At 63.7% G+C, this 56,237-nt stretch carries 24 protein-coding genes and 2 pseudogenes; 9 read left to right on the forward strand and 17 right to left on the reverse strand.

Annotated elements, in window-relative coordinates; all coding sequences use genetic code 11:
• From CHB75_RS18445 to CHB75_RS18455, 3 genes and pseudogenes are all read left to right on the forward strand, one after another.
• A pseudogene (locus CHB75_RS18445) lies at positions 1 to 384 on the forward strand (DDE-type integrase/transposase/recombinase); the annotation flags it as partial.
• A 225-nt stretch (positions 385 to 609) separates the two neighbouring features.
• Positions 610 to 906: pseudogene (locus tag CHB75_RS18450) on the forward strand (transposase); the annotation flags it as partial.
• Positions 907 to 1,420: 514 nt separating this feature from the next.
• A complete protein-coding gene (locus CHB75_RS18455) occupies positions 1,421 to 2,497 on the forward strand; it encodes a hypothetical protein (protein ID WP_089273229.1) in 1,077 nt (358 codons plus the stop codon).
• A 124-nt stretch (positions 2,498 to 2,621) separates the two neighbouring features.
• Here CHB75_RS18455 and CHB75_RS18460 read toward each other — a convergent pair whose 3' ends face one another.
• The 3 genes from CHB75_RS18460 to CHB75_RS18470 form a co-directional block, all read right to left on the reverse strand.
• A complete protein-coding gene (locus CHB75_RS18460; RefSeq protein ID WP_089273231.1) occupies positions 2,622 to 2,999 on the reverse strand; it encodes an iron chaperone in 378 nt (125 codons plus the stop codon).
• A gap of 115 nt (positions 3,000 to 3,114) precedes the next feature.
• The gene (locus CHB75_RS18465) at positions 3,115 to 3,579 is read right to left on the reverse strand and encodes a DUF3291 domain-containing protein (RefSeq protein WP_089273233.1); all 465 of its coding nucleotides are present in this window, start codon (positions 3,577 to 3,579) and stop codon (positions 3,115 to 3,117) included.
• Positions 3,576 to 4,076, reverse strand: a complete 501-nt coding sequence (locus CHB75_RS18470; RefSeq protein ID WP_089273235.1) for a hypothetical protein — start codon at positions 4,074 to 4,076, stop codon at positions 3,576 to 3,578. Before CHB75_RS18470 ends, CHB75_RS18465 begins: the two co-directional genes overlap by 4 nt.
• 155 nt (positions 4,077 to 4,231) lie before the next feature.
• Between CHB75_RS18470 and CHB75_RS18475 the strand changes: the two genes are divergently transcribed.
• Together CHB75_RS18475 and CHB75_RS18480 are read left to right on the forward strand one after the other, a co-directional pair.
• The gene (locus CHB75_RS18475) at positions 4,232 to 10,432 is read left to right on the forward strand and encodes a type I polyketide synthase (protein ID WP_141135148.1); all 6,201 of its coding nucleotides are present in this window, start codon (positions 4,232 to 4,234) and stop codon (positions 10,430 to 10,432) included.
• A gap of 5 nt (positions 10,433 to 10,437) precedes the next feature.
• Complete coding sequence (locus CHB75_RS18480; RefSeq protein WP_176439198.1) at positions 10,438 to 11,646, forward strand: aminotransferase class V-fold PLP-dependent enzyme; 1,209 nt, start codon at positions 10,438 to 10,440, stop codon at positions 11,644 to 11,646.
• Here the strand turns inward: CHB75_RS18480 and CHB75_RS18485 are convergent.
• From CHB75_RS18485 to CHB75_RS18500, 4 genes are read right to left on the reverse strand one after another with little or no spacing between them, the layout of a single operon-like run.
• Entirely contained in the window at positions 11,629 to 17,199 is a 5,571-nt protein-coding gene (locus CHB75_RS18485) for a type I polyketide synthase (RefSeq protein WP_089273241.1), read from the reverse strand. The genes CHB75_RS18480 and CHB75_RS18485 overlap by 18 nt on opposite strands.
• Positions 17,180 to 22,429: a type I polyketide synthase gene (locus CHB75_RS18490; RefSeq protein WP_089273243.1), complete on the reverse strand. Its 5,250-nt coding sequence runs from the start codon at positions 22,427 to 22,429 to the stop codon at positions 17,180 to 17,182. The genes CHB75_RS18485 and CHB75_RS18490 overlap by 20 nt, the downstream gene beginning before the upstream one ends.
• On the reverse strand, positions 22,426 to 26,427 hold the full coding sequence (locus tag CHB75_RS18495; protein ID WP_141135149.1) for a non-ribosomal peptide synthetase: 4,002 nt from the start codon (positions 26,425 to 26,427) through the stop codon (positions 22,426 to 22,428). The genes CHB75_RS18490 and CHB75_RS18495 overlap by 4 nt, the downstream gene beginning before the upstream one ends.
• Positions 26,424 to 36,476, reverse strand: a complete 10,053-nt coding sequence (locus CHB75_RS18500) for a type I polyketide synthase (RefSeq protein WP_089273247.1) — start codon at positions 36,474 to 36,476, stop codon at positions 26,424 to 26,426. Before CHB75_RS18500 ends, CHB75_RS18495 begins: the two co-directional genes overlap by 4 nt.
• Before the next feature lie 128 nt (positions 36,477 to 36,604).
• Here CHB75_RS18500 and CHB75_RS18505 point away from each other — a divergent pair, with 128 nt between their 5' ends.
• Both CHB75_RS18505 and CHB75_RS18510 read left to right on the forward strand, forming a co-directional pair.
• Positions 36,605 to 38,038, forward strand: coding sequence for a cytochrome P450 (locus CHB75_RS18505; protein ID WP_089273249.1), 1,434 nt, complete (start codon positions 36,605 to 36,607; stop codon positions 38,036 to 38,038).
• Complete coding sequence (locus tag CHB75_RS18510) at positions 38,035 to 38,610, forward strand: DUF899 family protein (protein ID WP_089273251.1); 576 nt, start codon at positions 38,035 to 38,037, stop codon at positions 38,608 to 38,610. The genes CHB75_RS18505 and CHB75_RS18510 overlap by 4 nt, the downstream gene beginning before the upstream one ends.
• Positions 38,611 to 38,639: 29 nt before the next feature.
• Here CHB75_RS18510 and CHB75_RS18515 read toward each other — a convergent pair whose 3' ends face one another.
• From CHB75_RS18515 to CHB75_RS18560, 10 genes are all read right to left on the reverse strand, one after another.
• Positions 38,640 to 39,437 carry a class I SAM-dependent methyltransferase gene (locus CHB75_RS18515; protein WP_176439199.1) on the reverse strand — a complete coding sequence of 266 codons (798 nt, stop codon included), beginning with the start codon at positions 39,435 to 39,437 and terminating at the stop codon, positions 38,640 to 38,642.
• Between the two features lie 16 nt (positions 39,438 to 39,453).
• Positions 39,454 to 40,251 carry a helix-turn-helix domain-containing protein gene (locus CHB75_RS18520; protein WP_089273255.1) on the reverse strand — a complete coding sequence of 266 codons (798 nt, stop codon included), beginning with the start codon at positions 40,249 to 40,251 and terminating at the stop codon, positions 39,454 to 39,456.
• A 3-nt stretch (positions 40,252 to 40,254) separates the two neighbouring features.
• Positions 40,255 to 41,568 carry a hypothetical protein gene (locus CHB75_RS18525; protein ID WP_089273257.1) on the reverse strand — a complete coding sequence of 438 codons (1,314 nt, stop codon included), beginning with the start codon at positions 41,566 to 41,568 and terminating at the stop codon, positions 40,255 to 40,257.
• 12 nt (positions 41,569 to 41,580) lie between these two features.
• Positions 41,581 to 42,066, reverse strand: coding sequence for an acyl-CoA thioesterase (locus CHB75_RS18530; RefSeq protein ID WP_176439200.1), 486 nt, complete (start codon positions 42,064 to 42,066; stop codon positions 41,581 to 41,583).
• The gene (locus CHB75_RS18535; protein ID WP_089273259.1) at positions 42,063 to 47,690 is read right to left on the reverse strand and encodes a type I polyketide synthase; all 5,628 of its coding nucleotides are present in this window, start codon (positions 47,688 to 47,690) and stop codon (positions 42,063 to 42,065) included. The genes CHB75_RS18530 and CHB75_RS18535 overlap by 4 nt, the downstream gene beginning before the upstream one ends.
• On the reverse strand, positions 47,687 to 48,670 hold the full coding sequence (locus CHB75_RS18540) for a hypothetical protein (protein WP_217898810.1): 984 nt from the start codon (positions 48,668 to 48,670) through the stop codon (positions 47,687 to 47,689). Before CHB75_RS18540 ends, CHB75_RS18535 begins: the two co-directional genes overlap by 4 nt.
• 1 nt (position 48,671) lies before the next feature.
• A complete protein-coding gene (locus tag CHB75_RS18545) occupies positions 48,672 to 50,537 on the reverse strand; it encodes a CRTAC1 family protein (RefSeq protein WP_089273261.1) in 1,866 nt (621 codons plus the stop codon).
• Positions 50,534 to 51,550, reverse strand: coding sequence for a DUF1702 family protein (locus tag CHB75_RS18550; protein WP_089273263.1), 1,017 nt, complete (start codon positions 51,548 to 51,550; stop codon positions 50,534 to 50,536). Before CHB75_RS18550 ends, CHB75_RS18545 begins: the two co-directional genes overlap by 4 nt.
• The gene (locus tag CHB75_RS18555) at positions 51,547 to 51,750 is read right to left on the reverse strand and encodes a hypothetical protein (RefSeq protein ID WP_089273265.1); all 204 of its coding nucleotides are present in this window, start codon (positions 51,748 to 51,750) and stop codon (positions 51,547 to 51,549) included. The genes CHB75_RS18550 and CHB75_RS18555 overlap by 4 nt, the downstream gene beginning before the upstream one ends.
• A 338-nt stretch (positions 51,751 to 52,088) precedes the next feature.
• Positions 52,089 to 52,871 carry an AfsR/SARP family transcriptional regulator gene (locus CHB75_RS18560; protein WP_089273267.1) on the reverse strand — a complete coding sequence of 261 codons (783 nt, stop codon included), beginning with the start codon at positions 52,869 to 52,871 and terminating at the stop codon, positions 52,089 to 52,091.
• Between the two features lie 389 nt (positions 52,872 to 53,260).
• On the opposite strand from CHB75_RS18560, the gene CHB75_RS18565 reads away from it, so the two are divergent.
• A complete protein-coding gene (locus CHB75_RS18565) occupies positions 53,261 to 55,342 on the forward strand; it encodes a hypothetical protein (RefSeq protein ID WP_141135150.1) in 2,082 nt (693 codons plus the stop codon).
• Between the two features lie 273 nt (positions 55,343 to 55,615).
• Complete coding sequence (locus tag CHB75_RS18570) at positions 55,616 to 55,900, forward strand: hypothetical protein (RefSeq protein WP_089273271.1); 285 nt, start codon at positions 55,616 to 55,618, stop codon at positions 55,898 to 55,900.
• The last annotated feature ends 337 nt before the right edge of the window (positions 55,901 to 56,237 follow it).

Genomic DNA, 56,237 nt, shown 5'->3' on the forward strand with positions numbered 1-56,237 from the left:
CGGGCAATGGTCAGCGATCGTATGAAGCGGGACCTGGCGATCCGCGCATTGGATATGGCTGTGGCGCTGCGACAGCCGCCCAAGGGCTGCATTCATCATACGGATCGCGGGTCGCAATATTTTTCAGGCGACTACCACAAGCGCCTGTCCAAACATGGCTGCGAAGTCTCGATGAGCGGAAAAGGCAATTTCTAGGACAATTCCATGGTTGAAACATTCTTCAAATCACTCAAGGTAGAGCTGATATGGCGCAACCGTTGGGAGACCAGACGCCAAGCCGAAGGCGCGATATTCCAGTATATCAATGGGTCCCACAATCCAAGACGGCGGCACTCGTCGTTAGCTGGCAAAAGCCCCTTGGCCTTCGAACGAAAGGCTGCCTAAATGAGTTGAGAGACCGGAACGCAAGCGCGACAAGACCAATGCGCTGAAGTAGGAAAAGGCCCAAGGCAAGGCTGGGAAGATCGCCGAGGTGCTGGTGAAAACCGACTTGGTTATCCTGCCCTCTCGGCAGCATGCTTTGCATGCGACTGCCGGGTAACAGATGAGCTCGGATATCTGTACCGCGCCGGGTTGCCGGAGACTTGAAACCTGAGAAGGATGAGAGTCATGGAAAAGAGCAAGATGGCAAACCGCTATTCACCGGAGGCCCGTGCCCGCGCGGTGCGGATGGTGCTGGAACATCAGAGTTCCTATGAGACGCAGGGCACCGCGATAGCGGCGATTGCACCGAAGATCGGCTGTATTCCGCAGACGCTTGCGGTCTGGCTGAGAAAGGCAGCGAAAGATGCTGGCGCGGCGGGTGGCACGGCCAGCGACGAACGCGATCGGATCAAGCTGCTTGAACGCGAGAACCATGAGCTGCGTGAGGCGAACGAGATCCTTCGCAAAGCATCAGCTTATTTCGCTGAGGCGGAGCTTGTCTGAGCTGAGGCGGAGCTTGTCTGAAAAGGCGCGGTCCTTTCGCCGACGGGCCCGACAGTTATCTGCGGTCGTCGCCCCTGATCCCGCTGATTTTGGCCTGCCTGGTGCTTGCGATGGGCACGGCTCAATGGAATATCCTGCTGTTCATGATGGTTATGGGGATATCCAACGGCTTCTCGCTCAACCTTTATGGCACGGTATGGCCGTTTGCACGGAAATCGAGATGATCCTCGCGCAACGGGATCGGCCGTGCCGATCCGCGCAGATCTTGCCATGAACGGTCCCGTCTAGGTTACGTCGCATAACCATCTGAGATCTGTCAACGTGGCCGCTCTTATATGCCGCCGGAGGAAAAATTCGCTTCATCGCGGCATTCGCAATCTCGGACAAGCGCCAATAAATCTCGTTGGGTATTCTGTGATCGTTCATTGTGAACGGACCGGTTGATGACAGACAGGATTTCCGGTGGAAACGCTCAAGCGGGGAGAACAAAATTATGGTCACGAAGATCCTGAACAATTTTAGCGAGCCCTACAAGCCAAGCGATCTTACGGCCTATCAGCGGTATGATATTTTGCAGCCAATTATCGGCGAAGCGTCGGAACTGTTTTACAAGTGTATCAGTCACGACCGTACCCCAGAGCTGGATGCCGAGATGGAGGGGGCCTTTACGAACCTTTTCCAGAAGGCGGCCGCGCGTTCCGGTCACGGCAATGTCGAAGAGATCCGGCGCAGTTTTCTGGCCTTCAGCGGCCTTGGCCTGCCCGGGTTGATGTCGCCGATCCCCCTTGATGCCAGCCGGGTGGCACAGAGTTTCAACGGCACGTGGGAACTGCGTCACCGGTTCACGGACGGCGGGCGCACCGGCTATGCCGAGCCCCGGCACAACACGGTCGCGCGGTCGCAGATCTATTACGATCTGTACGACAAGGATAAAAACCGCCTGCGTCAGTTGACAGTGATGTGGACAAAGGAAAACCACTACCCGCGGGAAAAACAGCTGCTTCGCGACATGCCGGGACGCCAGGATGAAGAGGAAACCTTTCTACTGGCGTCGCTCGTCGATATCCGGTTGCGGCAGTTGGACCCATGGACCGTGGAGTATACGGACGACGGCATGGTCTATGGCAATCATGGCGATTATTTGAATGGTGTGCGCTGTGTCAGCACGGCCTATATGATGCGCTTCGGCGCGTCTGAATCCCTGATCGGCGTGCCGGAAACGCGGATGGTGCTGCCTGATGGCACGCAACAACCTGTCTCTGGCATGTTCATCCTGCTGAATGTGCTGGGCGGCGGCCCCTCGGCCTTGTCCTTCCCGATGTCCGGGTTGCCCGAAATGAACGGAGACTTGCCCACCTTCGATACGGTTGACAGCTACATGAAGGTGAACTCCGACCGGCCTTTGATCGGGGGCTTCGAGCCGATCGACAAATATTTCGAACGGCTGCGCGATCCTCTTGGTGCTGTGAAGGGTCTGCAAGAGCGGTCGGAGCGCTTCGGGGCCGAGAGTGTGCATGGGTTCCACCCGCAATCGCTAGACAGTCTGGAAGACTACAAGCGCGATTACTGAGCTGCGCAAACAGGCCAGGAAGGTGGGCCATCGCGCCCACCTTTTCGAGTGCATTGAAAGTAACTTTTAGATCGAAAGTCTGGTCAGGGCTTGTGCGGGTGCACCGTTGCTGGCCCCTGATCTCTCAGCAGTCGATATCTTCGCCCTTGCGCCACATGTCAAAGGCGCGGGCAATGAATTCGTCGATGCGGGTCTCTTCGACTTTCTTGGATTTCGTAAAGCGGATACAGCCCTTGCCGACGTTCAGACCCTCCAGAAGCTCCCCATCTGGATCGACCTTCGAGGCGTTTCCGACATAAAGGCTGACGTAGCCGCGTTGTGCATTGAGGTGGAACGCGTAAGTATCGCCGACGCAATATCCCAGCATCTTGTAGTGAATCCGTTCCTCAAGCCGGGGCGCCTCTTGTTTGATCAAGGCCCGGATCTGCTGCAGTTTTTCTCGCCGCCAGTCGTCGTCCAACTGGTCGATATACTCCGAAGGGGTGTTTGCGTCAGAGAGCATGGAAACATCCTTTTCCTTTCCAACAGATCGTTTCTCGAAAACGATGAGAATAAAGATAAGTCACGCGTGCTTGGTCGCAAGGTGTCCCGGCCCGTCGGCGCACCCGGTGGGCGCGTCATTCGCGGGTCTGGTCGGACCCCTGTAGCACGTGGACACCCTGATCCGCACGAGAGACTCTGAGTGCCGCCAACCGAGCCAGACCTTCCGCCAGCGTCGGTCGTGTACCCGGATTGACTGACCACATCACCACATGCGCCTTATCGGGTGGCAGGAACCAATTGTGCTTGTGTTGGACAAAGTGGCGATGGACAGTATTGCGCAAAAAATCAGACAAGGCTTTGGCGTCGGTCCAGACGGACAGATTCACGATGTCGCGCGGATGCGGACCCTGGTTCATCCCGCCGCTCGGATCATCCAGCCGCCAGACCAACCCGGGGCTGCGGTCTGCAACACCGTTCACCAGATCGACGCCGCGCATGAAATCGGCCATCTCGGGGGCGTTGAAATCAAATCGCGCGCGCGCGATGTTTACCTGCGCCAGATGCATAGCGGGACCCGGTTCGTCGTGGTCAAGGGTCATTCCCGCACGCGCGTCAGAGTGAAGGTATCGACGCCCTCCCCGCTATCGGGGATGTCGTCAAAATCGTCTGACCGGTTTTCGGGGCGCACATATTTCTTTTCGCCGTCCCATTTCCACGTCTGCGTGATCCGATCCTCATCAATGAAGTGAAACGCCACGCCGGTCATCTTGAGCGCATCCGGATGCGTCAGATTGGATGCTCCAACATATTCGAAAATCACGTCATCCGCGACATCCAGCATTGCCCGCATCTTGGGTTGGTTGCCGAGGGTGCAGTAATGCGTCAGCACCAGATCCTCGCCTGACAGATGATACAGCGTGACCATCTCTTCATCCATCAGCTTGCCGTGCCAGTAGTGGCGATAGCGCTCGATCAATGCGCTGTCGTTGCCGGTAACTTCATAGGTCAGTCGGATGTCCTTGCCATAAGGAGAGCTACCACGCCAGGTTCCGGTCAGGGACTTCAGTTTTTCGAATGCTTGTGTTGCGCTTTGCATATGAACGGTCCTCTCCGATTGTCTCGTTCTGAAACACTACGGCCAAACGGGGCGCATCGGCCTATCCCAAACTGCGCAATTTGCGACAAGCGGCGCTCTCGCATCCTATTATATTGAAACGACATCCCGGCTTGTGTGACCGGCAGGGGGCTGCGTTGAACACGAAATCCGACTTTCTTCTGGCCACTGAGCGCAAGGCGTCCGATCCGCGCGATATCGCGATTGTGGGGTTGTCCTGCCGCCTGCCCGGTGCGCCGAATGCAGAGGCGTTCTGGCGCTTGATCGAACAAGGTGCAAGCGCGGTGACCGAGGTTCCGGCAGACCGTTGGGATGCCGATGCCTATTACGATCCTACCGGTCAGAGGCAGGGCAGCGCCTGTTCGCGATGGGGCGGGTTTTTAGACGATCTCGCGCATTTTGATGCCAGTTTTTTTCGGATCAGCCCGCGAGAGGCCAAAAGCCTGGATCCGCAGCATCGGCTTTTGCTGGAAACTTCGGTAGAGGCACTGGAACACGCCGGTCAGCCGCTCGACGCGCTCAACAAAAGCCGCACCGGGGTTTTCGTGGGCATTTGTACCAGCGAATATGCCAATCTGACCGGAGATGCGGACGATTATTCCCTCATCGACAAATATTACGGAACCGGTACGGCGCTCAGCGTCGCGGCGGGTCGTATCTCTTATGCGCTGAACCTCAGCGGTCCTGCGATCTCGGTTGATACGGCGTGCTCTTCATCACTCGTTGCGGTGCATCTTGCGGTGGCAAGTCTGCGGGCCGGGGAGACCGACCTCTGCCTAGCGGGCGGGGTCAATGTGGCGCTCTGTCCGTCGGTCGGCATCTATTTCAGCCAGCTTGGTGCCGTGTCCCGCGCACCGGAATGCCGTCCTTTCGACGCCAAGGCAGATGGCTATGTGCGCGGCGAAGGCTGCGCAATGATCGCGCTCAGACCCCTGAACGCGGCGCTCAGAAACCGCGATCGCGTCTTGGCGGTCATCCGTGGAAGTGCCGTCAATCAGGACGGTCGCAGCGCCGGGCTGACGGCCCCAAATGGCAAGGCGCAAGAGGCGGTTCTGCGGTCGGCGCTTGACGACGCGGGTGCAAAACCTTGCGATGTTATCTTTGCCGAGACGCATGGCACGGGCACACGGCTGGGCGATCCGATCGAGGCGCGGGCGCTTGGCGCGGTCTACGGGCGCGCTTCGGGGCGGTCTGCGCCGCTTGGTCTGGGTGCGGTCAAGGCCAATATTGGCCATCTGGAGGCGGCGGCGGGAATTGCCGGACTGATTAAGGCGGTCGAGGTCGTTCGGCGCCGGACCATCCCTCCGCTGGCCAATTACGTCCAAGCGAATGAGATGATCGACCTTGATGCCCTGGGACTGGCAGTGCCGAAAGCCTCCACGCCCTGGCCCGAAGGCGCAGGGCTTGCTAGCGTCAGCTCATTCGGGTTCAGTGGCACGAATGCGCACATCTTGCTGGGTCCGGCGCCGGAAGGCGGAGTGGCGCCTGCACCGTTGCGCCCGCAAATCTCGGAAACTCCCCGTCTGATCCTGCCGCTGTCGGCCCGGGATCCCGCTGCCCTGGCACCGCTGGCCCTAGCTCTGGCGCGCCGTTTGCGAGACGGCGAAGATGCCGCCGCCCTATGTCGAGGTATGGCGCTGCGGCGCAGCCACTATGCCGCGCGGCACTGCGTGAGTGGCGTGGATGGCGCAGAACTGGTCCAGGCGCTAGAGACGCAAACGCCCGCCACACCCTCGGCGGCAAGGCCTGCGCGCGGGCCGGTGTTTGTCTTTTCCGGGCAAGGTGGGCAATGGGCCGGGATGGGTGCTGCCTTGGCGCGCTGGCCTGCCGCCCGGGCCGAGATAGACCAAATTGATCGCGTGGTGCAGCGCCTTGCGGGATGGTCGGTATACACGGCAATGAACCGACCGGACGAGTTGGAGAGTCCAAGGATCCTGTCCAGCCAGATGGCGATCTTTGCGGTGCAGGCTGCGCTCAGCGCCTTGTTGCGCGATTGGGCGTTTCGTCCCGCAGCAGTGGTTGGTCATTCAATGGGCGAAATAGCAGCAGCGCTGACGGCGGGGGCACTGACACGGGATCAGGCCGTTCATCTGTGTCTTGAGCGCAGTTCCTGCCTTGCCGAGGGCGCCCGGAGCGGTGTTATCGGGGGAATGGCCCAGGTCGAAGCGGCGGCTGATCTGGTTCAACAGGTGTTGGGCGACCTGTGCAGTACAGCAGTGATTGCCGCTGTGAACGGCCCGTTATCGACAGTGATTTCGGGCAGCGCTGAAGCGGTGGAAACGGCAGTCGCGGCCTTTGCGGATCGCGAGGTTTTTGCCCGCATGGTCAACACCGACGGCGTGGCGGGGCATTCACCGCTCATCGCACATCTGGCCGGACCGCTGGCGGCGCGGCTGGACAATTTGCGCCCGCAACCGGGAAGCTGTCGGTTTTTCTCTGCCTGCGCCGGTGGCCATGTTGCTGGTGAGGCATTGGGTGCTGACTACTGGTGCCAAAGCCTGACCTCACCGGTGCAATTCGATCAGGCGGTACAGGCGCTGCTGGAGGAGGGCCATCGCGACTTTGTCGAGATCGGGCCCCGGCCGCTGCTTTTGTCTGCGCTGCGCAGCCGTCTCAAGGCCGAGGGCATGCAGGGTTTGCTGACCGCCAGCCTGACCCCGGACGATGCGGCCGTGCCTCATGGGCCCGATCAGATGCTTGCGGCGCTTTACACCGCGGGCCATGACCCCGACTGGTCACGGCTGATGGATCGCCAAGGTGATTGGAACGCGCCGCCGCCCTATCCATGGCAGCGCAGCTATCACTGGATCACCGAGTTGCGCCAGGATGCGGCCTCTGAGGAACCACTGCCCAAAGTGCAGCGCTCGACAGAGCGTGCGGTCAAGACCACCGGGGCGGCGCTGGACAGCCTGATCGCCCGGCATGACCGTTTTGGCATCCGTTCGCTGAACATGCGGTTTCTCGCCCCACGTCTGTGGCTGGCGGAAGAAGACAAGGTTGCAATCTATGGCTCTGTACGGGGGGCCACCTGCGTTGTCTGGGCCGTGCTTGGTCAACCCGAGGCTTGCCAGCGCGCGCTAAAAGATCTGCGCGCCCACGCTCGGAGCGCCGGGATTAGCCTTGCCATGGTGTTGCCAAAGGCGGATGCCGCTGCAATCGCGACGCGGCAAGATCGACTCGATGACTTTGGCCTGTCCCAGCATCTGACATTGGCAAGGTTCGATCCGACAGCTCAGGGATATCGGCGCCTGCGGTCGCGATTGGCGCGCTATGGGTCGGGTCCGGGGCGTGAGACGACGCAGTTTCACCCGGGCCTCGATGCCGCAGAAGACGCCCGGGTCGTGGCGCTGATCCGCGCCTGGATAGGGCTTAAGAAGACCCCTGTTCCGGCCGCCGAGGCTTTGGTCGGCGAAATCACTGCTGCCCGATTGCCCACCTTCCGCCGCCTATATGCCGCACGGGACGGCGCAGAGATTCACGCGCTTCTTGCGCTATGCCAGTTTGGAACCGGGGACGGCTGGCTCATGGATATGGAGTTTTACGACGCGACCACCCCGCCCGGCTGTACAGAGCGCCTGATCACGGATGTCGCCCAACATCTGCGCGAAGAGGGCGCGAAGGTCCTGTCACTGGGGGGCAGCTATAGCATACCACGGTTCATGGATGACGTGTCGGCGGATGGCGGCAACGGCGCGCGCAGCAACGTCCAATTCAAGTCGAAATACCGGCCCGAGGCTGAGGATGTGTTTTTGGTCTGTCCCAAGGACCTGAGCACGCAGGCGCAGCAGGACCTACTGTCCGCTTTGGCTGGGACGGTCGATCAAACCCGCTGCGACACGCGCGAGCTTGGCATCTTTCTTGGCGGAGGCAGCGGACTAAGGGATCATCCTTTTGACCTGCGCGACCTTGATGTTGCCGGTGACACGGCCGTCTTTGCGGCGCAAGTTTCGGTAAGGGACCCGCTTTTGGCAGATCACAAGGTGGGCGGGCAGCCGGTGCTTCCGGCGGCCGCCGTAATCGAGGCGGTCGCGACTGTGGCCCGCAGCAAAGCGCAGGGGGCCGGGCCGCTTGTCTTGCGCGACATCATCTTTGACCGCGCGCTTTCCCTTGGCGATGCGAGGGGGGCGGATATCCAGGTGCAGATTTGCCGGAGCTCCGACCTTGACCGCACCAGTATCGGAGCCGAGGTCCATGCGCGCAGGGTCGATGGCACCCAAGGTGGCTGGCAAAGGCTCATGCATTGCCGGATCGACATGCCGGACGCGGGGGCGATGCATAGCTTGGTGGGGAAGACCTCTGACCTGCGGCACGCCTGCGACCTTGCCATTTCTGTGGATCCAAAAGCTCTGAATGCGGGCTTTGCGGCGCAGGGCATCGACTATGGCCCGGCCTATTGCAATATCGACAGCCTTGCCCGGGACGGTCAAGCGGCGCTGACAGCGCACCTTAGCTGCGCGGATAGCGGCGATAGCGGCGCCTATACAGTCCAGCCGTTCCTTCTGGACAGTGCGATGCAATGTCTTTCCGCAGGTGCGGACGGCAACGGTGCCGTCATGCTGCACAGCGTCGAAGAGCTGATCATTCATGCGCCTGTCCCCTGTGAGGCACAGGTCAAGGGATGGTCCGAAGGCATTCCGGCTGCGGGGGGAGCTGCGGCGGAGTTCGACATCACCACGGCGCAGGGCGAGATAGTTATGACCGCGCGCGGCGTCCTGGCGCGACCGGTGGCCAAGATCGGGCCGCGCTGCGCGGTGATGCGCGCAGGGCCCGTGGACCCGCCACCGGGACCGCCAGTTCCCTTGGGCCGCGTGCAGGTAATCGGCAGTGGCGCGCTGTGCCGGGCTTTTGTGGCGGCGCTTGATTCGAATGCAGCGCCTGCGACCGATATAGCGGCGGGGGCGGATCATCTGGTGTTTGTCATTGAGGCGGAGGACACGGCGACGCTTGCGACGACCCTTGCGAAGGTCTGTCAGCACCTTGGTGTTTTGTCCGATACGGCTGCCACGCCCAAAGTCTGGATCGTCAGCAAATCCGAGCAGGAAAGCGGCGCTCCGGCCAAGTCGCTCGCCACCGCCGCAAATGGTTTCTCTGCGGTGCTGCGTGCGGAGTATCCTGATCTTTGGGGCGGCCAGTTCTCTATCGGCGACGTCTCAGACGCATCCGCGGCCCGCGCCGTGCTGCAAAGGATGGCGTGCCCCGATGGGGAAGACGCCTGGCTCATGTCAGCCGAAGGCACCTTTGTACCACGCTTGCATCTGATTGACGCGCCGCCAGAGCCTGCCTTTCGACCCGATCCGCAGCGCGCCTATCTTGTCACCGGCTGGACCGGCGGGTTGGGGGCGGTCATCATGGCCGATCTGATCCGCGCCGGTGCGGGCTGCGTCGTGGGGCTCGCGCGCGGCAGCGGCAATGCGCAAACCGTAGCGGCCCTGCAAGAGGCTGCCGATGTGTCCGGCACCAGGCTTTTGCTGCGCCAGGGCGATGTATCGCGGGACGCGGATGTCGTCGCGGGTCTGTCTGCTTGCCGCGATGTCATGCCATTGGGCGGCGTTTTCCATGCCGCTGGTGTGCTGAGAGATGGCCCGCTGGCGCGGCAAACGCGGGATGATTTCGCCCAGACCTTCGCGGCCAAGCTGGACGGTGCGCTGGCCTTGCACTCCGCGACCTTGCAGGACGATCTACAAGCCTTTGTGCTGTTTTCATCTGCGGCGGGTTTGTTCGGCCCGCCGACACAGGGGGCGCATGCGGCGGCCGCCTCGGCCCTGGACGGCATCGCCATGGCCCGCCACGCGGCAGGTTTGCCGATCACTTGCGTCGGGTGGGGTGCCTGGCGCGGCGTGGGTCATGCCGCCGAAGCGGGTCATGATCAGCGGCTCGACGACATCGGTCTTAGCGCGCTTGATGCACAGGAGGCGCTGCGGGTTCTCAACGGCTTGATCGCGGCAGGCGAACCCCATTGCTGGGTCGCACCGGTCGACTGGAAGAAACTGGCAGACGCGATCCCCGAGCTTGCGGCGCGGCCAATGTTTCAAGAGCTTGTGCCAAAGAGGTCTGTGGCAAGTGATCCGGTATCCGTGCCCCCTGTCGAAGGGGCGCAGTTCGGCTGCGCAGAAGACATGCTGGCCGACATCACAGCGCTTGCCGCCGCAACGCTGCTGACCTTGCAAGACAGGATCGACCCCGCGCGGTCATTAGAAGAAAACGGGCTTGATTCGATCATGATCGTCGAGCTTCACGAAGCGCTCGGCGCGCGTCACAAACGCGTGCTGCCGCTGATCGCCTTCTTCCGCGCCCCGAGCTTGGTTGATCTGTCCGACACTCTGGCAGGCGCGGGATGACGGACTTGAGGCATCTTTGGCGACCGGCGTCCGAGGCGTTTGATATCGAGGCCGCCCGCGCGGCTTTTCCCGCCCTGTCGCAGCTTGCCTATTTCAACTTTGGCGCGCGCGGGGTGATGGCGCAAGCGGCCATCGACTCAATTACCGAGGCCCAGAATACCCTGCAAAGCGTGGGGCCCGGGTCGCGCATGGGCGCGGCTTTTCTGCGTCGCCAAGAAAGCGGCTTGCTCAATTGTCTGGCGGCCCGACTGGGAGCCGAACCGCAGGAGCTGGTATTCTGCTCCAGTATTTCGCAGGGATTGTCTCTGGCTTTTGCCGGACTGGAATGGCGACGGGGCGACGTTTTGCTCATCGGCGAGGCGGAACCGCCGGGCAGCTGGCTGTGGGCCCGGGTGCTGGAGCGTCGATACGGGGTGACGCTGCGAAGTGTGCAACGTCCTTATGACGGGGCGGATTTCGCGCAGCGCCTGTCGGAAAGCCTGTGTTCGCGCACGCGCATGGTCCTGCTGAGCCATGTGGATTGGGTAACGGGTGCCGCACTGGATTTGGCGGGGTTTGTGACGACCGTGCGCAGCGGTGTTGCCCAAGAGACCGTGATCGCGATCGACGGCGCCCAGTCGGCAGGGGCGCGGGCGGTCGATCTGAAGGGCCTTGATATCGACTTATACGCCGTGTCGGCACAGAAATGGTTTGGCGGGCCGGACGGACTCGCGGCCTGTGTACTGCGCGGGGATCGCCTTTTGCCCAGCCAGATCGGCTGGCATGCGATTGATCGAAACGCGCCCGAGGCGCTGTCGCTGTCTTCAGGCGCCGCTGGGTTTGGCTGCGGCTCATTGCCAGTAGGGTTGATGCCGGGATGGCGCACTGCTCTGGAGTGTGCTGATCGCTTCGCCGCGCCCGAGCAGCGTTTCGCGCGCATTAGGCACCTGACGGCGCATCTGCGCGCGGGCTTGTCCGAACTGTGCCAGCGTTACGAAATGCTGAAGCTTTTGGGGAACCGCTCCGGGGCCGGTATCCTGGCGCTGTCTGTGCCGCAGCGGGACGCCGAAATCTTACTGCGCGCACTCGATGCGCAGGGCATGGTGGCCCGCCTGCATAGCTGGCCGCATTCAGTGCGCTTTTGCCTTCATTACATGACGCGTGAAAGCGAGATCGACCGCCTGGTTGCGATGACGTCCGACATTTTCGCGCGCGGCTCATTGCCCGGGCGCTAGTGCGGCGTCTCGCGATATGTCATGCTCTACCTGCAACACGAGTTCTTCCAGCGTCGGGCAATCGAACAGCAGCGTCGGGGCAAGATCAAGCACAAAGACCTCCGAGATCATGGAGCGCAATTCGATGGCCAGAAGGGAGTCGAGGCCCAGATCGGCCAGCGGCATGTCCGGCTCCAGGTCATAGTGCTCTCCCAGTTCCAGGATTTGCAGACAGCACCGGCGCAGGGTGTCGATGACATCTTGGCCTCTGCCAGGCCTGGCCAACGCCGTGCGATCCAGGGCGTTGGATGAAGGCGATTGCGGCGGCAGCGTAGCAACAGGCGGGGCCTGGGGTGGGCACAGCGCCTCCGGCAGGATGGAGCGGCGCCATTCGGGTTGTCCCTGGCCATAGCGGGCCCAGTCGACATCCATCACCCATAGCTCGGGCGGGGCCTGCCCGCTTTGTGCAAGATCGAGCGCGGCGAAAAGATCGGCACGCGACAGGCTGGAGATACCCATGCGCTTCCAGCGGTCGAACCAGCGTCCGCTTTGATGCGTCGCCATGCCAAGTCCTGACCAGCCGCCCCAGGCAATCGCTGTCGCGTTCAGACCGCAGGACCGGGCGCGGGACGCTAGCCCCCCGAGAAAGGCATTGGCACTGGCGTAGTTCGCGATGCCGGCCGGGTTCAAAAGCCCGGCTGCCGAACCGCAATATATCAAAAATGCCTTCGGGTGCGCGGAGATTGCCTCAAGGGTTTCCCAGCCGCCGAACAGCTTGGCCGACAGGACGGCCTCGAACCCCTCCCAATCCTGTTGCATCAGCAGCCGATCCCGGAAAACGCCTGCCGCATGCACGATGCCGCCCAAGGGCATGTCCGCAAGTCGTTGGCCAAAGTCCGAAGCCGCCTCCGGGTCGCTCAGATCGACGCGGTGCAGGGCGACGGCGACGCCGCGCGCGCGCAGCGCTGCTACCCGTGTCGCGGCGTCCTCGCTGCCCTGTCCACGTTGCGCCAGCAACAGCTGCCGTGCGCCCCGCTCGACAAGCCAGTCGGCGATTTCCAGCCCCAGCGCACCCAGCCCGCCGGTGATCACAAAGATCCGCTCTGGCGAAAGCCGAGGCCGCAGGTCGGGCGTGGCGCCAACCGGCCTGAGCTGCGGTGTGTATCGCTCTGCACCAAGATGTGTTTGGCACAGATCGCGGCGCGTTGTGCGCGCTTCGGCGACGATGGCCTGTGCACAGGCCTGGGCGGTGGCCGGGCAGATGTCGGGTCTGCGCACGTCCCAATCGGGATGTTCTGCGGCCAGTGAATCACTGAGCGCCGCGAGCGCGGTCTGCACCGGATCGACCGCAGTGGAACAGGCCAGCGGCCGGGTAGCCCCGGAGGTCGGAAAGATCAACATTGGTGCCTGGCCGCGCCGTTGCGCTAAAAGTCGGACCAGAGTCAGCACACCGGGCACCACCTCGCGCAGGCCGGACATGGCGGCGCTGGCCGTGCCGATTTCCGGCGCTCGATGGGACAGTCCGCGTAGATCCACGATCCCGCAGGGCCCAGCCTCGCTGAAGGCGGCGGGCAGTTCACCGGGCGGCGCCGCAACCTCGATGATATCATGTGACAACGGTGCCAGTGCCTTCGTGACGGCGCCGCGCAGGGCAGGGTGACCACCAATCACAAACCAGGTTCTGTCTTGCGCGTCCGTGCCCACTGTCGGCTTGCGGGCCAGAATGACGGCGCTTTCCAATTGCCGGGCAAGCGCTTCGCTTTCTGGGAGCGATGTTACGGACCCGAACCCGGTTCGCGAAATCGCATTGCGCCAGGATGGCAGCGGCAACAGCGGGTGATCTGCCCTGAGGTCCCTGTCTTCAAAGGCCCACCAGTCTCGGGTCAGGCCAAAGGTCAGGTCCACCAGGGCTTGGGATTGCACCGCTTCGAGGAGCAGGAATACACCGCCTGGGGCAAGCAGATCGTGCACCGCTTTCAGTGACACCTCGAGATCCGGCGTGGCGTGCAGTACATTGGCACAGACGACGAGGTCAAAGCTGCCGGGCGCAATCCCCTGCGGGTCTGCGGGCTTGGTGATGTCGAAACGGGCGAAGCGCATCTGCGCCGTCGTCTCGGAAAACCGCGCTTCGGCGTGGCGCAGCAGCGTGGGCGAAATATCGGTGACGGTATAGGCGCCGCCTGACCGGGTCAGCACCGGCAGGAGTGCCGCTGTGGTTCCGCCGGTCCCGGCGCCGATCTCAAGCACACGGGGGCCTTTGCCGCTTGGATGATCTGCGATCAGAGCGCCAACGGCGCGGGCTGCCATCGCGTTCATCACCTTGGATATGCCGGAGTCGGAAAACAGCGCCGCTGCCTGGCTGGCATTCCCGCCGGGGAACAGCAGGTCAAGCGCGTCGCGCTCGTCAAGCACGATGTCCGCCAAAAGCGGCCCGGTACGGGCCAGCATCTCAAGCTCGGCGCGGGCCATGGGCAAGGCCTCGATCAGTCGCGACAGTGCCTCAAGCGGATCATCGTCGGCCAATGTCTGGTGGCGGGCCTCTGTGTTGTCTTGCGGACCGCCCGCAGCGGCGGCAATGTGATAAAACCGCTCCAGAAGGCGCTGTTTGGGAGCAGCAAGGTTTAACCGGTCGGCCAAAATGCTGGCATCCGGGACAGGGCCTCCGGCGCTCAATTTGCCTAGCGCCTGCGCGGCAAAGGCGGCGCAGATTTGCGTGACCTCAGGCTCGTGCCGCGCATAGAGGGCCAGCGCTTCTGTTTCTGTGTCGATCTTCGTGGCGGCGTCGATCCGGGCCAAAGCTTCCGGTCCGGGCAGGGTCAATTGGTATGGCGCCGGTGCGCTTTGTTGCCATTGCAGCGCATAGCAAACCCTGGAGGGGGTTACTTTGTCTTCGTCCCCAGTCTTTGCCACCTCGGGTGCCATCTTTGGCACTGCGGGCCACCAGAAACTTTGGCGCTGCCAGGCATAGGTGGGCAGCGCCACGTCGTTTCCCGGGCCCGGGTTGAAGGCTGCAGGCGTGTCGATGGCGCCGGTCTCGTATAGCTCGGCTCCGGTGATAGCCAGTGCCCGCTGGTCATCCACGCCACGCCGCAGCGACGCGATGGCAGTGGCAGAACTGCCGTTTGCACGGAAGAGGTCTCGTAGATCGCCAACCAGCGCAGCAGAGGGAGAAATCTCAAGGAAGGTGCGAAACCCGTCCTCAAGTGCCGCCTGCGCTGCGCGATCAAACCGCAGTGTATCGCAGGCGGCGGCGCGCCAATATGATGGTGTCAGCCGATCGCGCGACAGCCGTCCGCCCAGAACACAGGAATACACCGGCTGCTGAGCCTCCTGCCAGTCAAGGCTGCCCTCTGCAAGCGACGATTCAAGATCGGCCGAGGTATCGGCCATGGCGCTGTGATGGAAGGCGTAGGGCACCTGCACGTCGATGCAGAGTATCTGCTGATCTTCCAGCTCTTGCGCAAAGGCTGCCATTTCTCGAGCCGGGCCAGACAAAATCACTGTTTCCGGGCCATTGACTGCGGCAAGCTCCAGTTTCGGCGCCCGCAGCGAAAGCATCTGCCGGACGGTGCTTTCGCCCAGCCGGACCGAAAGCATGGCGCCTTCGGGCGCGTGTGCCAAGTGCTGCGCCCGCGTCGCACACAGCCGGACCGCCTCCTGCTCTGTCAGCATGGCGCTCAGGACCATGGCGGGCAGCTCTCCAGCACTATAGCCCAAAAAGGCAGCAGGCTGGAGGCCGCGCGCCATGAACATCTCGGCCAACGCCATCTGAACGCAGAACAAAGCCGGCTGCGCGTGCAAGGCGTGGCGCAGCGAGCCCGGATCATTCGCCGCGTCTAGAAGTTGCGAGACGGAGACGTCGATATGCGCGCGAAACTGCGAATCAAGTCGCGCGACCGCGCGGTCGAACACCGGGTCATTGCCCAGCAATCCCTTGGCCATGCCGGCCCATTGCGACCCGTGTCCAGGCAGAACAAACACAACCTCGCGGTATTCCGGCGTCACACGGCGTATCAGATTGGTCGCAGCCAGGCGGTTTTGTACGTGTTCCAGCCCGACGCGCAGTTGCGCCAGGCTGTTGGCCGTGATCGCAGATCGGAACGGCATGCCCGCCCTGCCGCGCGCTGCCGTTCCGGCGATATCGCCAAGCTTTGCGCTGCGAAGGGGCGGCGCGTTCAGGGCCTTTTCCAGCCGTGTTACCTGTGCGCTCAGCGCCTCTGTGGAACGCGCCGAGATCGGTAAGGTCCAGCTTTGCGGTCCGGTCGTGCTGACCTCCTGCCTTTGGTCCGGGGGGGCGGGCGCGCCCAGCACCACATGCGCATTCGTGCCGCCAAGGCTGAAGGCGCTGACCCCAACAAGCGCGTCGGTCTCCAGCGCAAGGCCCTCTGTGGCGGGGAAAAGCAGCGGCGTGTTCGCAAAGGCACTGTGCGGCGGACCCGCCATTGGGTGACCGGTGACGCGCCGATGTTGCAGGCTAAGGCAGGCGCGCAGCAGGCCCGTGGCTCCAGCGGCGGCCTCAAGATGGCCAAGTTGCGCCTTGATCGCGCCGATCCCGACAGCGCCTGAGCGCTTGCCCAATGATGCAAGGGCCTGCGCAGCGCCTTCGATCTCGATCGCATCACCCAACTCTGTGCCGGTGCCATGCGCTTCGAGGTAGGCCAACCGATCAACAGGCACTCCCGCAACTTCAAAGGCTTTTTGGATGACCTCGGCCTGCGCGTCCGGATTGGGCGCGGTGAGAGAACTGGCCTGACCGTCGTGGTTTACGGCTGTGCCCAGGATATGGGCGATCTCGCGCCGCGCCTGTCGGCGGGCGTCTTGCGCGGGTTGGAGCACCAGCACCGTGCCACCCTCTGCCATTACAGCGCCGCAGGCATCCCTGGCAAAGCTTTCGCATTGTCCCCCTGGCGGGAAAGGCACCGCGCTGGCGCCGCTAGCCGCGACATCGGCGGACAGGATCAGGTTGACGCCCCCGACGATGGCAATCCCGCACTCCTGGGCTTGCAGGGCGCTGACGGCCAGATGCACGGCCACCAATGAGGAGGAACATGTCGTATCCACCACCAGGGACGGGCCCCGCAGGTTCAGCGCATGGGACACCCGGTTGGCAGCAAAAGCGGGTCCGCCGCCCGAGGCAGAATGGACGTCGGGCGGGCAGGCCATGGCCTCGGGCAGCCAGGCATAATCCGCGCCGTATAGCCCCAGGTAGATACCCACCGAACGCCCGGAAAGAGCCTCTGGCGAGATGTCCGCGTCGTGCAGCGCCTCTATTACCAGTTCCAAGAAGAGCCGGTGCTGCGGGTCCATGCGCATGGCTTCGCGCGGTGAAATGCCGAAAAAGGCCGCATCAAACAGATCGACCTGATCGAGATACATCGCCTCGGCGGCGGCTTTTGGCGCCTTCAACTCGGGGTTGCCAAAGCGCGCCGGGCCGGGCCGCTGTGCCCGCAGACGCGCGCCCCGGTCAAGGAATTGCCAGAAAGAGGCGGGATCGCAGATAGCTCCTGGTAGACGGCAAGCGGCGCCGATCACCGAGACCGGGGACTGCAACGCGTCAAAGTTCTGGCGTTTCATACGCGCTGTCCCTGTCTTGTGACGCCGGGTCGCCGGGGGTGGTGGCCTGCGTGCCGATGTCAACCAAGGCCTCTGTCAACCGCTCCAGCGTGGGGTGACGCCAGATCGTGGTGGTCGGGATAACAATCCCAAGTTCGTCCTCAAGCCGCGCCCGCATTTCCAAAGCCATCATCGAGCTGAGGTTCATCTCGGCAAAGGGCTGATCGGGCAGCAAATCCGACACCGACAGTCCGAGCGCGCGACCGAGCGCGCTCTGCGTGCTCAGAGTCACCATGCGCTTTGCTTGTCGTGGTTTGCGCCAAGGGATCTCGGCGGCTTTCGCGAGAGGCTCAGCGGCGTGCTCTGATACAGTTGGCAGGCTGCGCTGGTCGCAGATGTAGCTGAGCAGCGGCGGCAGGCCCAGGCTGGGAAAACGCGCGGTCCAGACCGACGGATCAAATTGAAAAATCTGGTAGATACCCGGACCCCCGGTCAAAGCGGTGCCCAGTATCCGGGTTCCCGCCTGCTCTGGCATGATCTCGAACCCCATGGCGCCATGCGCCTGATTTTGCATTGCAAGATTCGGATGCGCCCAAGGGCCCCATTCCAATACGCTGACCGGCATACCGTCGGCCAGCAGCCCCTCTCCCAGACCGCTCAGGGCGGCTGACGCCGCCGCGTGCGCCGCAAGACCAGGCGCTCCGAGACGCCCGGCCATCGAGGAAAACAACACCATATGGCGCAGGTCCTCACGCGACACGGCTTGGGCGAGTGCAGCGACGCTGCCCGCCTTGATGGCAACCGCTTTCTCAAGACCTTTGAGGTCCAAATGTTCGGTGGGTTCCTCGATTTGCGTACCGGCCAGATGGAACACGCCGCGTAGTGGTGCCTTGGCGCTACTAAGCACGGGCGCCCAGTCGCTGGGCGACAGCGCCTGGGTCAGATCCAGCCGGTGAAGCAGCACGGTGATATTCTTCTGCTCCGCGTCTTCTATCGCGTCGCGCAGAGCCTGCCCGGGCCCGTTCCGCAGAACGAGCAATAGTTCCTCTGCGCCCTGCTCGACGAGCCATGCAAGCAGGACCGGCCCGATCCGGCCATTGGCCCCCGTGACCAGATGCGCGCCATCCAACCGAACCGTTCCAGGGGCGCCGGATATGGGAACAATGCGGGGCACCTGCCAGCCAGCCTGAGAGGCGCGCATTTCCGGTTCCGGCACTGAGGCCCCGGGCGCGCGAACGGTGGGCTGCGAGATGTCGTTCGGCAGCTGAACCAAGTGCGGCGAGAATTCCGCATATTCCACGCTCAGCGTGCGCAGAAATCCTGCCGCCGCCCCCCGCGCCGCTGCAGTACTGGGGTTTTCTGCGCTGTCCGATTGCACCAAGAGCGTCAAGGATCGCGCCGTGGCGTGACCCTCCTGCGACAGCTGGCGAACCGTTGCCAAAAGATCGGCGCAGACCGAGGCCGCCGCCGACGGCAGGTCCTCTGGGCCAAGGTCGGACCAATCCGGTGCGCGCAGAACTTTGGCGCCCCGTTGCGCTGACCCTTCATTGCTTGGCACCCGCGAGGGTGGCTTGGCCTCCGTTGCCTCCCAATGCAACCGGTGAAGCCAGGGCATGTCGTCCTCGAGCGCTGTCACGCCCCGTGTCTCCACGCCCCTCAGGGCAATATGAATTCGGCGCTCCGGGCCGATCACCTCCAATTTGGTCGTTTCTCTGCCTCGACCGACCTCAATATCGAACAAGACATCGTCACCTCTTATCGGCTGGTGCAGATCGAGCGCCGCAATTGCGGTCGGCACGGTTAATCCAGATGCATGTGCCTCAGGGTCGGCGGCCAGCGTCTGAAAGGCCGCGTCAAGCACCCTATAGGGGGCTGCACCATTCTGAGCCTGCAGATCTACCTGGGCCGCAAGCCGGTCGCGATAGATGGCCACCCTTTCGATCAGTTGCAGCGTCGGCCCCAGCGCCACGCCCCGGGCTGCCAGCGTTTCGTAAACTGAAGCGCCCGGCAGAACATCCTCAAGCCCCTCGCTGGGGAAACACGCAGGCTCTGGCGTGGTCAGGGCACCCAGCAGGATTTGACCCCGTGTGGTCTGAGTCCAGTCGCGTACGTGACCTTGCGCGCCACTCTCCGCGCGGCCTCTGTACAATTCGAATTGCCAGTGATCGCTGTCGCGATGCAAGATCAATTGCAAAGGCAGTTCCTGCCCCCTGGAAACCGACACAAGCTCTTGGAATTCCAGGTGCCGCAAACCGGCGCATCGGCTCTGTGTCACCTCTTGGGCGCAGCTTACAACAAGTTCCAGAATCGCGGCGGCCGGCAACGTTACACGGCCCCTGACAAGATGCGCCTGCCATTCGGGCGAATTGCCGGCCAAGACGCCGTGAAACACGGCACGGTCCTTGGCATCCGCAGCGAACAACGGCGCGCCCAAAAGACCTCGGGGACCGGCCTGCGCCGTTTGGATTTGCGGTGTCGAGCCCTTGGAGGGTGGATCAATCCAATGCCGTTTTTCGTCCAAGGGCATCCTGGGTAGATCGAGGTGCGCGGCCGACTGTAGGTCTCCCGGGTTTCGCCAACTTTTGGCAACGCTGTTCGGGATCAGCGTCGCGAGGGTTTCGAGCGTTGGCAGAAGTGTATCTGATGTGGAGATGTTCGCGCTTTGCCGCAGGGTCACGGGCCGACCGTTTTGCCGGGCGATCGCATCGATGGCAAAAAGGCTTTGCGGACGCGGGGCGATTTCCAGCAGGTCCCGGTGGCCATCGGTCAGCAGCCGCGTGACGGCAGCCCCAAAAAGCACCGGGCGCGACAGATTTTCGCCCCAGTATTTAGCATCGAATGCGGGGGAGTCTTTGCCGTCTTCCCAACCTTGGGTGCAGGGATAGACCGGGCAGTCAGGCGGTCCGGAGATCTCGATTTTCGCCCCGGCGGCGAGACGGGCTGCGGCGGCCTGCACGGTAGGGCCATGACCCGCAACGCCACCGCAAGACAGGGAACGCGGCGATGGTCCAGCTTTTGCCAGCGCCGCGCAGAGGGCATCGACCGGGGTGGTGCGCCCGGCGATGACGGTGGCCTCTGGTCCGGCCTCGACGGCGATCCAGAGGGTGCCGTTTTGCAGCGCACCGGGGCTATGGCTCTCGATCAGGGCGCGGGCCTCTGCGGTGCCGAGGGGCAGTTGTATCATGCGCCCCGAAGGATCGGTCTCAGACAGGGCCCGGGCGCGGTTGGCTGCCGTGACGGCCGCGGCCTCCAGGCTCAGGCATCCGGCGGCATGAGCCGCGGCAATCTCGCCCAGGCTGACGCCCAGCACCGCCGCCGGGGTCAGCCCCTGCGCCCGCCAGAAGGCGGTGATGGCACATTGAAGCGCCACATGCGCCAGCAGCGCCGGGCCGGGTTGGCTCAGCGCGCGGGCGGCCCGCTGCGGATCGCCGGTGCCGAACAGCAGGTTGGCCAGACCCGGGGCATCGGCGTCGCGGGGCAGGGCCGCGAGAAAGCGCTCAAAGGCCGGACCGGCACCGGGCGCTGATCGGAATGCGCGCGCCATGCCGACGCTCTGGCCGCCCTGCCCGGAAAAGATCCAGGCCGGGGCCGCACCGCTGCGCGCGCTCTGTACCTGCCCGGGTGCGGCGGGCAGGGTGCGCACACCGGGCTGCGCGGGGGCGCTCGCCTCTGGACGGTCGGCGGCTGTGGCGAAGGCGGCCAGCGCTTTGGACCACTCCGCCGGATCGGCCCCGGCGAGGGCCAGGCGGTGCGGCCCATCGGCCCGGCGGTGTGCTGCCGCGGCGGCGATCCGACCGGCCTCCAGCGCGCGGCCCGGTCCGGCCAGCCAGCGGCTCCAGCGCTCCGCCAGCCGCCGCAGCTGCGGCGCAGACCGCGCGGCCAGCACCAGCACCGCGCTGGTATCGCGGGCCTCGGCCTCCTGTTCCGGGCGAGGTGGCTGCACTGCTTTGGGCGCAGTTTCGGGGGCGGGGCCAATCACCACATGGGCGTTTGTGCCACCGATTCCTAGGGCGCTGACGCCGCCGTAGGGCGCCCGCTTGGGCCAGGGTCTGGCGCGGGTATTGACGTAAAACGCACCTGGCGCAAAGGCGATCTCGGGGTTGGCGCGGGTGAAATGCAAGCTCGCGGGCAGTTGCCCCGCCGCGCGCGCCAGCACCAGCTTGATCAGCCCGGCGATCCCGGCGGCGGCATCGAGATGACCGATATTGCCCTTGACTGATCCCAGCGCCACATTGCGCGCGCCGCCCGCCGCGTCAAAGGCCGCACTGAGGGCCGCGACCTCGGTAGGATCGCCCAGCGGCGTGCCGGTGCCATGCGCCTCGATCAGGCCGATCTGCGTCGAGGGCACGCCAGAGACCGCCAGCGCGGCGGCCACGGTGCGCGCCTGCCCAGCGACGGAGGGCGCGGCGAACCCGGGCTTTGCCGCGCCGTCGTTGCCCATGGCCGACCCCTTGATCACGGCCAGGATGCGGTCGCCCGCCGCCTGCGCCTGGGCCAGCGGTCGCAGCACCACCACGCCGCCGCCCGAGCCGAAGACCGTGCCGTCCGCCTCGGCATCGAAGGGCCGGCAGACCCCTGCGCGCGAGGCATATCCCCCCGCTTGCCAAAGATAGCCGGTCCGATGCGGCACCTGCAGCGCCACCCCCCCGGCCAGCGCCACATCGCATTCGCCCAGCAGCAGCGATTGACAGGCCAGATGCACCGCAACCAGCGAAGACGAACAGGCCGTCTGAACCGTCACCGAGGGCCCCTCGAGACCCAGAAGATAACTCACCCGCGTCGAAACGTAATCGCGGTCGGCCAGCAGCAAACCTTCGACATACTCGGGCGATCCGAACCAGTCCGGGTCCCGCTTTGCAAGATTGAACATCCAGTAGTTCGATGTGCCAGTGGCCGTAAAGATCCCGGTCATGTGAGCCTTGCCGGGCGGCAGGCCCGCATCCTCAAGCGCCTCCCAGGCAAGGGTCAGCCACAGCCGCTGTTGCGGGTCGGTGCGCGCAGCTTCGCGCGGTGTCATCCCAAAGAAATCCGCGTCGAACTGCGAAATATCTTCAATCGGGCCGCCAAAGGGCACGTAGTTCGGATTGGCCCGCAAGTCTGGTGAGATGCCTTCGGCGCGGATCTCCGCGTCGTCCAGGCGCCGAAGCCCGCAGCGTCCCTCGAACAGCAAGCGGCCATATGCGGCGATATCTGCGGCGCCGGGAAAGCGGCCCGCCATGCCGACAATGGCGATATCCGTCTCTGAACTCATTTGCGCTCCTTCGCTGCCATCAGGCGATCGCGGCGTAGCGTACCTCTGGCGGTGCCAAAGGCCGCGTCGCTGGTGCCATTGTCCCCCGCCAGCCGCTGCGCCAGGGCCGCGACGGTCGGTGTGTTGAAAAGGTCAGGAAGTGTGAGTCGAAACCCCGCGTCGCAGAGCCTGGAATGCAGACGCACCAGATCGGCCGAGAAAACCCCCAATTCGGCAAACCCGCTGGAGCGTGGGAAATTCTTTGTGCCGATGATCTCGGCCAAAGCGGTTTCCAGAGCGTGGACCGCAGAGGCGGAAAGCGGTGCCGCTTTCGGGGCATCAGGCTTGACGTCGTCGATCGCGTGGGGGGCACCTGTTGTCTGCGCCGCGGCCCGCTGGATCAACGTCGGGATATCGGGTTTGCCGTTAGCGGTCAGCGGCAGTTTGTCCAGCAAGAGCAGCGGGGCGGGGCGGGCCTGTGGCCGCAGCGCCGCCTCTATCCCCTGTGACAGAGAACGGGCCTGGGAGCTGGGCCAGTCGTTGCTGACAGATGGGGATCCCGGAGCGCAGCCGATCAGCAGGGCGTGCAGCAGGACCCGACCGCTGCGCAGTACACCGGGATGCAGACCGAGGCCGCCGAGCGGGCAAGAGGCCAAGCCTAGTCCGGCGGCTGCGGTTTGTGCCAGTTGGCCGATATAGCCCGCCTCGAGCAGGGCAAGGTCGTGGCCTCTTGCGCCATAGCTCTCGCCCAGACCATCCGGATCATAACTGAGCAGAAGGGTCAGGGCCGAGGTCTTGGCCAGCGGCTGGTTTCGGTCGGCATGTGCCTCTGGCGGGAGCCGGTCCAAATCGGTGCGGCGGTCAAGACAGCGTCGATCGGGATCAAGACGATAGAGCCCGCTGGCCAAGCCGGTGACGGTGCCTGGATGAACCATCACGTCGAGTTCGACGCTATAGGCCCCGCTTGCAGAGGGATGCAGACGATGCGGGCGGCCGTCGGGGCGCGGCAGGGCGCAGAAGGTCGCCAGGAACTGCGCAACGTCCTTGTACGCCAACGGTCTGGCGGAAAAGGCAACCGCGGTTTCGCGGGCGGTACTTGGCAAGAGGAGATCCGGATCTGGGGCAGGCAGCTCGATTTCCGGTACAGGGTCGGCGCCGGGCGCCCCGTCGCGCGGCGTGACAGCGGCTGCAAGGCGCTTGGTCCCGTCTGCGGCCTGGATCACAAAGGCCACGGCAAGCCCCACTTCGGGGCGCGCGCGCAGCGCTGATTCGACTTCGGCCAGTTCCACGCGGTGGCCGCGCAATTTGACCATCCGGTCGCTGCGACCCAGAAATTCGATCTGCCCGTCCGGGCGGGCGCGGCCCAGATCGCCGGACCAAAACAGCGGAGCGCAGGTGGCCCTGTCCAGGGCAAACCGCGCGCGGTCTTTCGGGTCTCCGCCGATATATCCCGCAGAGAGTCCCGCGCCGGAGAGACAAAGATGACCCGCCACCCATTCGGGACAGTCCGATCCGTCCTCATGGCGTATGTGATAGCCCGCATTTGCCAGGGGCACGCCATAGGGCACGGATTGCCATCCCTCCGGACAGTCGGCATCGGGGTAGGCGATATCCCATACGGTCGTCTCGGTAGGACCGCCAAGGGCATGGATACGCGCGTTTCCCGCGTTGCTCCGCAACTTGTCCGGCAGCCAAGTCGGCACAAGGTCCCCGGACAGAAAGACATGGCGCAGCGTGTCGAGGCAAGGCTGCGCCGCTGCTTGCGTTGGGAATTGCGGTAGCGCCAGGAGCATTTCCAGAAAGGCGGGCACGGTGTTCCAAAGCGTGACCTTGTGTCGGCTGATCAGGTCGAGCCACTCTGTCGGGTCGCCAACGCCTGTATCCGTCGGGAACACCATCGCGCCGCCGGTACAGGCCATCACACCGAATATGTCGAAGACCGAGAGGTCGTGGTGCAGGGCGCTGATCGCGATGGCCTTGTCGCTGTGGGTCAGGCCGAAACGGGCGCGTACATCGTCCATGCGGTTGATCACGCTGCTGTGCCTGATCGGAATGCCCTTGGGCGTACCAGTCGAGCCAGAGGTAAACAGGATATAGGCGGTGTCGCTAGGGGGCTGCGTCGGCCGGAGCGGACCCTCGGCCCGCGCCTTTGGCGATATGATGTCTACCGCGTCGACCGATGGCAGATCGGGCAGGCCGGACTCGGATGTGGCGATAGCCGCCACCGTCCCGGTGAGGTTTAGCGCCTCGCGGAGTCGCTCTGCGGGTGTGTGGGGGTCCATCGCCAGATAGGGCCTGCCACACAGAAGAACGCCCAGCACCGAAACGATCTGATCGATGCCCTTTGGCAGCCAGATCAGGACCGGCCCGGGCGGGCGGCCTTGCAGGTTCGAAGACAAGGCCGATGCCAGCCCCCGGCTGGCCTTCAACAGGTCGCCGAACCGCATCATCGTCTGGCCCTCGATCAAGGCCACCCGCTCGGGGAAAGCCTGCGCGGTGTCGACAAAGATCTCCTCAAGCCGCCCCTGACGGATCGGTGCGTCAGTGGCATTCATACGCGCACGCCGCTCTGCCTGATCGGGGGGAAGTGGGACGGCGCTTTTAGACTGCCAGGCCGTCGGATCATGGGCGAGTTCCTGACAACGCCGCTGCAAGGCATCAAACATGGCGGCTGCAACGCCGGGCGCAAAGGCGCTGTCGACGCTGTCCCAACTCAGATGCAGAGCGCCGTCTTGCACCAGGACCTGCTGATCTATCAGCACCTGCGGGGTTTGTGTGACCTCGAATACGACATCTCCGAAGGCCTCAAGCGCGCGGTAGCCCTGGGTGCCGAGGGCACTGGTATAGACAAAGGGCGCTAGCGACTGAGTTGTGCCCCCGGACTGGCCATCGGACTGACCCATCCGTCGCAGCGCATCGACGCCGTGGCGGTCCGGATCTTCAAAAGCCGACCACAGCGCGTCGCGGTGACGTGCCGCGCGTTCTGCAAAACCCACGGACACCGACAGATCGATATCCACCAGAATGAAGTCGGTAAAATCGCCTACGACCTGCGCGATCTCCGGCGGCTCGGAGGGGCGGTTCTGCAGCGTGACATTCAGCATGAACCTCGGTGTTGTGCTCCATGCCCGCAGGACGTCTGCATAAATCGCCAGCAGCGCATCGCTTGGGGTCAGACCGCACCGGGTCGCCTGGGTGCAAAAGTTGCGCCAGGTCGCCGGGCATAGCCGCAAGCTGCGTCGGGTAAAGCGCATCTCGGGCGGCGCGCCATCGGGCGGTCCGGGAATGTTCGGCGGGTCCGGCCAATCCAGTGCCGTATCCCACTGGCCCGGCATCGGAACGTTGGGCCGTGCCGCGATCTGGCCAAGCACTACCTCTCGAAAGGTCAATTCCGGCGGCGGCGGCAATGCCACACCGTTGTAAAACCTCGCCCAATCCCGAGCGACGATTTCGCTGCTCACGAGGTCCATGTGAATGGCGTCCTCGCTGAAAAACAGGCGCGTTGTCTGGCCCCCCATCCGGCAGGCCCGGATTTCAAAGAGCGGCCAGTGTGCCGGATCAAACACCTGATGCGACATCCGCTTGCGTAACTCCTGCACCCGTGCCTGACGCTGCACCTCCGGCAGATTGCTCAGATCCTCAAAGGCGATCTTGTAGGGCGTAACCTCCTCAAGGATGCGCACCATCCCGTCTGGCTGCACCATGCAGCGCATCATGTCGTGCCGGGCGATGGTCTGATTCCAGGCCTCTTCAAGCCGCTCCAGATCCAGGTCGGTGCAGTCCATTTCGAAATATCCGTGGATGCCGACTCCTCCAAGCGGGAATTCAGGGTTGCGTCCCAGCCAGTAAGCGCGCTGGATCTCGGTCAACGGAAAGCTCTGCGCATCCCCTTGGCACGGGCCCTGCGCCTGGGCGCCGCTGTTCTGGACGTTGCGCGCCAGCAGGTTGCGCAGCAGGGCGCGTCTGTCCTCTGCCGAGGTATTCTGCGGCATCTGAATCACTGGGCCCGCTTTTGTCACGTTTCTGTCTCCCGGATCAAAAGCGTGGCCAGCGCGGCCTCAACCTCGGCGTCGCTCATGGTATCGACCGTTTTGGGCTCTGCCGGGGCACCCTCTTTCGGATGCGCTATCGGCGGATCTTTGGGCGCGCCTTCCCTGGCAAGGCAGGCAGCGATCGTCGCAAAATCACGTGCGGTGATCAGATCTTTGGGTGGCAGGATTATGCCCAAGTCCCGCGCCAACTCGTTGCGCAACTCCAGAATGGCCAGAGAATCCAAGCCCATGGCGGCCAAGGGCTGATCCCGCGGCACCGCAGAGGCGTCGCAGCCCAGCCGCCGCGCAAGCAGCCGGGCCAGGTGGCAGGCGAAATCGCCTTGGATATCCAGGCCCGAGCCTGCACCGGATCCGTGTGATGCATCGCGCGTCTGCCAGGCGGTAAAGGCGTCGAACTGGGCGTCGGAGGCAACGACAAGCGCCGGGATGTGCTGCCCCGCCGCAAGCACACGCCCGATCCGCGCGAGGCCCTCTGTCAGGTCAAGCGTCTCGAAACGGGCGGTTCCGCTCCAGGCCTCTGCGGGCGATCCGACATAGCTCCAGGGTCCGAACGCCATGCTGACGGCCGCCTCGCCACTTTGGCGCCGTTGCTGGCAAAGTGCGTCGATGGCCGCAGTGGCTGCGGCGTAATTCGCCTGCCCCGGCGCGCCGAGAATGCCGCTTAGCGAGGACATCAACACAAAATGTGCGAGATCCCGCCCGCGTGTCAGGCGGTCAAGAACCCGCGCACCCGCCAGTTTTGGGGCGATCGTGCGATGAAAGGCGGCCTGATCAGTGTCCAGCAAAACCCGGTCGTCCAGCGTAAGCGCCGCATGAACGAGCCCGCTCAGGTCGCCGATCGGGTCCAGAACTCGCCGCATTCCCTCGACGTCGTTCGCGTCAGAGACGACCAGCCTGACGTGATCGCGCAGATCTGGCCGGGCCTTCAGCCTCGCCCGCATCTCTGACCGCAGCCGGGGCCCGCTTAGCACGACCTTCCGCGCACCAGCGGCCAGCAGAAACTCCGCAAGAGGCAGGCCAAGACCGCCGAAACCGCCTGTGATCAGCCAACTGCCCTCGGTGTGAAAGTCGCCCGTTGCGGTCAGGGGCACAGGCGTCAGGTCCGGGGACAGGATGCGCCCGTTGCGCAGCGCCGCTTGGCGTGGCAATTCTGCCTGCGACAAGGCCAAGGCCAACTCCCCGGCTGTTGCCATAGTGTCCGAGGGATCAAGATCGACAAGGGTAAAGTTAAGATCGGGCAGCTCTTCCATTCCGCTGCGCACGGCGCCCCAAAGGGCTGCAAGGTCCGGATCGGGCGCCTCTTTACTATCGGTGGCGACCGCGCCTTCGGTGGCGACAACCACTCTTCCGCTAAAACCGACTTCGACCATCTGCCGTGCGGATTTACTGAAATCGGCGCAGATTCGGGCCGCATGCAGGCCTGGCCCGGCCTTGGCATAAATCACCATGCCGCCCTTGGGGATGTCCTGCCACCGCGCGGCAAGCGGGAGCCCGGCGTCGGTCAGAGCCTTGCGCAGCGTCTTGGCCAGCGGCGTATTTCCCTGAATGCTCACCGTCGGCAGGGCGTTATGGCACAGGGGAAAATGCCTGTCCGTCGGATGCCAGGTGATGCAGCGCAGAGGGGCCGATTTCTTTCCGGGCGCTTGGGCATCGAATGCCAGCCCGGTCATGGCGCCGATACTTTTCCCGGCATCATCGGTCAGCGTGATATCACAGGTGCCATCGTCTCGGCGCGTCACGGCGCAGCCCGCAACAGGCGCGCCGGGTGTGTAGCAAAAACCTGCCGCCCGGCTGGGCAGGCCCGATGTCATTGACAACCGATCCTTCCCGCAAAAGGCGGCGGTCACAATGGCCGCATCCAAGACCCCGGGGTGCAGCGCCACTGGCCCGACGTCCTGCGCATTGATCTGCCCCGTGACCTGCCCCGACGCGCCTCGCGTTAGGCGCGTGAGGCGCCTGTAGTCGCTGCCGAACGATAGGCCCTCCTTCGCGAGGCGCGCATAAATCTCGGAGCCGTCCAGCCGGTCTTGCGTGGTTTCGGACGCATCGGACACCTTGGTGTCAAGGTGCGTGTCGTTTACAAGCTGCGCGACAGCGATGCGCCTCCATTCCGGGGACGATGCGCCCTTTTCTGCTGCGTGCAAGGACAGGGTGTCCGACCGGTCGCGGATCACCTGCAATTTAAGAACTCCGGATCCGGGCTCAAGCGGCGCCTCTTGCTCGATCCGGGTCAGCAGTTTTCCGGGCACCGCCTGCGCAAGGATCGCGATGATCGCGGCGAAGGGCACCGTGACACTGCCCTGCACTCGATGGTCTTTCAACCAGTCTGTGGTCTGTGAAATTTCGAGTTCAAAGACCTCGGCCTCCAGCGCCGGGCTGGAGATTGGCCGCAGCATGAATCCGCTGCTGTCTGCGGTCCCTTCGGTTTTCGCGATGCTGTCGTCGGTCCAGAAGGTCCGGCGATCCATGGGCATCTTAGGCAGGTCCAGGTGAGGGGTCGGGTGAATTTCTCCAGGATTTTGCCAGCTTTTGGCAACGCTGTTCGGGATCAGTGTCGCGAGGGTTTCCAATGTTGGCAGGAGGCTGCCCGATGTGGTCATGTCGGCGCTTTGCCGCAGGGTCACGGGCCGACCGTTTTGCCGGGCGATCGCATCGATGGCAAAAAGGCTTTGCGGACGCGGGGCGATTTCCAGCAGGTCCCGGTGGCCATCGGTCAGCAGCCGCGTGACGGCAGCCCCAAAAAGCACCGGGCGCGACAGATTTTCGCCCCAGTATTTAGCATCGAATGCGGGGGAGTCTTTGCCGTCTTCCCAACCTTGGGTGCAGGGATAGACCGGGCAGTCAGGCGGTCCGGAGATGTCGATTTTCGCCCCGGCGGCGAGACGGGCTGCGGCGGCCTGCACGGCGGGGCCATGGCTCGCAATACCACCGCAAGACAGGGAACGCGGCGATGGTCCAGCTTTTGCCAGCGCCGCGCAGAGGGCATCGACCGGGGTGGTGCGCCCGGCGATGACGGTGGCCTCTGGTCCGGCCTCGACGGCGATCCAGAGGGTGCCGTTTTGCAGCGCACCGGGGCTATGGCTCTCGATCAGGGCGCGGGCCTCTGCGGTGCCGAGGGGCAGTTGTATCATGCGCCCCGAAGGATCGGTCTCAGACAGGGCCCGGGCGCGGTTGGCTGCCGTGACGGCCGCGGCCTCCAGGCTCAGGCATCCGGCGGCATGAGCCGCGGCAATCTCGCCCAGGCTGACGCCCAGCACCGCCGCCGGGGTCAGCCCCTGCGCCCGCCAGAAGGCGGTGATGGCACATTGAAGCGCCACATGCGCCAGCAGCGCCGGGCCGGGTTGGCTCAGCGCGCGGGCGGCCCGCTGCGGATCGCCGGTGCCGAACAGCAGGTTGGCCAGACCCGGGGCATCGGCGTCGCGGGGCAGGGCCGCGAGAAAGCGCTCAAAGGCCGGACCGGCACCGGGCGCTGATCGGAATGCGCGCGCCATGCCGACGCTCTGGCCGCCCTGCCCGGAAAAGATCCAGGCCGGGGCCGCACCGCTGCGCGCGCTCTGTACCTGCCCGGGTGCGGCGGGCAGGGTGCGCACACCGGGCTGCGCGGGGGCGCTCGCCTCTGGACGGTCGGCGGCTGTGGCGAAGGCGGCCAGCGCTTTGGACCACTCCGCCGGATCGGCCCCGGCGAGGGCCAGGCGGTGCGGCCCATCGGCCCGGCGGTGTGCTGCCGCGGCGGCGATCCGACCGGCCTCCAGCGCGCGGCCCGGTCCGGCCAGCCAGCGGCTCCAGCGCTCCGCCAGCCGCCGCAGCTGCGGCGCAGACCGCGCGGCCAGCACCAGCACCGCGCTGGTATCGCGGGCCTCGGCCTCCTGTTCCGGGCGAGGTGGCTGCACTGCTTTGGGCGCAGTTTCGGGGGCGGGGCCAATCACCACATGGGCGTTTGTGCCACCGATTCCTAGGGCGCTGACGCCGCCGTAGGGCGCCCGCTTGGGCCAGGGTCTGGCGCGGGTATTGACGTAAAACGCACCTGGCGCAAAGGCGATCTCGGGGTTGGCGCGGGTGAAATGCAAGCTCGCGGGCAGTTGCCCCGCCGCGCGCGCCAGCACCAGCTTGATCAGCCCGGCGATCCCGGCGGCGGCATCGAGATGACCGATATTGCCCTTGACTGATCCCAGCGCCACATTGCGCGCGCCGCCCGCCGCGTCAAAGGCCGCACTGAGGGCCGCGACCTCGGTAGGATCGCCCAGCGGCGTGCCGGTGCCATGCGCCTCGATCAGGCCGATCTGCGTCGAGGGCACGCCAGAGACCGCCAGCGCGGCGGCCACGGTGCGCGCCTGCCCAGCGACGGAGGGCGCGGCGAACCCGGGCTTTGCCGCGCCGTCGTTGCCCATGGCCGACCCCTTGATCACGGCCAGGATGCGGTCGCCCGCCGCCTGCGCCTGGGCCAGCGGTCGCAGCACCACCACGCCGCCGCCCGAGCCGAAGACCGTGCCGTCCGCCTCGGCATCGAAGGGCCGACAGACCCCTGCGCGCGAGGCATATCCCCCCGCTTGCCAAAGATAGCCGGTCCGATGCGGCACCTGCAGCGCCACCCCCCCGGCCAGCGCCACATCGCATTCGCCCAGCAGCAGCGATTGACAGGCCAGATGCACCGCAACCAGCGAAGACGAACAGGCCGTCTGAACCGTCACCGAGGGCCCCTCGAGACCCAGAAGATAACTCACCCGCGTCGAAACGTAATCGCGATCTGTCGCTAGACGTAGCGCCATCCCCTCGGCGGTTTCCTGGGGCGTTCCGATCCGGGTCCGACCCAGATAGGCGCTTTCGTTGCATCCGGCGAAGACACCGACCGATGGGACACGGTCAGGCGGCAACCCCGCCCCTTCAAGTGCTTCCCAGGCCAGATCGAGCATGACGCGATGTTGCGGGTCCATGCGCGCCGCTTCGAAAGCGGGCAGGCCGAAGAATTCCGGGTCGAACTCCTCCATACCCGGGGCAAGGGGGCGAACCGGAACATAAAGCGGATTTTGCGCCAGATGATCCGGCACGCCAAGTGCCGCCAGCTCTGGCCGCGTGAAGCGGGTGATCATGTCCTGCCCCAGCTGCAACTGTCGCCAGAACGCCGTGGCGTTTTCTGCACCTGGAAACCGACAGGCCAGCCCGACGACGGCGATGTCCCTTGTGCCAGGCGAAGAGATGTCCTGGACGCGGCCTTGATCCTGCTTTGGTATGGCCGGGGCGCAGGGCTTGTTTGCGAACGGCTCTGCCAGTTGCTGTGCCAGGGCCGCTGGACTGGGATGGGCAAACAGCGACGTGATCGCAAGCGACTGGCCAAACCTTTCGTTCAGCCGATTGCGCAGGCGCAGCAAGTCGAGCGAGGTCAGGCCAAGATCGAAGAAGCTTGCCTCCGGGCGGGCGGCGGCGTCGCAACCAAGCCTTGCGATTTCCTCCAGCACGATCGACAGAGGTGCGTCCGATGGTGTGCCTCCGGACGCGGATGCCCCGGGCCTTTGCTGCAAGGCCGCCGGGTCGCGTTTTCCGTTTACCGTGACCGGCAGGTGATCCAGGCAGCGCACTGAAATCCGAGCGATGTTTCGGGGCAGCCAGTTGCGCAGCGCTGTCTCCACCGCTTTGCTTAGCCCGTCATCTGCGTCAGTGCGCGGCGTGACTGAAAGATCCAGGCCCACCGTGGTTTTCCCGTCGCGCAGGGGCAGGGCCACAGCGGCGGCGACCCCCGGCACCTTGGCGGCGACCGCTTCGATCTCGGCGGGTTCCAGGCGGTGCCCCAAAAGCTTGATCTGCCGGTCTTCGCGCCCCAAAAGCTCCAGCATGCCATCCGGATGGCGCCGGGCGATGTCTCCGGTCCGGTACAACCGGCCCTCGCCTGCCGGGCCCTGCACGAATGCCTTGCGCGTGATCTCGGGTGCGCGCCAGTATCCATCCGCAAGGCTGCCCCCTCCGATGTAAAGCGGCCCCGCCACATGGTCGGGACGCGGTCGCAGGGATGCGTCGCGCACCTCTGCGCTTTGTCCTTCAAGTGGCCGACCGTACGGCACGCTTGTCCAGCCGGGCGGCGGATCATCGACGCCGATCTCATGCCAGACCGACCAGATGCCGGCCTCGGTCGCGCCACCCAGGCTGATGATCCTTGGCGGGTTTTCAGCAAGGGCGCGGATCCGCGCGGGCAGACCCGTTGGGATCCAGTCACCACTTAGCAGGATCGCCCGCAAGGATGGGGGCAGCCTGCCTTGGCTGGCCTCTAGGTGGGTGATCAACGCCTCAAGGTGAAGCGGAGTTGAATTCCACAGCGTGACCCGGTTTTCGGCCATAAAGCCTGCCAGCGCCGTGGGGCTGCGCAGCGTTGCAGCATCGGGCAGGGCCAAGTGCGCGCCGGTGCTCTGGCAGGCAAAAATGTCAAAGACCGAAAGGTCGAAGGCCAGCGACGAGATACCAAGCACGCAATCCTTTGCGCCAAGTCCAAGGCGCGCTGTCACCGCGTCGATCGTGGCTTTGGCGGCACCATGGGACATGGCCACGCCTTTCGGTTGCCCGGTCGTTCCCGAGGTATAAATCACATAGGCCAAGTCGCTTGGGTGCGGAGGTTGGACCGGATCTTTGGGTGTTGTTGGCTGTAATGCACCAACCCGCGTGAGTTGGATGTCGGCCTCAAGCGCTGCGATGGAGATCACAAGAACCGCGCCTGAACTCTCAAGGATGCTTTGACAGCGGGCGTCGGGCCAGGATTTGTCCAACTGCAGATAGGCGGCACCTGTCGCCGCGATGGCCAGCACGGTGACGATCTGCGCGGCGCACTTGGGCGCGCTGATGGCCACCAGATCGCCGGACCCGATGCCCTCGGCACTGATCCGCTCAGCGAGCGCCTGAACACGGATGTTCATCTCTTTGGCGGAAACCGTCTCCGACGGCGTGGTCAGGCCAAAGCCAGGGTTTTGCGGACAGACCAGCAGGCTGGTGGGCGGGGCAGCAGGGGCCGCAAGCTCTGGGGCGCGGCTTGGCAGGAACTGCTCTGCATCAAGCACTGCGTGCCAATTGGCGTCCTTGGCGGAGATCTGCGCCAAGGCCTTGCCGTAGGCCGCGAAAACCGCGTCGGCAAGGCCGTCCGGAAAGGCGTCATCGACGATATCCCAATTGTAGTGCAGCGCGCCCGACAATTCGCCCGCATGATGGTCGATCACTGTCTGCGGGGTCTGGACATGTCCGTCCAGATCAGCGCCGGTTCCATAGGGGCCCCATCCCAGGAGGGCCGCTTCGGCGGACCCCAGTTCGTAGCCAAGCAAGCTGGTGAAAACCACGGGAACCAGACCGATCTCGCGCAGCGACTGTCGGTCGGTTTGTTCGGCTGATGAAGCGGCCATTGCCTGCCAGATTTGCTGTTGTGCCTCGCGCGCACGGGCCTCGAAGGGCGCCGCTGCGCTTAAATCGAAAGGTACCAGGGTCGCATAGCTTTGATCGGCACCGCCGAGCGGTGCGCATCGTGCCGGGGCGCAGGGCATGTTGAGCGAAAACACCGGTGTCTCGCTCCAGTGGGACAGGACCTCGGCATAGAGGGCCGCCAGCACGGCGGTCGGCGTCACGCCGCAACCGCTCGCCCGTCTGCACAACCGCTGCCAGTCTTTCTCGGGCAGCTTTCCCTGTCGCCGGTGAAACTGTGGCGCTTCGATTTCGCGCAGGGCCCTTCGGAGCGGCAAGGCGGGCGCGGCTGGCAGAGGTGCGGGATCAGCGGACACATTCACTGCTGGGATCGGTGCGACACCAGGGCGTCTGTCGTCCAGCGTGACGGGTTCTGTGGTACCTTCATAAAGGTGCAGCGCGCTTTGCACGAGGCGTTGCAGACTTGAGAAATCCCCCAGCAAGAGATCGAAAAAGCCAATCAGGCGGAAACCATCCGCCAATCGGACCAGCGCCAGCCTGAACAACGGACCCTCAGCGGCATCCAGAGCGCCCCGAGAGAACCGCTGGCGCAGATCCTTGAGACGCTGCTCTGCCTCAGAGGGTGAAATAGAGCGCATGTCTATCTGTTCGGCGCCGTGCCCCTGCGACCGGGACACCCGCGCGCCCGAAAGATCGACGCCGTCCAAGAGCCAGGCGTGGCGGCCCAGAAGCGCCTCGAACGCCTGAACGGCCCGCCCCTGATCCAGCGTCGTCAGGCGGATGTCGAAGAGGATACCGGCGGCGATCCCGCCAAGCTCCACCCCGGGTTCCCGCGCGAAAAGATAGGCTTCCTGTAGTTGCGACAGAGGCTTGTCTTGATGCGGGTCAGCCGCGCGTCGCCCGGATGTGGGCGTAGGCATTGCGGCGATTGCGGCAGCAATTTCGGTCGGACTTTGTGCACGAGCTAAGAGGTCAAAGCCGACCGGCTGGCCAAAAGCCTTTGACAGCCGGTCCAGCAACAGTCCCGCCCGCAGACTGTCGCCGCCCGAAGAGATAAAACCGGCCATGGGAGACACGACGTCCTTGCCCAGCACCTCGGCCATGAGGCGCGCCACGTGTTGCACCGCAGAGTCGGGTTCATCGGGTTGCGCTGACCCAGCGTCAAAATCCGGCATGGGCAAATCGGCGCGCCGCAGCTTTCCGGTTGCGGTCATTGGAAGACTGTCCAGGATCATCCATGTGTGAGGATGCAGCGCCTGTGGCAGGTGTTTCGCGGCCTGCTGCCGCAACCGTGCAGTGTAGATTTCCGCGCCATCCACGTCTTGCCGGGCGTCGGGCACCGCGTAGCCGACCAGGACGTCGCCCCCATCGGGGGCTTTGATCAACTGAACGGCGGCGGCTTTGACGCCCGGGCATTGTAGAATCGCCGCTTCGATCTCGGCCGGTTCAACCCGTCGCCCGCGCAATTTCATTTGCGCATCAAGCCGCCCTAGGTAGTGCAGCAGCCCGTCCGCATCGCGCTGAACCAGATCACCGGTGGAAAAGCGCGGACCGTCTGGCGAAAATGGCGCAAGCTGCGCGGCGGAGAGATAACCCGCCCCGACACAGGGCCCGCTGATGAGCAACTCGCCCGTGCCCGGCCCTTCAATCTGGCGACCAGATGTGTCCATCAGGGTAAGCTCGACATCAGGCAAGGCCTTGCCGATGGGCACCCGCTCCGGCCAGGGGGCGCTGTTTGGCAAAAGTCGGTGTTCGCTGACCACGTGGGTTTCGCAGGGCCCGTATTGATTGACCAAGGCACAGCCTGGCAGGCGGTCCATCAGGGCCCGGATCGCCGGGGTCAGAACCAAGGGTTCGCCCGCCACGGTGATCTCTTGCAGGGTCACTGGCAGGACGTCCCTATCTGCGGCAGCACTTACCAGCATTTGCAGCATACTGGGTGTCAGAAAGACCCGCGTGGCGGCAGCTTCTGTCGCGGCATCCAGGAATTTCGAGGGCCTGAGGCGGGTATCGCGATCGCACAGAACCAATGTACCGCCGTTGCCGAGGGTGCTGAACAGCTCTTGAAAGAACACATCAAAGCCCGGTGCTGCGGCGCGGACCACCACGGGTGGTCTGTTCCCTAGCACGCGCTCTGCCTCGCGGGACCAAAGCGGCCCGAGTGCCCTGTGGGGCATGGCCACGCATTTGGGAACCCCGGTGGAGCCGGAGGTGGCCACGAGGTAGGCCCAATCCTCGGCCGTTCTTTCCGGCAATGGCGCGACCCTTTGCGCGGAATTTCCGTGACCGGAGCACGACAGGGCGAAAGGGTCAAAACTCTGGTCGGGGCCTGACTCTTCGGTATCGCCAAGGCAGATTTTTACGCCGGCTTGCGCGCATATTTGCCGCCGACGGGCAGGGGGATCCGCCGGGTCGAGTATGAGCGGTGCGATCCCGGCCCGGATCAGTCCCAGAACGCACAGGATCAACGCAGCATCGCGGTGATAACACAGGCCAACAGAGGCGCTGTGCGTCGGCAGATTGTCCTGCGCCCAGTGCGCCACTTCGACGCTGTGCGCCTCCAGCGCGGCGTAGTCCAGACACACAGACGCCCCGCGCAACGCCACCCTTGAGGGATTCCGTTGCATCTGTCTGTGCAATGCACTGTCAATGAACTCTGTCACAAAGGATATCTGCCTGTCTGACCGGATGCATCGCCACAGAAACGGAGCTTCTTACCGGCATTCCATCTACCGATCAGCCTACAGATCAGCGCATGTCAGCGGCTTCTCTCAGATTGCGCTGCGCCAGCCCCAATGACCTGCCGCGCAATCTGAAAGAAGCCGTGGCGCGCGCCGATGTGGCACTTTGTTGGCCTATCGACACACCCAGAGATGAGGTGAGGGTCATCGAACTCCGCGACATAGGCATTTCAGAAAAGGCCGTGCCCGTTGGTGACCGGTTCGATCCATTCGCGCCGGGTTTCCAAAAGGACCCTTACCCTGTCTACCGGCATTGGCGGGACACCGACCCGGTGCATTGGGGGCATGCGCCCGATCAATCCGGGCCGGGCTGTTGGTACATCTTCACCTATGCCGAGGCCAAAGAGGTGCTGGCCGATCCGCGTTTCGTGGTGGACCCGACCAGCGTCATTCCAGCGGGCTACTTGCCGACGCCGCATCCGGAACATCTGCCGTTGTACGAGATGCTGGGGCGCTGGTTCATCTTTCGCGATCCTCCGGATCATACCCGCCTGCGCAACAAGGTCAGCCAGGCGTTTGATCGATTTGCGCTCGACAGGCTGCAACCCCAGATCGACGCCATCGCATCTGATCTGTGCTGCAGAATCGGCCAGGCATCGCAGGCTGATCTGATATCGGATTTGGCGCTTGCTTTGCCGCAGCGTGTCATTGCGCACATTCTTGGCTTGCCGGACAGCGATGCGTCCCTCCTGCATGACTGGTCGGTGGCCTTGCTCAAGGGGCTGGATTTTACCAGCAAAGACAGGTTTTTCGCGACGCGCGCCATTGGGGCGCAGGCCGCGAGCGCCTTGGCTGCGTATCTGGACAGACAATTGGACCGGGCGCAGACAGGTGACGGCGTGGGCTTGCTGGCCATGCTGGCGCAAGAGGTCGCGAACGTTCCAGACCTGCGCCAGGAGGTGATCGGCACCGCGGCGCTTTTGATCTTTGCCGGTCATGAAACCACGGTCAACTTGATTGGAAACGGCTTTGAAGCGCTGCTGGACGACCCGGATCAGTTTGCGCGTTTGCGGCGTGACCCCTCGCTGCGCGCTACGGCAATCGAGGAATGCGCGCGCTATAATTCACCCTCGCAAATCACCTTTCGGTTTGCCTCGCAACGCTGCGTATTCCGTGGCAAGGTGATCGAGCCGGGCAGCCCTGTGGGTGTGGTGATTGCCTCGGCCAATCGCGATGGCGAGGTCTTTGATGATCCCGATCGATTTGACATTGGACGCTCTAGGAACCCGCATCTGTCTTTTGGCAGGGGCATTCATGCCTGTATAGGAGCGGCCTTGGCCAGGCGTGAGGCGCGCGCGGCGCTGGATGCTTTACTGATGCACTGCCCGAATATCACCCTGAGCCCGGGGCCACGCCAATGGGCCGAGTCCATAGGCCTTCGCGGGTTGAGACGTCTGGATGTACGGCCGCAGGCGGAGCGATATTTTCCTGAAAGGAGAGGATCATGAACCAGATACCAAAGCCGGAAACCCTTTACGCCTTAGAGGATCAGCTGGCGCAACTAGAGGCGCGCATCCGGCAATTGCGCACCTCCGTGCGCGGCCAGATCGTCCAGGATTACGAATTTTCCGGATGGGATGGACCCATCACCCTGGGCGAACTCTTCGCAGAGCAAATTCATCTGATCGTTATCCATAACATGGGGGTCGGGTGCCCCTATTGCACCATGTGGGCGGATGGGTTTGTCGGGCTTTTGCCCAACCTAAGCGCTGCGGCCTCTGTGGTGGTCAGCAACCACGACCCTGTGGAGCGCCAGAAAGAGATCAGCCAAAAGCGCGGGTGGCCGTTCCGCATGGTGGATGCGAGCGCCACCGATTTCACCGAAGCTATGGGGTTTTACGCCCGTGAGGGTGAGGATGTCGGGATGCTGCCGGGATGCTCCACCTTCACGCGGGATGCAGATGGCACGATTCGACGCCACGCGATGAGCTTTTTCGGCCCGCATGATAAATTCTGCCCGGTCTACAGCTTTCTGGAGCTGCTGCCCTCCGAGGTCGAAGAGCGGTTCAGCCCGACCTGATCCGTCTGACCCAATGACCGGTCGGCCGCTCAGACGGCGCGGGTCCAGGTGTAGACAAGCTCTCGGGACTTGAACGCGCCAAGGTAGAAGCTGGTCAATTCGTCCCATTGGGCCAAGGCTTCGGCCGCTTCAGGGTTGCCTGGATCATGCATCATGCCCTGCACATTCCGCCGAATGCCCGAGAATACGCGGATCGCATCGGCATTGGCGTCGCGGGTCGTGACCTGTGAAAACCCGGCACACTGCAAGGCAAGCCTGAGTGCTTGTCCCGGGCGCAGCCCGACAAAGCCATCGATCTCATAGGCTCTTTCCAGCGTTGCGCGCCGTAGTGTCGGACCCGCTTGTTGGTCCGCGATATAAAGCGGCTTGCCCAGAGCCAGCGCACTGCGGGCCGCAGACAGAATCTGCGGCCAGTCGGCCACCAGCGAAAGCGTGTCCAGCAGAAACACCGCCCCCATATCCGGCTGCTTCGCCCGCCAGGTTGCCGCATCGGTGCAAAGAAACGATAACAGCGGATTCCGCGCGTTGCGCAGTCTGGCACGGTCGTATTGCGCCGGATTGCGTTCGATGCCGGTCACCCCGGCCCCAGAGATCTGGGCCAGGAAATCGCAGGCGGCACCGGCCCCGCAGCCAAGTTCAAGCGCCCGATCGCCCTGGCCGAGTTGGGCATCGCGCGCCACATATTCCAGAAAGGGCCGCCCACCGATACAGGCCAACGGCCAGCCGCCGTGCAGCGGGTCATAGACCGCACGGCGCCAGATTTCGCTGTCCGCTGCGGCATAGATCTCTTCCTGCCGCCGTGTTGCCCGAGCGGTGTCAAACTCCATCCCTAACATCGCGGCGCTATTGCCTGTATCGCGTGCAGGGCGCGAGAACCGATTGCGCGGCCTCACCTGCCGCAAGCACCGGTAAAAGCGGCGGGTCGAACTCGGTTGATTGCCGCAGTGCGATGTCTGGTAGATGCGGCACCGCGCAGAGGGCCTCATGGCCAAGAGGCTCTGACCGGAGGACCGATCGCGGCAGCAAGAGGGCGTTAACATCCCCAGACCAGGGGATCGCAAAGGCGACGGCCTCCTGACCCCATCCCGGAAGCTCGGTATGGGGTGCGCGTTTCAGGCCGGCAAGCCTGGCATAGGCATTGCCGGCCGCGAAATAGGCTGTTGCTCGCAGTTGCAGGGCATCGTCGGCGTCGCCGCCGCACACGGGTAGCAAGGCATGCGGATCCAACTGATCCCGCAACTGCCGCAAACCTGTCGGCGTCAGTCCGACAACGGCCTTGAAGCGGTTGTTGAAACTGCCCAGGCTTTCGTATCCGACCTCGTAGCAAATGCTGATGACGCTATCGCCAGTCCTCAGCAGCATCTGCTTGGCCCGGTAGAGCCGCAAGGCGGACAGATAGCGCATCGGGGTAATGCCCGTCAGCTTGCGAAACGCCCGGATAACGCAAAACGAGGAGTGGCCCATGTCCTCGGCAAGCTCCCGCAGCATCATCGGCTGATCGAGGTTTTCACGAAAATGCGCCACCAGGGTGCGCACGACGGTTTTCGCAAGCATACCGTCCATCTGCATGCCCGCCGGATTGTCCCACCGATTTTGGCGGTGGGACAGGGCACCGGATCCGGAGACCAGATCATGCGGCATGGCTCAGTTCCCGAACTTTGACGGCAGCCAATCATCGGGCCGGATCGGGTCGGGCGCCATCGTACCGTCGCCCATGTAGTCCAACCGACCCTTTGCGTCGCAATGCACATCGCGCGGGTTCAGGCTGATTTCGCCGGTTTCTTCATCCCCCTGCAACTTGCCGAAGAATGTGCCGAAGAAAATGGTGTTGGCCTCTTCCTTGGTATGCGGGTTGATGCGCGGCGAAATCTGGAAATCGCCGACGCCCAGATTGCCCGCCTTTTTGACCAGCAGCAGCGGATCGGCATGACCAAAGCCAAAGAAAATCCCGCGTACCGATTCCGGCAGCGGCGTGTCGTCCACCACATAACGCTCGTTCGTAAAGGTATGCGCGAGCCGGAAAAAGGTCATCGGCATGCCGGTATAGACCGGCTGCCCGTTCGACACGTCTTCCACCTTGCCCGAGGCGTAGAACGGCCGTTGCACAGAGGCCCAATAGTTGTGCCGGTGCACCGAGGGGCTGATCTCGGAGGTTTCGCCCGAAAAGGGGAAGTGTTCATAGTGCAGGGACCCGTCGGGGTGCAGACCGGCCACCTCTTTTTCAAGGACAAGCGCATTCTGAAAGCTGTCCGCCCGAACCATTGCCATGGCATCGCCGAAAATTTCGGTAAACCACAGTGGCGATATCTGGGTTTCAATCTCGACCTGGCCAATGCGCGTAATCGCACGGCACTCGAAGAACAGCGGCATGGTCACATCGAAAACCTGGCCGGGCGTGAACTGCACCGGGCGGGACGAGGCGGATTTCGCCAAGACATCTGCCGAGTCTGCGCCGCGCATGATCGCCAGTTCCTGCAAGGAAACCCGGGCCCATTCCGCCAGATCGACATCGCCGGTGTTCGCCTCTTTCGCAAAGGCCTTCAGTGCGGCCTCGACCTGCTCCGGCACCCGGTCCATCAGTTTGCGCAGAGCCAAAAGCGCCGATACGCGCCCACGCCCCGGCGCCATTTCGTGAATGCGCGAGATCACCCAATCGACCTTGGGATCGGATTTGCGCACCTGTGCCCAGATTTCCTGATCCGCGCGGATCAGGGTATCGCGCTCGCCGATCAATGGGTTGTCGTTTATCAGGATCCTGCGCAGGCGCCGGGTGTTGTAGCGGCCTGTTGCGTCGCGAAAGGCCTGGACCGAGGCTTCGATCTCGGAGCGGATTTCCGACGCGTATTCCAGGCCCATTTCGGCAGGGAAAACGTAGTTGTTCAATTCTTCCAGGATCAGCTCCGAGTAATCCGTCGGGGCGGTGGCTCTCAGGGCCTGGATCTGTTCTACATAGGTCATCATTTCCTCCATTTATGGGTTGGTTGCGTTTACTGGGTCGAGGGGTGATCGTGCGGGCGGGCCGCCGGACGATGCGCGATAGGCCCGCAACGCGGTCGCCAGTTCGTCGGGGATCGGGCAGGGCACCATGGTGTCGCCGCGCTGCCGCATGCTGCGGATTTCCTGACGGCCCCGGGCAACCTGTTGCCAGCCATCCCTACGCGCCAGCCGGTAATCAAAGCTCAGCAGGATGCGGTTGCCGGTCTGTTCGACCAGGGACATGCCAAGCTCGATCTCGTCGAAGGCGCGCAACTCTTGAAAATAATCACACGCGACGCTGACCGTGACGAGCCGCAGGTCCGCGGCGATCTCCACCAGGGTGCCGGGCGCATTGTCGCGCAGGAACATCTCGCGACAACTGCCCTGCCAGGCGATGTGTCTGGCAAAGTAGACATTTCCGACCACATTCGTCTCTTCGAAGGTCACCACATGGCGATGGGTGAATACCGGTGTCGTCATGCGAGGCTTTCCTTTGCGGTGGCGGGTGTCAGCATCAGCGCGATACAGCCGTCGTTTTGCACGGCGTGGCACAGGATCTGCGCGGCGCCGCAGCGAAACGCCTGAAAGCCGGGCTCGCTGCCCTTCAAAGGCAACAGAGGCTGAGCGGCCGGCACCCCGCCCTTGCGAGCGCATTCGCGCGCGGCCCAGACTGCGGCAAAGGCGTTCGCGATACCGGATGCGTGCAGCTTTTCCGCGATCAGACTGTCGTCGCGGACAAGCGGCGTGTCGTCACGGGTGGCGGTTTCAACCAGATCGCAGGCCAAAACTCCGGGTCCACGCGCGCCAAAGGTCAAAGAGGCGGTATGGCTCAGCGACAGCGCGTCGGGCCCGTCGAGCATTTGAAGTCCGTCGCCACGGCGCGTCGCCTCGGTGGCGTCCAGTGCGCCCATCACGATCTGGCGACGGGACTGGCGGTCTGCGGAGTTACAGATGGCTGTACGGATGTCACGGCGGCGCGCATGCAGCACGGCGGCGCGCTGCATGGCGGCCGGAAAAAACGGATAGGCCAGCCTGTCGATGGACCGCTCGGCGATCGCCCGAAAGCGCGCGCCGCGCCAATATTCAACGATGGCACCGTCCGGGCCACGCCATAGGACGTCGAAAACAAAGGTATTGCCGTCAGAGGCGCGCTCGACGGCCTCGACGCTGACGCGCCGTGCCTCGGGATCGGCAATCTGGATCTGCGCCACGGTGACGGGCAGAACACGGCGCTGCGGCACGCAGGCCTGCAGCACATGCAATCCGGCATCGCGGGCGCCCGCATCGCCAAGCACCATATCCTGGCTTTCGAACGGGCCGAACCAAGGGGCAGCAGAGGCATTGGATAGATTGGACAGCCCGGCGCGCAGGGAGAACGCCGTCAGGTGGTCGATCTCTTCCACCCTTTGGAAGCGCCCCGAATTAAAGCACAAATCGCGGTACAGAAGCGCCCCGTCGATCCGGCAATTTGCGGCAAGGTCAAAGGCCTCCGGCCTGTCCAAAGTCGGCTCAAACGATAGCGTCACTGTCGCCCGATCCGCGCTGAACCCGTCGTCCGATGCGCGGATCGCTGCAAGCAGGCTGCCGTCATCGCGCCGCAGTACTGCCGTGCGCAGGGTAATTTCGTCCCCGTCAAGCGTCACGGCACCAAGCAGGTCGAGATCGCGAAAGCCAGTTGGCGCATGTCCCGTCAGCGCCTTGGCCGCCTGTGCCATCGCCTCTAACATCAGCACAGCGGGCATGACGGCTGTACCCTCAACCACATGATCGGTGATCCAGGGGTCCGATCCCCGCGCCAAGCGCGTGTCCACAACCAGTTCGATCCCGGGAAAGCGGATCTGGGCCGTTTCAAGGAACCGCCCTTGCAAGCTGGGCTGCGCGGCAAAGCCAAGGGTCCGGGGTTGCCCGAAGCGTCCGGTCACGATTAAGTGCTCGTCGGATTGCGGCGCATATAGCAGGACGCAAAGCCGATCCAGCGCCGTGCCAAGCGGGATCGCTTCGACGCCCCTGCGGGCCAGCCGCTCTACCGCGCCGATCCGTTCCCCCATGCCCGCGCCGGCCCAGACCGACCAGTCCAGTGCGAGGGTGCGTAAATCGTGGCAGCGTCCCCACCGCATCAGCCGCGCGGACATCATCGCGTTGGCCAGCGCATAGTGCGTTTCACCGGCCAGCCCCAGGGCCCCGATGACAGAGCCAAAGCCGATGGCCAAACGGATACGCTGAGGATCAAGCGCGCAAAGAAGCGTTTCCAGCCCTTGCAGCTTCGGCGCGAGCGCCGCGCTAAGGGCGGTCGCGTCGAGCTGGTCAAAGCCCGCCGGATCATTGACACCCGCCGCGTGCAGAAAGGCGGTGGGTCGTTCCTCTTCCGGCAGCGTCTCAAGCGCGTTCCGAAACTCGGATGCATCGGTGACGTCCGCCTGCAAATACCGCGCCCTGCAGCCCTGAGCCTTGGCGCGGCGCAGTGTCTCTGTCACAGCCGGGTCGTCGCCTGAGCTGCGCCCGACAAGCAGCAGTGCCGCGCCGCTGACCTTTGACAGGCGCAGGGCGGACTCCGCACCGATCCCCTTGGCTCCGCCAGTGACAAGCAGAGTATCGCACGGTCCCAGACCTGCAGCGGTGTCATCCCGCGTGCGGCACTGGCTGATCGGGACAAATTCCAGAACTGCGCGGTCAAGACCACCGGCGGCGCGGCAGCGATACTGCGCGAATGGCTCTGCCTCTGTGCGCAGAAGCGTGGAAATACCGGCCTCTCGTGCCGGACCGTCCACGCCTTGCGCATCGACCAAGGTGATGTGATCGAAGACACCATCCTCAAGCAGCGCACCGGCAAAGCCCGAAACCGCCATGCCCGGATGCAGGATCAGCAGTTTCCTTAGCCCTGCGGCTCGTGCGGCCTTGACCCTTGACCACAGCAGGTGCGCGGCAGCGGTATCGTCCGGCAAAGCGACGTCCATCAGGCTGACAAGGCCGGATTTTGTCCCATTCGCAGTGGGAATGCCTCCGGGGTCCGGCCCGAACAGGCACCATTCGGGGGCTTCAGCGGCGGCTTTAGGCCAATCACAGACCTGCCAGACACTGCGATATTCACCCACCCAGGGTGCGACACCTTCGATGCTTTGCGGTGTGGTGTCCTCACCCGGGGCGAACTCCAGCAACTCGTCCAGGAGGCGCGCCAGACCGTACACCGTCTCGGCCGCCACATCGGTGGCAAGCGCCGGTTGCCGGAGGCCAAGCGCTTGCGCCGCCGCCTTTACGATTCGGCCCACCGAGAGGGAATTGAGGTGCAGATCCTCAAGCAGCCGCGCCTCGGGTTTGACCAGGCTCAAGGGCAGGCCAAGCGCCTCTGCCGTGGCTTTGCAGACGATATCCAGCGTCGGCGCCGCGCTTGTATGGGCAGGGCGCGCATTGATGTCCTGCAATGCAGCCGCTGCGATTTTGGGTTTCACCGCGCTTGGAGGCGGCGCTTTGTCCGACACGCCGCAGGGATTGCGCAGCAATTCCGGCGCGGGTCCCAGGGGCCGGATCGCGCGATCCGCAAACAGCAGCCCCAGATCAAGCCGACCGCCCAGGCGCCACACGGTGGCAAGGGTGTCGAGCAATCCGAATAAGGTTTCGGCACCGACATCGGGTGACGCCACTTGCAGACCGGCATCGCGAGCAAGGCGCGACAGACCTTTGCCCGGTCCGACCTCGATCACCAGATCGCAGTGCTGTGCCAATTGGGCGCAGACCTCGGAAAACCGCACAGGGGCACAGAGCTGCTGCGTCAGGATCGCGGACAGATCGCTGCTGGCCTCAATCGGCGCGCCCGTGACGGTCGAAATCACCGGCATCTGCGGCGCCGACCAGGGTACATCCTGCAACGCGGCGGCAAGGGGCGTTTCGACCTGCGCCATCGCGGCGCTGTGAAAGGCATGCGAGACCTTCAACAGCTCGCAGCTCAGCCCCGCAGCGCGTGCCTTTTGCATCCAACGTACCGCCGTTTCCTGCGGTCCGGCCAGGACCACATCGCGCGCTCCGTTCAGACAGGCGACTTCCAGATCGTCGGGGCGGCCAAGCGCGGCGATCTCTTGAGCCGAGGCAGTCACCTGCAGCATTGTGCCACCTGCCTCGCCATGGCGGGCCATCAGCTGGCCACGGGTCTGGACCAGATCCGACATCTCCTGTCGGGGCAGCGCACCTGCCCAGTGCAAGGCGGTGATCTCGCCCAGGGAATGACCTGCGGCAATCTCTGCCATGATCCCGGCCTGCGTCAGGACGTCCAGCCCCATAAGAGCGGAGGCGGCAATCGCTGGCTGCGCATGTTCGGTGGATACGCTGGCATCGCTGGGGAAAGTGGCCAGCGTATGAGGCAGGGAGGGAAAGCGCCGCGTCCAGGCGCCGCCCGAGGCCCGCACAGGGGCCGCCTGTCCGGGAAACACAAACCCGATGCGCGGCGGGCTGCGCACGGGGGCGGGCGGGATTGAGAGCGCTTTTGTCAAAGCCTCCTGCAAGGCCTCCGGGCGATCCGCGACAATCGCCGCACGGAACGCGGCTTGGGGTACGGCATCCCGAAAGCAACCGGCAGCGGCATCGGCCATTTCGCTGTGCGACAGGCTGGGTGCGCGTTTCAGAAGCGCGTTCATCGCCTGGTGCAGTTCCTCCGCGCTTTGCGCTGCAAAAATAAAAAGCTCGGCCTCTTGGGCAAGGGGTTGCGCGGGCACAGACACGCGCTTTGCGTGCCTGATCTTGCTGTCCGGACCCGCAAGGACGAGGTGCGCATTGATGCCGCCAAACCCGAAGGCAGAGACTCCGGCCAGCCGCGTGTCACTACGGAACTCGCCGACCTGCGCTGGGCACAGCCTGCCGCCGCTTTCGGCAAAGATCGGGTGCGGCACGGCGCAGCTGATATGGGGCGGGATTATACCGTTTTTCAGCGCCTGCGTGGTCTTGATGACCCCGGCGATGCCAGCCGCTGCCTTGCAATGGCCGATATTGGCCTTGATAGAGCCAACAGGAATCGCCGCGCCGTCCTGACCGATCACTTCCGCCAGGGCGGTGATCTCGGTGGGATCGCCAATTGCAGTTCCGGTGCCATGCGCCTCGAAATAGGCGGCCTCTGCGGGGGCGTGACCGGCCCGTGCCCAGGCGCGGGCAATGGCGCGCGATTGGCCCGGTGCGGTCGGTCGGGTCAGCCCGCCAGCGCCATCGGTCGAACATCCCCAACCCGCAACCCAAGCCAGCGGGTCACCGCCCAATTTTTGCGCGGCCTCTTCGCTCGCCAGAACAGCGATGCCGCAGCCCTCGCCTGGCCAGAAGCCGCTGGAGCGCTTGTCGAAAACCCGCATTTCATCGCGGCAAAGCGCGCCCGTGCGCGCAAAGCCCACCAGCTCAAATGGATCCAGGCTGAGGTCGACGCCGCCCACAATCGCGACGTCCAGATCGCCCTGGACGATATGCGAACAGGCTTCGCTGAAGGCCAGCAGGGAGGCCGCACATGCCCCGTCGACGGTCCAGGCGCCGCCGCCGAGATCAAGCTGGTTGGCAATGCGCCCGGCAATCGTATTGGCCAGCGCACCCGCCAGCGATTCCTCATTCGGGTCGGGAAAATCCTGCGCGAGGTTCGCGGCAAAGGTGCTGGTGACTTCGTCGATGAGGTCCGGCGCGATTTGGCCCGCCTGCAAGGCCTGAGACAGATGCCGTTTGAGATAGGGCAGCCGCAGACGCATCTGCGCGGCACGGGAAAATTCGCCAGTCAGTGTGTTGCCCAGGATGACGGCGGTGCGCCCGCGCGGCAGGGCCTCTGCGCCACCGACCGCCCCGACCGCCGTCATCGCCGTTTCAAGCGCCAGCCAATGGGTTAGATCGGCGGTGTCAAAGGTACTTTTGGGAATGCACAGGCGATCCCGGCGAAACTGCCAATCGGAAATCAGTCCGGCGTAAATCCTGGGGATCGAGTCCTCAGTGCCGATGTGTTCAACGGCATAATCCCCCAGAGCCAGCCGTTGCGGCGGAATGGCGCGGAACGATCGCCGTCCGTCCAGAACGTTCTGCCACAAGGCATCCGGGCTGGGCGCCTCGGCATACCGGCAGGCCGTGGACAATATGGCGATCCGGTTTGTCATTCCGCAGGTGCCTGTGAAGCTGCGGGCTGTGCAGGCTCGGGCTGAGGCGCTTGACGCTCGCTCGCCTCAATCATCGGCAACAGCAGCGCGAACCACAGGCCGCGGGCTGCGGTGACCAGCGTCAGGGCATAAAACAGGCCGAATACGACGTGCAGGTACATGAACAGGGCATAGAGCGCCGCCACAGCTGCCGCGAACAGCACCTGGTTTCGCCAGCGTGAGGGCGTCGTGGCGGGATCAGTGATCATGTAAAAGGTGAACAATATGAAGGCAAAGCCGCTCATCGGCGCCAGCCCGGCCAGGATCGGCGTGTCTTGAAGCACGGCGCGGAGGATGCCCTGAGCGGCGAAGAACGCGAGCCAAGCAAGGACAAGGGGCATCCTGCCCGTGAGCTTGGTGTTCAGCAGACTGCCAGTGCAGATCACGATCAACGGCAACAGCACATCGAGCGTGCCGGTGGTGGCCTCTGAAAATTGGTAGGGCGGAGCGATCCCCACAGTGGGGAACAGCAACAGAACGATGGTGATGCCAAAGTTGGACGGGTTCAGGACATGGCGCAGACGGTTGCCGATCCGAACCTGTATCAAGCGCTTTGAGGCCACGGCCAAAGACGCTGCGAAGGCGATGACCCAAAGCTGCTCCAGCGGCATGAGCAGCATTCCGATCGCCAAGGCGGTCACATGTGCGGACAAGAGAAACTGTATCACGCTGACCGCGCCACCGGCATAGGCGGGCCTGCGCCTGCCGTCGCGAGCGGCCTGCCGTTCGAGAAACAGCTCTGTGCCATAGGCCGCAGCAAGCGCCACAAACGGGGTGATCCAGGATTGCTCGAACCCCAGCCACAGGTGCCCCAGGATGTTCAGCGTAGTGATCGCGATGGCAAATCGGCTCAGGCCCGCCAGACGCTTTTCCTGCCAGGAGAGACGGGCCTTTTGCGTGAATACTGTGGATGCAGGAACATCTGCGGTCACGAGGGTCATGTCATTGGTCCTTTATCATCGATAGGGCGGCGCTTTCGCTGGCCAGTACCAGGCGGTTGTGGCCCGGAAAGACGGGCAGATCGCTGCGATGCGTGCCCATTCCGTCGCGCCAGATGACCCGCGCGACCAGCGGCGCGTCCTGCGGAAATGCCCCCAGACCGAAGTGCAACTCGGGCGCGCTTTTGCCGGAATGGCCGTTCCCGCCAGAGACCGTCGCGCTCATCCGTGTGTCACTGCCATCGGCGCTGAGTGTGACCTGCGCACCGATCGCGGGGCGCGTTGTGCCGTTGAGGGTCTCGATCCTCAGGTCCAGCACCGCCGAGGATTGGCGGCTTGGGCTGGTGTTGAGCAACAGGATCGAGTCCATCCATTGCCGGGCGATCAGGGCATCGATGTCACCGTCGCCGTCCACGTCACCCAGCGCGATGCCACGTGAGATCGTGCGGGGCTCGAACCCCAATTCCGGGGCCATATCGCGATAGGTCGCGTCGGCATTCGCCACAAAGAAGGTATCGGCGCGGTCTCCGGACAGGTCGTCACCTTCCCCGAACTTGGGCCAGACGGCCACGAATTGCAGCAGTTCGTCATTCGCCATCGCCGCCTCGTGCAGTTCCGGCCAGCGATTCGTATCACCCTTGAGAAAGCCGGTCGCCTGCAGGATCTCCGGCACGCCATCATTGTTGAAATCGGCGATCCGGGCGTCCCACCCCCAGGCGCTGCGCGCCACGCCGATTTGGCCGCTGATCTCTTCAAAAGGGGCGCGGCCTTTGGCAAAATCCTTGGCTTTTCCCGTGCCGCGGAACAGCAGATGGCTCTCCATCAGGGCGTAGTCCTCTGCGATATTGCTGACGTAGAGGTCAAGATTGCCGTCGCGGTCGATGTCCGAGAAATCGACTCCCATGCCCTTGAAACTGTCGCGCCCCAGGGTGCGCGACCGGGGCGTCGCAAGCCCGCGCTGTCCGGTCACTGCGGCAAAGGCAGCGGCGCCTTCACGGCTGCGGTTGTGCAGCAACTGATCCGGCCCGAAGTCGTTGGCGACAAACAACTCGGGCAGGCCGTCGCCATCAATGTCCGCAGCTCCGGCGGCGAGGGTCCAGCCCGCGTTGTTCCCTGCGGCTGCAGAGACAAGCCCGCCGCTGTCGTCCTGAAACAGCAGCTCGGTTTGCGATGGATCGGCATGGCCCAAGAGCAGGCGGTTGCGTCCTGCGTTATACGCGCGGCTCATGGAGCGCTGCATGTGCACCGTGCCGCGCGTTCCGAGAACGGCCATATCGTCGGGGAAATAGTTGCCGAAGAAGAGGTCAAGAATGCCGTCCCCGTCAAAGTCGGCGGTGATGGCAGCATTTGTGTTCCAAACCTCCGGCCGCGCCAGCAGATCGCGCTCGGCGAAATCTTCGGCAGCCAGATGCAGCGACGGGCTGCGCCCCCAGTAGTAAACCACCAGATCCTGACGCCCGTCCTGATCGGCATCCAGCGGCAGACATCCCATGGGGGCCACGCTGCCCGGATCGCTGGCGGATCCTTCCCAACTCAGCGAAAAGGGTGCAAAGCGGTTGCCGGTCGTGGGCACGGGGGCCACGGTCACGCTGTCGAACCGCGGATCGACCAGACAGTAATCATTGTGGCGCCCATCACCGTCCAGATCGAAGAGCGCCACACCAGCCCCGACCGCCGACACCCAGGCGGCGATACGCTCGAATCCCGGGTGTACATTGCGGACCGACTGGGGCCTGTCTCCCAGAGCCTGCAAGGTATGTCGTTCAAAGGCGAAATCGCCGATCTCGGGTCTGTCTACTTGGGCGGACAGCACGGCGATGCCGTAAAAACAGCCCGGGATCGCCAGAGCGGCAAGGTAGGTTCGGATCATTTCTGGACTCCTGCGCGAGGCGCGTCAGAACGCGCCGGGAACTGATCCTGCACGTTTTGTCGCCAGTGTTCGTAATGCATCAGAGCCCCGGCGCGGTTTTCAGGTGCACCCGCAGGCTGGCCGCGTCGCGCAAGCGCTGCGGCCTCGACTGCCGACAACTTGGTCAGCGTCCGGCTGACCGTTTCAAGGTTGTCGTTGACCAGCCCCTCAGTGATCCGCGCCAAAGCGGCAAAGGCCGCGCCCTGTGCCAAAGCGGCGCGATGCGCTGACAGGCCCTCGGCCACGACCTCGCACAGCTCGTGCGAGGCAGGACCGGCATAGGCCATGGCAAGACCCAGCCCCGCCGCAAGATCGTTGTGCCGCGCCGGATCGAACTTTGCGATCAGACGCAACGCCAGGTCGCCCCGGGCCAGAGACCGAAACCAAAGCGCCCGACCGATGCCCTGATCATAGGCCTTTGCACTCAGGCCCGTGCCGCGCCCCATCCTGCCCAGGCCTGGCCGGTCCGGCCGGAAGAAAGCGTCGTGAAATCCGCGCCCATCCAGGGTGAGGGTGAACAACTTTGGCGGCGTCTGATGAAACAGACGCGACCCGATCCAGGGCATCCGCGCCAGAGCCCAGCCCGTGCCCACCTGGATAAGATAGCTGTAGCGTGATCCAAAGACCTGCTGAAGCGCCCGCAAGTGGCCACCGCGCACTGACAAGCTGTCGCGCACCGCAGATCCCATGGCCGCACCTTCGACCAAAAAGCCAGCCAGATAGCCTGGTCGTGCGTCCAGCGCCTGCTCTAACCTCGCCAGAGTATTGACGCCAAGCGCCAGATTATATCCCGACACGAAGGTGTCGCAGATGGATTGCAGATGGTCATATCTTTCATGATCAAAGCAGCCCTTGCGCAGGTGCGTCAAAGAGGCCGCCTTTGGATCCAGCCTGAGCAGAGGCGCAAGGTAAAAGCCACACTGCGGTCTTTGGGCGGGTATTGTCTGCGGGTCCTGAGCGTTGACAAGGCTCATCTGTTGGCCTCTGAGTGCCCGGCCTCGCGCAAAATTTCGGTCAGCCGCGCGACAAGCTGAACCATTCCGATGAATTGGCGGACCGGGCCACCGTTCAGGTTAGAGATCGAGCCCCGGTAACCGTATTCCCCCTTGCTCTCGCCCTCGAACCAGCCGCGAATGACGATTTCTGCCCTGGATTCTCTTCCGTCACGCCGCATGGCACCAGACCTCGCATAGGGTTTCTTTACACTCTCATGCTAGGGGGCAGGACGGACTCATGACGGTCGATCGGCGCGCGTGGCGGCGAATTCCTGCGGGTTTACCGGTCACGGCGAGGGTGCAATCAGGGGGATTTTTGCCGACGTATCGTATGCGTCCAGCGCACGACCCGGTTTGATCGCGGCGTATTATGGCGCGCAGTTGCGTGGCATTTGGCTGACATTTCACTGACACGGCATTCGAAGGGGCCTCAGTGAATGTCAAACCTCACACCAAAACCTCGGCGCAGAATGGCGCGTTTTTCCAATGAAAGTGGAGACTAAGTCGGCGCGTGGATTTATCGAGCGGAAACTTCCGCCTGAAAAAAACCATCGAGCGCGTGTTCTGATGGGTCGGCGCAAAGTGCGTCGTACAGTGACCGGGTCCGGCGTGTGGGTTTGGCGTGGCATTCCGCCCAGACAAAATTTTCGAACCGCTCGAAATGCTGTCTGATCTTTTGGCCCTCGCCGCGCAGGGCGTGCAGCAGCAGCATACGCCGGTGGACAGATTCGCGCAGCGGATCGTGGACAAGAATGATGCGGCAGCCCTCTGCCGCGTGGCTGTATTCGCCCTCTTGGATAAGTTGATCGACGATCAAAAGACAGGAGCGCACAAACAGCCCAAGCAGTCTCTCGCGTTCGAAAATGGTCCAGCGGTTGACATGGCCGGGAATGAACCCCCCGTTGTAGATCGCGACAAGCTTGCGATAATGCTCTCGCACGTCGCCCTGTCCCTCCTTGAGTTGACGATAGGTGCCGGCCAGGATCGCCGTATCGCTGGCATCCGGAGTATCCATGAAGATACCCAGGCTCCATTTGTCGGAAAGCATTTCGATATTCGGAAGGCTAGGCGCCGCCAGGGCACGGCGCAAGCGCGAAGTGGTGGAATTCAGCGCTGATTTTCCATCGCTCCGGTCGTCACGTTCCCAAAATTTATCAATGATATCATCGCGGTCGAGCAAGCGGTTGGCGTTTTGGAAAAGGTAGGCAACGCATTCGCGCCCGGCAACGCCGATGCCTGGGCAACGGGAATATTTACCAACGCCGATCTGAAAGGTTCCCAAAAATTTTGCGCCCGGCATGATTCACCCGTGATCGGTCTGGGCGCAAGCCGAAAAATGGCGAGGCGTGAGGGAAACGCAAATGACTGCATGCAACATATGTCATTCCTTTTTATACGCTGAAAAATCTGTGACTTGATGGCTCAGACCAACTTCAAACGCTCCAGAAAATGGACGATTAGAAAATGATAAAGATTCAATCTAAGCGGTCGTCATAGCAAAATCGTGGCATCATGGAAAGCTATTCCGCCGCGCCCCTTATTGGGGCTGACTAACGTGAACGCGTTAGATGCGCGCAAACCCGAAGAAGACAGGACAGCGCGCGCGCGGTAGCCATGCCGGGCTGCCTGCGCATCCATCGCGCAGAAAACCAAAGCGGTGCTGTGATCAACAAGAAGAAAAGACGCCAGATGTCGAACCCCGGCCAGAGTGACGAATTTGACCGTATGAAGGACGAGTTGCGCGCGTTGGAGCGCGCGTATGAGGCCAATGGCATAATCGACTGGGACGCCTACGCCCATGGTGGCCGGGACGTGGAACGCGTGGTGGTCGAGGTCCGCGCCAAGGACTTTCGCAATGGCACGCTGCGCCTGACACGCCCCTGTTGCCTGCGGTTCACAGAGGATGTGATCGTCAATCCCAATCGCCCGTCCATGTGCAAAGGCGAAGACCAGCGCGAGACGGGCATAGACCCAGACCGCGATCTTGACTGGTGGCCGGATCTTTCCGATCCGGATCAGATCGCGCTCTACGGTGCTGAGGGATCAGAGATCGGCAGCGCCTACCAGCTTGGCTTTTTCGCCGCAATTGCAGTTGAGACGACGGGCGGCACAATCATCGATCTGAACGACTATCACCTTGCCATGCAATCGGAATTCGCTCTGCAACAGCGCTTTTTCGCGCTCATCGAATTGGCCGACCAGCCGTTTGTCTTTTCCCAGGGCCCCTCTGCTGCGGCGCGTGGTTTCGGGCGAAATCTGCGTCCGGCGCGGCAGGTCATGATCAAGAACGGAACCCTTGGACGAAGCGCACATCACGCGATCCACGGCAACAATCCCAGCGAGGTTGTTTTGTCGAATCTGACGTTCCGGGACTACGAGGTTGCCGCCATCGCGATCAACGGGCCGCGCCATTTGTTGATTGAGGACTGCGTGCTTCAGGGCAATAGCGCTGAGGTTCCGGTTCTTGGCACCTACAGCGCAGGGCGCTTTGCGCTGGTGGCTGCACGCAGGCTGTTGCAAATGCCGGACGCGCTTGACCCTGCTGCCCTGGCCAAGCTGCAGAGGGCCTCTGCCGATCTGGCAGCGGATATGGATGCGGTGTTCGATCATGTCATCTTTGGCAAGCCAATCGACAAGAGCAGGCAAGCGGCGGCGGCGCTTTTCCTGAATCCGACGGGGCATGTGGATGGCAATGCTTACGGGATCGCCGTCCATTCGCGGGGCATGCTGGCCGGTCCGTTTGTCTGCCGCGACGTCTCTTTCGCCGATGGGCTGAACGACAATAAGGACATAGATGCCTGCAAGGTGCGGATCGTTCACACCAGCATCGCCGATACCCGGGCCAGCGTGCGCGAGATCGTGGCGCTGGGGCCGGTCACCGCGCCCGACACCCCGCCTGCGCCGCACTTGGTCGATGCGGCGGGCGCGGTCCTGCCGTTCTTTCCGACCGGCGATCAACCCGGCATCATGGACGATCAGGGGCGTCCGGCCCTCACCAGTCTTGCAGTCCTCCAGTTCGCGATTGCCGAAGCGGTGGCCGGATTGCCCTTGGACCAGCGCCCGCCGTTTCCCCGCCGTACCATATCGGAGACCATTCGGCACTGGGCATCAGACGGCAACCAAAGACTTGTCCCCTCCGACGAAACGCCCGGCGTCTGGCAAATCGGGATCGCGAAACCGGAGCGGTTTCAGGTCCGCTGCAACGGAGATTCGATGCATCACGTCAACAAGGGGGTGATTGCCTTGTTCATTCAGGCGGTCAGCGATCTTGATCTCGACAATCTGCTGATCAGCAACACGGTGAACGCGGGCGCGGCCGGGAGCGCGCTTGCCGGGCCCTATACCTCGGGTCAGGACGGCGGCCATGCGGGGCAAGCCAAACAGATCGGCTATACCGGGGCGGGCGCGCGGGGGGCGTATATCGGCGCCTGCACCGACGTCCGCGTCAGGGCGCTGCGCGTCATGGGGGTGCAGTCGCATTGGGGCAATGCCACCGGGATCGAGTTGGCAGGAGGCACCGAATGCGCTGACCTGACCGGCTGTGGCAGCGGTCAGGTGCAGGCCGGTACCCGCATCATAGAGCAACGCCAGACCGCCATGCCGAACGGTGCCGCAGTCGCAACGACGCTGCGCATCGCGCCGGACACGCGGCTGGTGAAAGTGTCGGGTTTTCATGATGCAGGCGGTGTCGTGCAGCCGGGTCCGCTTGTGGCCAGTGGGATTACCATTCTGTCACCGGACTGTTGTTTTGTGCCTCAAGGCAGGTTCTGATCTTGTGGTGCATCGGCCTGAGGTTTGGACATTGGGATGTCACGTGAAACCGACCCGGAAGCCTACGGCTGTGACCCGCCGCAGGGGTGATAGTCCAACACAGCGTTACGGCGTCAGGCCGATTCAGAGAAATCTGATCCGCGCCAAGGGCCTGATGCTTATCCTGAGACCCGCCGGATCGCCGTGGGCTTTACCCTGACGCCTGCTCGGCTACTGCCGTAAGCGTGGCTGAAAGTACGAATGGTGACCTGCCACCCTGACAGGAGATGCCCGGTGTTCCGGCGCTTTGAAAACCTCGTCGATCCGTTTGTCGACTACGCCGAGGCCAACAGCCCGCCGACGCGGCTGCTGCCGTTTCTGCTGTCTTACGCGCAGCCGTTCAGGGGCCTGTTCATTTGGTCGGGGATCACCTCTGTTCTGGTGGCTGCGGTCGAAGTTGGTCTGATCTGGGCCATGGGCTGGATCGTCGATATTCTCGTGGGGGGACCCAGCTCAGGTTTGGCAAAGCACGTGGAGCAGCGAAAGTTGGAGAAGACACAGTTTGCTGCGGCGAACTAAGTTTCGTCGTGCCTTAGGTCCTGGACTTGGGTAACGGGGCCGTCCGAGTCAAGGGATTTTGGGCAAACGAGTTAAGCCGCCAAAGCGGAGCTTTTTGTTCGCCTTGTCTGTTGTGCTTTATCTTGCGGCTTTCGGTTGAGGTCCTTCGGGTACATGCTTCGGTCCGTGGTCAACGCCTAGGTTGCCAACATGATGCTGGTTCGATGTAATTCCGATGTGCCCATCTCATAGGCGTGCTTGACGGCATTGTTGCAGAACTCACGCCTGAGGCATGACTTCCCCTTACCCCGCTGGCGTTATGCCACGCGAATGATCTCGGCAGTGCCGAGGGCATTGA

The organism is Puniceibacterium sediminis (assembly GCF_900188035.1).
GTDB classification, from domain to species: domain Bacteria; phylum Pseudomonadota; class Alphaproteobacteria; order Rhodobacterales; family Rhodobacteraceae; genus Puniceibacterium; species Puniceibacterium sediminis.

Bases quoted from the DNA above. Each gene is read 5' to 3' on its own strand.
- CHB75_RS18545 (WP_089273261.1), bottom strand. From the start codon at position 50,537: ATGATCCGAACCTACCTTGCCGCTCTGGCGATCCCGGGCTGTTTTTAC.
- CHB75_RS18460 (WP_089273231.1), bottom strand. From the start codon at position 2,999: ATGCTCTCTGACGCAAACACCCCTTCGGAGTATATCGACCAGTTGGAC.
- CHB75_RS18465 (WP_089273233.1), bottom strand. From the start codon at position 3,579: ATGACCCTTGACCACGACGAACCGGGTCCCGCTATGCATCTGGCGCAG.
- CHB75_RS18525 (WP_089273257.1), bottom strand. From the start codon at position 41,568: ATGACCTATGTAGAACAGATCCAGGCCCTGAGAGCCACCGCCCCGACG.
- CHB75_RS18470 (WP_089273235.1), bottom strand. From the start codon at position 4,076: ATGCAAAGCGCAACACAAGCATTCGAAAAACTGAAGTCCCTGACCGGA.
- CHB75_RS18515 (WP_176439199.1), bottom strand. From the start codon at position 39,437: ATGGAGTTTGACACCGCTCGGGCAACACGGCGGCAGGAAGAGATCTAT.
- CHB75_RS18550 (WP_089273263.1), bottom strand. From the start codon at position 51,550: ATGAGCCTTGTCAACGCTCAGGACCCGCAGACAATACCCGCCCAAAGA.
- CHB75_RS18500 (WP_089273247.1), bottom strand. From the start codon at position 36,476: ATGCAACGGAATCCCTCAAGGGTGGCGTTGCGCGGGGCGTCTGTGTGT.
- CHB75_RS18490 (WP_089273243.1), bottom strand. From the start codon at position 22,429: ATGAGTTCAGAGACGGATATCGCCATTGTCGGCATGGCGGGCCGCTTT.
- CHB75_RS18510 (WP_089273251.1), top strand. From the start codon at position 38,035: ATGAACCAGATACCAAAGCCGGAAACCCTTTACGCCTTAGAGGATCAG.
- CHB75_RS18565 (WP_141135150.1), top strand. From the start codon at position 53,261: ATGTCGAACCCCGGCCAGAGTGACGAATTTGACCGTATGAAGGACGAG.
- CHB75_RS18520 (WP_089273255.1), bottom strand. From the start codon at position 40,251: ATGCCGCATGATCTGGTCTCCGGATCCGGTGCCCTGTCCCACCGCCAA.
- CHB75_RS18505 (WP_089273249.1), top strand. From the start codon at position 36,605: ATGTCAGCGGCTTCTCTCAGATTGCGCTGCGCCAGCCCCAATGACCTG.
- CHB75_RS18535 (WP_089273259.1), bottom strand. From the start codon at position 47,690: ATGACAAACCGGATCGCCATATTGTCCACGGCCTGCCGGTATGCCGAG.
- CHB75_RS18540 (WP_217898810.1), bottom strand. From the start codon at position 48,670: ATGACCCTCGTGACCGCAGATGTTCCTGCATCCACAGTATTCACGCAA.
- CHB75_RS18555 (WP_089273265.1), bottom strand. From the start codon at position 51,750: ATGCGGCGTGACGGAAGAGAATCCAGGGCAGAAATCGTCATTCGCGGC.
- CHB75_RS18455 (WP_089273229.1), top strand. From the start codon at position 1,421: ATGGTCACGAAGATCCTGAACAATTTTAGCGAGCCCTACAAGCCAAGC.
- CHB75_RS18485 (WP_089273241.1), bottom strand. From the start codon at position 17,199: ATGAAACGCCAGAACTTTGACGCGTTGCAGTCCCCGGTCTCGGTGATC.
- CHB75_RS18530 (WP_176439200.1), bottom strand. From the start codon at position 42,066: ATGACGACACCGGTATTCACCCATCGCCATGTGGTGACCTTCGAAGAG.
- CHB75_RS18560 (WP_089273267.1), bottom strand. From the start codon at position 52,871: ATGCCGGGCGCAAAATTTTTGGGAACCTTTCAGATCGGCGTTGGTAAA.